General features: G+C 70.9%; 59 protein-coding genes and 1 riboswitch (2 of these 60 running past the window's edge). Of the genes, 18 read left to right on the top strand and 41 right to left on the bottom strand.

Going from position 1 to position 54,273, the window contains the following annotated elements; translation table 11 throughout:
• The 3 genes in view from DX116_RS13050 to DX116_RS13040 are tightly spaced (at most 47 nt apart) and all read right to left on the bottom strand, a layout consistent with a single transcriptional unit that may run on beyond the window.
• A protein-coding gene (locus DX116_RS13050) for a pyridoxamine 5'-phosphate oxidase family protein (protein ID WP_119704693.1) crosses the window boundary here: on the bottom strand, positions 1-451 show its 5' portion. Its footprint begins 110 nt before the window's first position; the window shows 451 of its 561 coding nt (coding positions 1-451); it begins with the start codon at positions 449-451; its stop codon lies off the left edge, out of view.
• A 2-nt stretch (positions 452-453) separates the two neighbouring features.
• Positions 454-1,146 (bottom strand): EAL domain-containing protein, encoded by a 693-nt coding sequence (locus tag DX116_RS13045; RefSeq protein ID WP_119705624.1) that lies wholly within the window; start codon positions 1,144-1,146, stop codon positions 454-456.
• A gap of 47 nt (positions 1,147-1,193) precedes the next feature.
• The gene (locus DX116_RS13040) at positions 1,194-1,757 is read right to left on the bottom strand and encodes a cysteine hydrolase family protein (RefSeq protein WP_119704692.1); all 564 of its coding nucleotides are present in this window, start codon (positions 1,755-1,757) and stop codon (positions 1,194-1,196) included.
• Between the two features lie 90 nt (positions 1,758-1,847).
• On the opposite strand from DX116_RS13040, the gene DX116_RS13035 reads away from it, so the two are divergent.
• From DX116_RS13035 to DX116_RS13020, 4 genes are all read left to right on the top strand, one after another.
• Positions 1,848-2,453 carry a DnaJ family domain-containing protein gene (locus DX116_RS13035; protein ID WP_119705623.1) on the top strand — a complete coding sequence of 202 codons (606 nt, stop codon included), beginning with the start codon at positions 1,848-1,850 and terminating at the stop codon, positions 2,451-2,453.
• Positions 2,454-2,590: 137 nt separating this feature from the next.
• Complete coding sequence (locus tag DX116_RS13030) at positions 2,591-3,379, top strand: DNA-3-methyladenine glycosylase family protein (protein WP_233556747.1); 789 nt, start codon at positions 2,591-2,593, stop codon at positions 3,377-3,379.
• 52 nt (positions 3,380-3,431) lie between these two features.
• Positions 3,432-3,977: a GNAT family N-acetyltransferase gene (locus DX116_RS13025; protein WP_119704691.1), complete on the top strand. Its 546-nt coding sequence runs from the start codon at positions 3,432-3,434 to the stop codon at positions 3,975-3,977.
• Between the two features lie 21 nt (positions 3,978-3,998).
• Entirely contained in the window at positions 3,999-5,168 is a 1,170-nt protein-coding gene (locus DX116_RS13020; RefSeq protein WP_119704690.1) for an MFS transporter, read from the top strand.
• A gap of 1 nt (position 5,169) precedes the next feature.
• On the opposite strand, the gene DX116_RS13015 is transcribed toward DX116_RS13020, so the two are convergent.
• Both DX116_RS13015 and DX116_RS20150 read right to left on the bottom strand, forming a co-directional pair.
• The gene (locus DX116_RS13015) at positions 5,170-5,793 is read right to left on the bottom strand and encodes an L-threonylcarbamoyladenylate synthase (protein WP_119704689.1); all 624 of its coding nucleotides are present in this window, start codon (positions 5,791-5,793) and stop codon (positions 5,170-5,172) included.
• 71 nt (positions 5,794-5,864) lie between these two features.
• Positions 5,865-6,008: a GPGG-motif small membrane protein gene (locus tag DX116_RS20150; RefSeq protein ID WP_199716072.1), complete on the bottom strand. Its 144-nt coding sequence runs from the start codon at positions 6,006-6,008 to the stop codon at positions 5,865-5,867.
• A gap of 197 nt (positions 6,009-6,205) precedes the next feature.
• On the opposite strand from DX116_RS20150, the gene DX116_RS13010 reads away from it, so the two are divergent.
• The 4 genes from DX116_RS13010 to cobA are packed head-to-tail and all read left to right on the top strand — an operon-like array spanning position 6,206 to position 10,478.
• The gene (locus DX116_RS13010; RefSeq protein ID WP_119704688.1) at positions 6,206-7,003 is read left to right on the top strand and encodes a phosphoadenylyl-sulfate reductase; all 798 of its coding nucleotides are present in this window, start codon (positions 6,206-6,208) and stop codon (positions 7,001-7,003) included.
• A 51-nt stretch (positions 7,004-7,054) separates the two neighbouring features.
• Complete coding sequence (gene cysD / locus DX116_RS13005) at positions 7,055-7,966, top strand: sulfate adenylyltransferase subunit CysD (protein WP_119704687.1); 912 nt, start codon at positions 7,055-7,057, stop codon at positions 7,964-7,966.
• Positions 7,966-9,267: a sulfate adenylyltransferase subunit 1 gene (locus DX116_RS13000; protein WP_119704686.1), complete on the top strand. Its 1,302-nt coding sequence runs from the start codon at positions 7,966-7,968 to the stop codon at positions 9,265-9,267. Before cysD ends, DX116_RS13000 begins: the two co-directional genes overlap by 1 nt.
• Positions 9,264-10,478, top strand: coding sequence for a uroporphyrinogen-III C-methyltransferase (gene cobA / locus DX116_RS12995; RefSeq protein WP_119704685.1), 1,215 nt, complete (start codon positions 9,264-9,266; stop codon positions 10,476-10,478). Before DX116_RS13000 ends, cobA begins: the two co-directional genes overlap by 4 nt.
• A gap of 39 nt (positions 10,479-10,517) precedes the next feature.
• On the opposite strand, the gene DX116_RS12990 is transcribed toward cobA, so the two are convergent.
• On the bottom strand, positions 10,518-10,811 hold the full coding sequence (locus tag DX116_RS12990) for a hypothetical protein (RefSeq protein ID WP_119704684.1): 294 nt from the start codon (positions 10,809-10,811) through the stop codon (positions 10,518-10,520).
• A 95-nt stretch (positions 10,812-10,906) separates the two neighbouring features.
• On the opposite strand from DX116_RS12990, the gene DX116_RS12985 reads away from it, so the two are divergent.
• Positions 10,907-11,764: a hypothetical protein gene (locus DX116_RS12985; protein ID WP_119704683.1), complete on the top strand. Its 858-nt coding sequence runs from the start codon at positions 10,907-10,909 to the stop codon at positions 11,762-11,764.
• Here DX116_RS12985 and DX116_RS12980 read toward each other — a convergent pair.
• From DX116_RS12980 to DX116_RS12970, 3 genes are all read right to left on the bottom strand, one after another.
• Positions 11,751-12,923, bottom strand: a complete 1,173-nt coding sequence (locus DX116_RS12980; protein WP_119704682.1) for an RtcB family protein — start codon at positions 12,921-12,923, stop codon at positions 11,751-11,753. The genes DX116_RS12985 and DX116_RS12980 overlap by 14 nt on opposite strands.
• 252 nt (positions 12,924-13,175) lie before the next feature.
• Positions 13,176-13,583 (bottom strand): hypothetical protein, encoded by a 408-nt coding sequence (locus DX116_RS12975; protein WP_119704681.1) that lies wholly within the window; start codon positions 13,581-13,583, stop codon positions 13,176-13,178.
• Positions 13,576-13,941 (bottom strand): hypothetical protein, encoded by a 366-nt coding sequence (locus tag DX116_RS12970; protein ID WP_119704680.1) that lies wholly within the window; start codon positions 13,939-13,941, stop codon positions 13,576-13,578. The genes DX116_RS12975 and DX116_RS12970 overlap by 8 nt, the downstream gene beginning before the upstream one ends.
• A gap of 136 nt (positions 13,942-14,077) precedes the next feature.
• Here DX116_RS12970 and sigK point away from each other — a divergent pair, with 136 nt between their 5' ends.
• Genes sigK through DX116_RS12955 form a run of 3 tightly spaced genes read left to right on the top strand, consistent with a single transcriptional unit; the run spans position 14,078 to position 16,195 of the window.
• Complete coding sequence (gene sigK / locus DX116_RS12965) at positions 14,078-14,674, top strand: ECF RNA polymerase sigma factor SigK (protein ID WP_119704679.1); 597 nt, start codon at positions 14,078-14,080, stop codon at positions 14,672-14,674.
• Complete coding sequence (locus DX116_RS12960) at positions 14,671-15,372, top strand: anti-sigma factor (protein ID WP_119704678.1); 702 nt, start codon at positions 14,671-14,673, stop codon at positions 15,370-15,372. The genes sigK and DX116_RS12960 overlap by 4 nt, the downstream gene beginning before the upstream one ends.
• Before the next feature lie 37 nt (positions 15,373-15,409).
• Complete coding sequence (locus tag DX116_RS12955) at positions 15,410-16,195, top strand: alpha/beta fold hydrolase (RefSeq protein WP_119704677.1); 786 nt, start codon at positions 15,410-15,412, stop codon at positions 16,193-16,195.
• On the opposite strand, the gene gcvP is transcribed toward DX116_RS12955, so the two are convergent.
• The 10 genes from gcvP to DX116_RS12905 form a co-directional block, all read right to left on the bottom strand.
• Positions 16,144-18,918, bottom strand: coding sequence for an aminomethyl-transferring glycine dehydrogenase (gene gcvP / locus DX116_RS12950; RefSeq protein WP_233556905.1), 2,775 nt, complete (start codon positions 18,916-18,918; stop codon positions 16,144-16,146). The genes DX116_RS12955 and gcvP overlap by 52 nt on opposite strands.
• A 160-nt stretch (positions 18,919-19,078) precedes the next feature.
• A riboswitch (glycine riboswitch) is annotated at positions 19,079-19,167 on the bottom strand.
• A 42-nt stretch (positions 19,168-19,209) separates the two neighbouring features.
• The gene (locus DX116_RS12945) at positions 19,210-19,797 is read right to left on the bottom strand and encodes a MerR family transcriptional regulator (protein WP_119704675.1); all 588 of its coding nucleotides are present in this window, start codon (positions 19,795-19,797) and stop codon (positions 19,210-19,212) included.
• Positions 19,798-19,960: 163 nt separating this feature from the next.
• Complete coding sequence (locus DX116_RS12940) at positions 19,961-20,422, bottom strand: bifunctional nuclease family protein (protein ID WP_119704674.1); 462 nt, start codon at positions 20,420-20,422, stop codon at positions 19,961-19,963.
• Between the two features lie 3 nt (positions 20,423-20,425).
• Positions 20,426-21,145: a transcriptional regulator FtsR gene (ftsR, locus tag DX116_RS12935; protein ID WP_119705621.1), complete on the bottom strand. Its 720-nt coding sequence runs from the start codon at positions 21,143-21,145 to the stop codon at positions 20,426-20,428.
• A 73-nt stretch (positions 21,146-21,218) separates the two neighbouring features.
• The gene (locus tag DX116_RS12930) at positions 21,219-21,692 is read right to left on the bottom strand and encodes an FHA domain-containing protein (RefSeq protein ID WP_119705620.1); all 474 of its coding nucleotides are present in this window, start codon (positions 21,690-21,692) and stop codon (positions 21,219-21,221) included.
• Positions 21,693-21,809: 117 nt separating this feature from the next.
• Positions 21,810-22,187: a glycine cleavage system protein GcvH gene (gene gcvH, locus DX116_RS12925; RefSeq protein ID WP_119704673.1), complete on the bottom strand. Its 378-nt coding sequence runs from the start codon at positions 22,185-22,187 to the stop codon at positions 21,810-21,812.
• Positions 22,188-22,230: 43 nt separating this feature from the next.
• On the bottom strand, positions 22,231-22,950 hold the full coding sequence (locus DX116_RS12920; protein WP_119704672.1) for a DUF881 domain-containing protein: 720 nt from the start codon (positions 22,948-22,950) through the stop codon (positions 22,231-22,233).
• Positions 22,943-23,275: a small basic family protein gene (locus DX116_RS12915; protein ID WP_119704671.1), complete on the bottom strand. Its 333-nt coding sequence runs from the start codon at positions 23,273-23,275 to the stop codon at positions 22,943-22,945. The genes DX116_RS12920 and DX116_RS12915 overlap by 8 nt, the downstream gene beginning before the upstream one ends.
• A complete protein-coding gene (locus DX116_RS12910) occupies positions 23,272-24,039 on the bottom strand; it encodes a DUF881 domain-containing protein (RefSeq protein WP_119704670.1) in 768 nt (255 codons plus the stop codon). Before DX116_RS12910 ends, DX116_RS12915 begins: the two co-directional genes overlap by 4 nt.
• Before the next feature lie 2 nt (positions 24,040-24,041).
• Positions 24,042-24,617, bottom strand: a complete 576-nt coding sequence (locus DX116_RS12905; RefSeq protein WP_119704669.1) for a CDP-alcohol phosphatidyltransferase family protein — start codon at positions 24,615-24,617, stop codon at positions 24,042-24,044.
• 230 nt (positions 24,618-24,847) lie between these two features.
• On the opposite strand from DX116_RS12905, the gene DX116_RS12900 reads away from it, so the two are divergent.
• Entirely contained in the window at positions 24,848-25,465 is a 618-nt protein-coding gene (locus tag DX116_RS12900) for a superoxide dismutase (protein WP_119704668.1), read from the top strand.
• A 25-nt stretch (positions 25,466-25,490) separates the two neighbouring features.
• On the opposite strand, the gene DX116_RS12895 is transcribed toward DX116_RS12900, so the two are convergent.
• Genes DX116_RS12895 through DX116_RS12880 form a run of 4 tightly spaced genes read right to left on the bottom strand, consistent with a single transcriptional unit; the run spans position 25,491 to position 29,256 of the window.
• Positions 25,491-27,458 (bottom strand): cytochrome c oxidase assembly protein, encoded by a 1,968-nt coding sequence (locus DX116_RS12895; RefSeq protein ID WP_119704667.1) that lies wholly within the window; start codon positions 27,456-27,458, stop codon positions 25,491-25,493.
• Entirely contained in the window at positions 27,458-27,988 is a 531-nt protein-coding gene (locus DX116_RS12890) for a copper resistance CopC family protein (RefSeq protein WP_158591991.1), read from the bottom strand. The genes DX116_RS12895 and DX116_RS12890 overlap by 1 nt, the downstream gene beginning before the upstream one ends.
• Positions 27,981-28,688, bottom strand: coding sequence for a YcnI family copper-binding membrane protein (locus tag DX116_RS12885; RefSeq protein ID WP_119704665.1), 708 nt, complete (start codon positions 28,686-28,688; stop codon positions 27,981-27,983). The genes DX116_RS12890 and DX116_RS12885 overlap by 8 nt, the downstream gene beginning before the upstream one ends.
• Before the next feature lie 34 nt (positions 28,689-28,722).
• Positions 28,723-29,256: a hypothetical protein gene (locus DX116_RS12880; RefSeq protein WP_119704664.1), complete on the bottom strand. Its 534-nt coding sequence runs from the start codon at positions 29,254-29,256 to the stop codon at positions 28,723-28,725.
• A 45-nt stretch (positions 29,257-29,301) separates the two neighbouring features.
• Here DX116_RS12880 and rocD point away from each other — a divergent pair, with 45 nt between their 5' ends.
• Positions 29,302-30,507, top strand: a complete 1,206-nt coding sequence (gene rocD / locus DX116_RS12875) for an ornithine--oxo-acid transaminase (RefSeq protein ID WP_119704663.1) — start codon at positions 29,302-29,304, stop codon at positions 30,505-30,507.
• Between the two features lie 128 nt (positions 30,508-30,635).
• Here rocD and DX116_RS12870 read toward each other — a convergent pair whose 3' ends face one another.
• From DX116_RS12870 to DX116_RS12850, 5 genes are all read right to left on the bottom strand, one after another.
• Positions 30,636-31,457, bottom strand: coding sequence for a spermidine synthase (locus DX116_RS12870; protein WP_233556745.1), 822 nt, complete (start codon positions 31,455-31,457; stop codon positions 30,636-30,638).
• A 9-nt stretch (positions 31,458-31,466) separates the two neighbouring features.
• Positions 31,467-31,877 (bottom strand): universal stress protein, encoded by a 411-nt coding sequence (locus tag DX116_RS12865; RefSeq protein WP_119704662.1) that lies wholly within the window; start codon positions 31,875-31,877, stop codon positions 31,467-31,469.
• A 156-nt stretch (positions 31,878-32,033) separates the two neighbouring features.
• Complete coding sequence (locus DX116_RS12860; RefSeq protein WP_119704661.1) at positions 32,034-33,548, bottom strand: tripartite tricarboxylate transporter permease; 1,515 nt, start codon at positions 33,546-33,548, stop codon at positions 32,034-32,036.
• Positions 33,548-34,105 carry a tripartite tricarboxylate transporter TctB family protein gene (locus DX116_RS12855; RefSeq protein WP_119704660.1) on the bottom strand — a complete coding sequence of 186 codons (558 nt, stop codon included), beginning with the start codon at positions 34,103-34,105 and terminating at the stop codon, positions 33,548-33,550. Before DX116_RS12855 ends, DX116_RS12860 begins: the two co-directional genes overlap by 1 nt.
• Entirely contained in the window at positions 34,102-35,073 is a 972-nt protein-coding gene (locus DX116_RS12850; protein WP_233556743.1) for a Bug family tripartite tricarboxylate transporter substrate binding protein, read from the bottom strand. Before DX116_RS12850 ends, DX116_RS12855 begins: the two co-directional genes overlap by 4 nt.
• A gap of 130 nt (positions 35,074-35,203) precedes the next feature.
• Here DX116_RS12850 and DX116_RS12845 point away from each other — a divergent pair, with 130 nt between their 5' ends.
• Together DX116_RS12845 and DX116_RS12840 are read left to right on the top strand one after the other, a co-directional pair.
• A complete protein-coding gene (locus DX116_RS12845; protein WP_199716071.1) occupies positions 35,204-36,766 on the top strand; it encodes a sensor histidine kinase in 1,563 nt (520 codons plus the stop codon).
• Positions 36,763-37,425, top strand: coding sequence for a response regulator (locus DX116_RS12840; RefSeq protein ID WP_119704657.1), 663 nt, complete (start codon positions 36,763-36,765; stop codon positions 37,423-37,425). Before DX116_RS12845 ends, DX116_RS12840 begins: the two co-directional genes overlap by 4 nt.
• On the opposite strand, the gene DX116_RS12835 is transcribed toward DX116_RS12840, so the two are convergent.
• Genes DX116_RS12835 through argG form a run of 10 tightly spaced genes read right to left on the bottom strand, consistent with a single transcriptional unit; the run spans position 37,407 to position 47,382 of the window.
• The gene (locus DX116_RS12835) at positions 37,407-38,006 is read right to left on the bottom strand and encodes a DNA-3-methyladenine glycosylase (protein ID WP_233556741.1); all 600 of its coding nucleotides are present in this window, start codon (positions 38,004-38,006) and stop codon (positions 37,407-37,409) included. The genes DX116_RS12840 and DX116_RS12835 overlap by 19 nt on opposite strands.
• A gap of 5 nt (positions 38,007-38,011) precedes the next feature.
• Positions 38,012-38,707 (bottom strand): peptidylprolyl isomerase, encoded by a 696-nt coding sequence (locus DX116_RS12830; protein WP_119704656.1) that lies wholly within the window; start codon positions 38,705-38,707, stop codon positions 38,012-38,014.
• 9 nt (positions 38,708-38,716) lie between these two features.
• Positions 38,717-40,138 carry an argininosuccinate lyase gene (argH, locus tag DX116_RS12825; protein ID WP_119704655.1) on the bottom strand — a complete coding sequence of 474 codons (1,422 nt, stop codon included), beginning with the start codon at positions 40,136-40,138 and terminating at the stop codon, positions 38,717-38,719.
• Entirely contained in the window at positions 40,135-40,650 is a 516-nt protein-coding gene (locus DX116_RS12820; protein WP_119704654.1) for an arginine repressor, read from the bottom strand. The genes argH and DX116_RS12820 overlap by 4 nt, the downstream gene beginning before the upstream one ends.
• The gene (argF, locus tag DX116_RS12815) at positions 40,647-41,591 is read right to left on the bottom strand and encodes an ornithine carbamoyltransferase (RefSeq protein WP_119704653.1); all 945 of its coding nucleotides are present in this window, start codon (positions 41,589-41,591) and stop codon (positions 40,647-40,649) included. The genes DX116_RS12820 and argF overlap by 4 nt, the downstream gene beginning before the upstream one ends.
• A complete protein-coding gene (locus DX116_RS12810) occupies positions 41,588-42,757 on the bottom strand; it encodes an acetylornithine transaminase (protein WP_119704652.1) in 1,170 nt (389 codons plus the stop codon). The genes argF and DX116_RS12810 overlap by 4 nt, the downstream gene beginning before the upstream one ends.
• The gene (gene argB / locus DX116_RS12805; RefSeq protein ID WP_119704651.1) at positions 42,754-43,707 is read right to left on the bottom strand and encodes an acetylglutamate kinase; all 954 of its coding nucleotides are present in this window, start codon (positions 43,705-43,707) and stop codon (positions 42,754-42,756) included. Before argB ends, DX116_RS12810 begins: the two co-directional genes overlap by 4 nt.
• Positions 43,704-44,855, bottom strand: coding sequence for a bifunctional glutamate N-acetyltransferase/amino-acid acetyltransferase ArgJ (gene argJ, locus DX116_RS12800; protein ID WP_119704650.1), 1,152 nt, complete (start codon positions 44,853-44,855; stop codon positions 43,704-43,706). The genes argB and argJ overlap by 4 nt, the downstream gene beginning before the upstream one ends.
• A 16-nt stretch (positions 44,856-44,871) precedes the next feature.
• Positions 44,872-45,918, bottom strand: a complete 1,047-nt coding sequence (gene argC / locus DX116_RS12795) for an N-acetyl-gamma-glutamyl-phosphate reductase (protein ID WP_119704649.1) — start codon at positions 45,916-45,918, stop codon at positions 44,872-44,874.
• Between the two features lie 33 nt (positions 45,919-45,951).
• Positions 45,952-47,382 (bottom strand): argininosuccinate synthase, encoded by a 1,431-nt coding sequence (gene argG, locus DX116_RS12790; protein WP_119704648.1) that lies wholly within the window; start codon positions 47,380-47,382, stop codon positions 45,952-45,954.
• Positions 47,383-47,475: 93 nt separating this feature from the next.
• Between argG and DX116_RS12785 the strand changes: the two genes are divergently transcribed.
• Both DX116_RS12785 and DX116_RS12780 read left to right on the top strand, forming a co-directional pair.
• On the top strand, positions 47,476-49,299 hold the full coding sequence (locus tag DX116_RS12785; RefSeq protein ID WP_199716070.1) for a DUF2207 domain-containing protein: 1,824 nt from the start codon (positions 47,476-47,478) through the stop codon (positions 49,297-49,299).
• 76 nt (positions 49,300-49,375) lie between these two features.
• Entirely contained in the window at positions 49,376-49,936 is a 561-nt protein-coding gene (locus tag DX116_RS12780; protein ID WP_119704647.1) for a LemA family protein, read from the top strand.
• Positions 49,937-50,043: 107 nt separating this feature from the next.
• Here the strand turns inward: DX116_RS12780 and pheT are convergent, their stop codons facing one another.
• The 3 genes in view from pheT to DX116_RS12765 are tightly spaced (at most 54 nt apart) and all read right to left on the bottom strand, a layout consistent with a single transcriptional unit that may run on beyond the window.
• Positions 50,044-52,560, bottom strand: coding sequence for a phenylalanine--tRNA ligase subunit beta (pheT, locus tag DX116_RS12775; protein ID WP_119704646.1), 2,517 nt, complete (start codon positions 52,558-52,560; stop codon positions 50,044-50,046).
• The gene (gene pheS, locus DX116_RS12770; RefSeq protein ID WP_119704645.1) at positions 52,560-53,663 is read right to left on the bottom strand and encodes a phenylalanine--tRNA ligase subunit alpha; all 1,104 of its coding nucleotides are present in this window, start codon (positions 53,661-53,663) and stop codon (positions 52,560-52,562) included. The genes pheT and pheS overlap by 1 nt, the downstream gene beginning before the upstream one ends.
• 54 nt (positions 53,664-53,717) lie before the next feature.
• Positions 53,718-54,273: the 3' portion of an ATP-binding protein gene (locus DX116_RS12765; protein ID WP_119704644.1), read on the bottom strand. It continues 503 nt past the right edge of the window; only the last 556 of its 1,059 coding nucleotides appear in the window; its start codon lies off the right edge, out of view; it ends in the stop codon at positions 53,718-53,720.

Raw genomic sequence — 54,273 nt, 5'->3', positions numbered from 1 at the left:
GCTTGATCAGCTCGCGCTCGCCCGTCAGCTGCATCATCGGGACGCCCCAGCCGCAGGCATCGCTGATGCGGGTCACGTCGACCGTGATCACGGCGCGCGTGCTGGGGTTGTCGGGGTGCAGCGCCGTGACCTCGTCGAAGGCTCTCTCGCCCGGCAGGTGCACCGTGCCGCGTCCGTGCAGGCGGACGATGCGCGGGCGCGCACCGAACGAGCTGAACATCAGGCATACGCGAGCGTTCTCGCGGATGTGCGCGATGGTCTCGACGCCGCTGCCGGTGTAGTCGACCCAGCCGACACGGTGGTCGTCGAGCACCGAGAAGGAGTCGTGCCCACGCGGCGACATGTTGACGTGCCCCTCGGCCGACAGGGGCGACGTGGCCACGAACCACATCGGCTGCTGGGCGATCCACGCCCGCAGGTCGTCGTCGATGCTGTCGAAGATCTTGGCCATGCTCAGGTACCGAACCGCAGCTCGGGCAAGGCCTCGAAGGCGGGCCGAGCGAACCAGTAGCCCTGGAAGAGGTGGACACCGAGCGTCTTGAGCGCGCGGTACTCCCCCTCGGTCTCGATGCCCTCGGCGAGCACCGTGATGTCGAGTGAGGCCGCGATGTGCACGATGCCGGCGACGACCGCCCGACGTGCGGGCTCGGTGTCGATGCCGCGCACGATCGCCATGTCGATCTTGATGAGGTCGGGCTGGAACTCGACCAGCAGCCCCAGTCCGGCGTGTCCGGCGCCGAAGTCGTCGATCGCGGTCATGAAGCCGCGCTTGCGGTACTCGCTGATGATGCCGGTGAGGTGCTCGGTGTCGTCGACCTTCTCGTCCTCGGTGAACTCGAACATGATGGAGGTCAGCGGGAACCCGTGGAGGTCAGCCGCCCGCAGGGTCGCTCGCAGGCACGCGGACGGCTCGTAGACCGCGTTGGGCATGAAGTTGATCGACAGCTTGAGCGACTCGGGAGTCGGGAACAGCCGGGATGCCAGCTCGATGGCCTTGACCCGGCACTCCTGGTCGAAGCGGTAGCGCTGCTCGGGACGGACCTGCGCCAGGACTGCTCCGGCGCCTTCGCCGTTGACTCCCCTGACGAGTGCCTCGTAACCCCAGGTGCGGTCGGCCGTCGCGTCGTAGATCGGCTGGAACGCCATGCTGACCTCGAGGTCCAGCGGCGGTGACGTCGTGCATCCGGCGCAGCTCACGGTGTGGGAGCTTCGAAGTCGACGTCGGCCGTGGCGACGACAGCAGCGGAGCGACCAGGTGCGGCCTGCCGCTGCCAGTAGAGATTGGTGTGGGCGATGACCTCGGCGGGTGCCGGGGCCCCGTAGGCCGTTCTGTCGTCGGTGGTGTGCGCGTCGCCGACGAGCGTGACGTCGTAGCCGCGGGTAAACGCACCATGGATCGTGGATCGGATGCACGCATCGGTCTGCGCACCCGCGACGACCAGCGCGCCGACGCCGTGGGACGACAGCACCTGCCCGAGGTCGGTGTCCTCGAAGGAGTCGCCGTACTGCTTGTGCACGAGCGGCTCGGTGTCGAGGCGCTGCAGGTCGGGCACGTACTCCCACCCGTGGCTGCCCCGCACCAGACCCTCGTCGCTGTGCTGCACCCACACCACCGGGACGTCGGACGTACGGGCCCGGTCGACGAGCGAGGCGATGCGGGCGATCACGCCGTCGCGGTCGTGCGCCCCGGCCACGACGTCGTTCTGGACGTCGATGACGACGAGGGCGGTGTGCCGCCTGCCCGACAGGTTGTTCATGGAGCCAACGGTAGTCCTCCTCGCCGACATGAACCCGGCAACGTCATCGGCACCTTCGTAGACTTGGTGGACGGTGAGGAGGTGCACCCCATGAGTGCCAGCGATCGCAAGCGCTTCGAGTACCAGCAGCGGCTGGCCGCAGAGGCGGCCGCCGCAGCGTCCGGCGAGGATGACGACGAGCCCGACGACGCTGCTCAGCGGGCGCTGCGCATCGAGCACCAGGCCCTCTGGGTCGACATGCAGATCCAGCAGGCGATGCGACGCGGCGAGTTCGACGACCTGCCCGGAGCGGGCAAGCCCATCGCCGGCCTCGACCGTCCGCACGACCCCGATTGGTGGGTCAAGCGGCTGATCGAGCGCGAGCGCATCACCGGCGTCCTGCCGCCTGCCCTGGCCCTGCGCAAGGAGCATGCCGAGATGGCCGCGACCCTCGACCGCATCGCGATCCCCGATGGCGTCCGCGCGGCCGTGGCCGAGTTCAACGCCCGGGTGGTCGAGGCGCGACGACAGCTGCAGGGGGGTCCCCCCGTCATCACTCCCCTCCTCGACGCCGACGAGCAGGTCGAGGCCTGGCACGACCGGCGCACCCGCCGGGTCGCCGAGCAGAGGGCGCGCCTGGCCGAGATCCGCGCGGTCGAGGCCGCCATCGCGCCCCTCCCCTGGTGGCGACGCGTCAGGGGTCGGCGCCGCCCGTGATGGCCCCCGAGTCGGCGACCCGAGAGGTGACCACACCCGGCGACGTCAACGTTTCCTTGACACTTTCGTTGCTCCGACGGGGTGGCGCCGACCCGACCTTCCGGCGCGTCGGCTTGGTGGTCTGGCGCACGAGCCGGATGGAGTCCGGCCCCGTCACGTACGCGATCGAGCAGCTGGGTCCGCGGCACGTCCGTGCGACTGCGTGGGGGCCCGGCCGGCACGAGCTGCTGGACGGTCTGGAGTCGCTGGTGGGCGCTCGCGACGACTCGACCGGATTCGTCCCGTCGCACCCCGTGCTGGCCGATGGCGTACGACGCTACCCGGGACTGCGGGTGCCGCGGACGGGACGCGTGCTGGAGGCGCTGATCCCCGCGATCATCGAGCAGAAGGTGCTGGGCATCGACGCCTTCGCGGCGCAGCGCCGCCTGCTGGTCCGCTTCGGCGAGGCCGCTCCCGGCCCGGCACCCGACGAGATGCGCGTGTTCCCGACCGCCGAGCAGTGGGCCGCCGTCCCGTCGTGGGAGTGGCACCTGGCCGGCGTCGACCCCAGCCGGGCGCGCGCGGCCCAGGCAGCAGCCCGCCTGGCCCCGCAGCTGGAGAGACTGGCCGAGCGCAGCGGTGACGATCACGCAGCCGTCCACCGCGGGCTCCGCAGCATCCCGGGCGTGGGCGTCTGGACGTCCGCCGAGGTGGGCAGCCGCGCGCTGGGCGACGCGGACGCGGTGCCGTTCGGCGACTACCACGTCGCCAAGGACGTGGGCGTCGCCCTGCTCGGCCGCCCCATCGACGACGACGAGCTCGCCGAGGTGCTCGAGCCGTGGCGCGGACACCGCTACCGGGTCGTCCGGCTGGTGGGACTCAGCCCCCTGGTCCGCACCGAGCGACGTGGGCCCCGCATGGCCCGCGTCGACCACCGACGCATCTGATCGGCCGCAGACGTGTGGGAAGGATTCGCGGCCGCGCACGCTTGACCTCGTCATGACGACGACCGTGCGGACCCACCCCGAGCAGCAGATCGACCGCGAGACCCGTGACGCGATGGCGGCGGTCTACCTGGCGGCGTACGGCGACCCCGAGCTGCCCGAGAGCCGCCTCGACGCCGACGACTTCGCCGACGTCACCTTGACCCGCCACGCGGGCCGCTCGGGCTTCAAGCTCGTGCTCGCCGAGACGGACGGCGAGGTGTCAGGCTACGGCTACGGCTTCACCGGGCGCCGCGGCCAGTTCTGGAGTGACTGGTTGGCCACCACGGTGCCGGCCGACATCGTCCGGACGTGGGTCGGCGACCACTTCGAGCTGGTCGACCTGGTCGTCGACCCGGCACGTCGTGGCAACGGCATCGCCGGGCTGCTGCACGACGAGCTCGTCGCCGGCCTGCCGCACGACCGCGCGCTGCTGGCGACCGTGCCCGGCGACGGTGCCGCTCCGCGCCTGTACGAGGGCCGCGGGTGGCAGGTCGTCGCGCCTGGCATCGACGGCGACAAGGCGCTGTACGGCCTCGACCTCCGTCGTCCGGCCTCGTGAGCCACGCCCTACGCTGACCCGGTGTCGTCCCGCCTCGCCCTGCCGCCCTGGCTGCGTGTCGCGGCTGCGATGTTCGCCGTGGGCTGGGGAGCCAACCAGTTCGCCGCGATGCTGCTGGTCTACCGCGACGAGGACGGATTCTCCAGCGAGGCCGTGACGGGTCTGTTCGGCGCCTATGCGCTGGGGCTGATCCCCGCCCTGCTGGTCTTCGGGCCCATCTCCGACCGTGTCGGACGTCGGCGGGTCATGCGCCCGGTGCTCGTCCTGTCGATCGCCGCGACCGTCGTGCTGGTCGTCGGCGGTCACAGCCTCGCCGTCCTCCTCGTCGGACGCCTGATGGCCGGCGTGGCGTCCGGTGCTGCCTTCGCGCCGGGATCGGCCTGGATCAAGGAGCTCTCGGCTGATCGTCCGGGCGGCACGGGGGCGCGACGGGCCGCGCTGGCGCTGTCGGCCGGCTTCGGTTCAGGACCGCTCGTCGCAGGCGCGGTCGCGCAGTGGCTGCCGGCCCCGACGCTGCTGCCGTACGTGCCGCACCTCGTGCTGATGGCGCTCGTCGTCCCGATCGCCTGGCACGCACCAGAACCCGCCGCCCCTGCTGCCGACACCTCGCGCCACGGCCACGAGGTGTGGCGCGTGCTGCGCGGCCGGCCCTTCGTGCTGGGCATCCTGCTGACCGCCCCGTGGGTCTTCGGCGCGGCGTCGACGAGCTTCGCGACGATCCCGACCTTCGTGGACGTCGACGTGGCGCCCGTCGCCGTCACCGGCGCGCTCTGCGGGCTGACGCTCTGGACTGGCGCCTTCGTCCAGCCGTTCGGCAAGCGGCTGGGCGACGCGCGGCTCATCATCGCGGCCGGTCTGCTGGCGGCGACCTGCGGGCTGTTGCTGGGAGTCGTGGTCGCCCGCACCGACCTCGCGTGGCTGCTGCCGCTGGTGGCCGTCCTGCTCGGCACGGCGTACGGCCTGGTGCTGGTCGGCGGCCTCACCGCGATCGAGCTGATGGCTCACCGCGACGACCTGGCGACCCTCAACGCGGTGTTCTACAGCCTGACGTACATCGGCTTCGCCGCTCCCCTGCTCAGCACGCTGGCCCTGCGGGCGGTCTCCCCGACCGCGCTGATGGCGATCGGTGCAGCCGTCGCCCTGCTCACGATCCCCGCCGCTCTCGCATCGCGGGTCAGCCCGCGGCGATGAGCTACTCGAACGGAGTCGGGTCGCCCGCTCCGACGCGGACGATCTCGGGGCTGCCATCGGAGAAGTCGACCACCGTGGTCGGCTCGGGGATGACGTCCTCGCCCGACTCGACGACGGCCTCGATGCGCCCGTCGAGCTCTTCGGCGATCTCCCAGGCGGTCGTCATGGCCTCGGTGCTGCCCGGCAGGATCAGGGTCGTCGACAGGATCGGCTCGCCCAACGCGGCCAGCAGCGCCTGGACGACCTTGCTGTCGGGGATGCGCACACCGACGGTCTTCTTCTTCTCGTGCAGCAGGCGGCGCGGCACCTCGCGCGTGGCCGGCAGGATGAACGTGTACGGGCCAGGGGTCGCGTTCTTGACGGCGCGGAAGATCGCGTTGTCGACGTGCACGAACTGGCCCAGCTGCGAGAAGTCCCTGCACACCAAGGTGAAGTGGTGCTTGGCGTCGAGTGCCCTGATCGAGCGGATGCGGTCGAGCGCGTCCTTGTTGCCGATCTGCGCACCGAGGGCGTAGCCGGAGTCGGTGGGGTAGGCGATCAGTCCGCCGTCGGCGATCACCGAGGTCGCCTGGTCGACGGCGCGCTGCTGGGGGTTCTCGGGATGGATGTCGATGAAGCGGACCATGGGACGAGCATATGACCGATGCCGGACATGACGAAGGGGCCGCGCGATGAGCGCGGCCCCTTCGTCGTCGGTCATTTGAAGATGCTGTATCCGCCGGGTCCGACCGCGGCAGCGACGACCAGCAGGATGATGCCGATCAGGATGTCGCCGCGCACCAGGCGCAGGACTCCGTAGATCGCGATGGCAACGGCAATGATCCACAGAATGAAAGCCATGGTTCTCCCTCTCTCTCGGGTGGCGGTGGCCACCTCCGATCCGGCGTACCCCTACCTCGGCGCTCCAAACATGGGATGTCTCGAAGTCGTCGCGATGTCCGGTGCGCGTGTGACCGCCGTCACCTCTTGACGTTCCGCCATCTGGACGTGGGTCCGCGCCTCGGGATGCACGGGCGGCGGCGACCTATCCTGAGAAGATGACCGACGCCGTCCTGACGCTCGCGGAGCGCCGCCAGCAGCAGATCGCGCACGACCACGAACGCACCGCGCACCTCGCCGAGCGGGAGGCGCTCCTGGCGCCGCGGCGCACCAACGACGAGCTGAGGGCCGTCGCCCTGCAGGCACAGGAGCGGCTGGCCGACACCGATGGCGAGACCGTCCTGGCGTGGGTCGCCGATGAGTTCGGCTACCGCACCACCGTGGCCTGCTCGATGGCCGACGCCGTCCTGCCCGACGTCGTCGCGAAGCACTTGCCGTGGGTCGACACGCTGTTCCTCGAGACGGGCTACCACTTCGCCGAGACGATCGGCACCCGCGACGCCGTCGAGGCGTCGATGAAGCTGTCGATCGTCGACGTGACGCCGCAGCGCAGCGTCGCCGAGCAGGACGCCGAGTTCGGCGAGAAGCTCTACCTGCGCGACCCCGGCCTGTGCTGCGAGATGCGCAAGGTCGAGCCGCTGCACCGCACGCTGCAGGGCTACGAGGCATGGATCACCGGCGTGCGCCGCGACGAGGGCCCCACCCGCGCCGACACGCCGTTCGTCACGTGGGACGAGAAGAACGGTCTGGTGAAGATCAACCCGCTCGCGGCGTGGACGTTCGACCAGCTCCTCGCCTACGCCGATGACCACGGCGTCATCGTCAACCCGCTCGTCAACGACGGCTACCCGTCGATCGGCTGCGCCACCTGCACCCGCCGCGTCGCGCCCGGCGAGGACCCGCGCGCGGGTCGATGGGCCGGGCTCGACAAGACCGAGTGCGGCCTGCACACCTGAGCGTCCCGCTCCCCCGCCCACGACGCCTCCCCACCGAAGACGAAGGCACCGATGACCCTGACCGACGAACGCCGTCTCACCCAGCTGCAGTGGCTGGAGTCCGAGGCGATCCACATCATCCGCGAGGTGGCCGCCGAGTTCGAGCGGCCCGTGCTGCTGTTCTCCGGCGGCAAGGACTCCGTCGTGATGCTCCACCTGGCCACGAAGGCCTTCTGGCCGGCACCCGTCCCCTTCCCGGTGATGCACGTCGACACGGGCCACAACTTCCCCGAGGTGCTGGCGTTCCGCGACGCCACCGTCGAGCGGCTGGGCCTGCGGCTCGAGGTCGCGTCGGTTCAGGACTACATCGATGACGGACGACTGCGCGAGCGCAGCGACGGCACCCGCAACCAGCTGCAGACCCAGCCGCTGCTCGACGGCATCACGGACAACAAGTTCGACGCGGTCTTCGGTGGCGGGCGCCGCGACGAGGAGAAGGCTCGCGCCAAGGAGCGCGTGTTCAGCCTGCGCGACGAGTTCGGCCAGTGGGACCCGCGCAACCAGCGTCCCGAGCTCTGGAATCTCTACAACGGTCGCCACCGCCCCGGCGAGCACGTCCGCGTCTTCCCGCTCAGCAACTGGACCGAGCTCGACGTCTGGCAGTACATCGCCGCCGAGGACATCGCCCTGCCCGAGCTGTACTACGCGCACCAGCGCGAGGTGTTCGAGCGCGACGGCATGCTGATCAGCGTCAGCGACGTGTCGCAGCCCCGCGAGGGCGAGACCGTCGAGAAGCGCCAGGTGCGCTACCGGACCGTCGGCGACGCCTCGTGCACGGGCGCCGTCGAGAGCGACGCCACGACGGTCGAGGCGGTCATCGCCGAGGTCGCCGGCACCCGTCTGACCGAGCGCGGCGCCACGCGGGCCGACGACCGAGCCTCCGAGGCCGCCATGGAAGATCGCAAGAAAGAGGGCTACTTCTGATGCGGACGCTCCTTCGCCTCGCCACGGCCGGATCCGTCGACGACGGCAAGTCCACCCTCGTGGGCCGGTTGCTGTACGACTCCAAGTCGGTGCTGGCCGACCAGTTCGACGCCGTCGAGCGCGTCAGCCGCGACCGGGGCCTGGCCTCGGCCGACCTGGCGCTGCTGACCGACGGGCTGCGCTCCGAGCGCGAGCAGGGCATCACGATCGACGTCGCGTACCGCTACTTCGCGACGGCTGAGCGGTCGTTCATCCTGGCCGACTGCCCCGGGCACGTGCAGTACACCCGCAACACCGTCACGGGAGCCAGCACGGCCGACGTCGTGGTGCTGCTCGTCGACGTGCGCCACGGCATCCAGGAGCAGACGCGCCGGCACCTCGCGGTGGCGTCGTTGCTGCGGGTGCCGCACGTCGTCGTGGTGGTCAACAAGATCGACCTCGTCGACTTCGACGAGGCCACCTACACCCGCGTCTCCGACGAGGTGCTCGCCTCGGCCCGCAGCCTCGGGCTGTACGACGTGGCGACGATCCCCGTCTCGGCGCTGGCCGGCGACAACGTGGTCGAGCGCTCCGACCGCACGCCCTGGTACGACGGACCGAGCCTGCTGACGTTCCTCGAGCAGCTGTCGCCCGCCGGCAGCCCGCACTCCGAGCCCCTGCGCCTCCCCGTGCAGCTCGTGATCCGTCCGCAGCAGGCCGCCGGCGACGAGTTCCGCGACTACCGCGGCTACGCCGGGCAGATCACGTCAGGCCTCGTGCGGGTCGGTGACGCCGTCACGGTGCAGCCCAGCGGCCGGTCCAGCACCGTCACCGGCATCGACTTCGCCGGCGCGTCGCTCGACGAGGCATTCGCCCCGCAGTCGGTGACGCTGCGCCTCGCCGACGACATCGACATCTCGCGGGGCGACCTGATCGTCACCTCGCGCAGCGTCCCGGCCGTCACGCAGGACATCGACGGCACCATCGCCTGGCTCGCCGACCACACCCTCGTCCCGGGCACCAAGGTGCTGCTGAAGCACGGCACGAAGACCGTGCAGGCGATGGTCAAGGCGATCGGCGGCAAGCTCGACCTCGAGGACGCGCGCCTCCTGCCCGCCGAGTCCCTCGGGCTGAACGACATCGGGCACGTCACCTTGCGCCTGGCCACGCCCATTCCGGCCGAGGAATACCTGCACTCGCGCGACACGGGTGCGTTCCTGCTGATCGACGGCCAGGACGGCGGCACGCTGGCCGCGGGCATGGTCGGCGACGCGCTGCTCGACACCGTGGCCGAGGTCGGTTCCGCGGCGACGCCTGCATGACGGCTGGGGGCAACCTGCCGCTGACCTTGCGCGTGGGCGGGCGCAAGGTCGTCGTGGTGGGCGGCGGTCACGTCGCCACCCGGCGCACGCTCTCGCTCGTGCAGGCCGGCGCCGAGGTCACGGTGGTGTCGCCGGCAGTGTCCGACTCGCTGGCCTCGTCGATAGGTCGCGGCGACGTCCAGTGGATCCGCCGCACGTATGCGCCCGGCGACCTGAAGGGTGCGTGGCTGGTGCAGACCGCCACCGACTCCCCCGTCGACGACTTCGTGGCGGCCGACGCCGAGGCCTCGCAGATCTGGTGCCTCAAGGGCGGCGACCCCGAGAACGCGACGGCGTGGGCCCCGGCCGTCGCGCAGGTCGATGACGTGATGGTCGCCGTCAGCGGCGGCGGCGACGCGGGTCGCGCCACGGCGCTCCGTGACGGCGTGGCAGCCGCGCTGCAGGCCGGCGAGCTGCCGATGCGCCACCGCACCCATCACCCCGACGGCTTCGTCGCCCTGGTCGGCGGAGGGCCGGGCGACCCCGGGCTGCTGACCACGCGGGGCCGACGCCTCCTGGCCGAGGCCGACGTCGTGGTCGTCGACCGGCTGGCACCGCATGCGCTGCTCGCCGAGCTCGACGCCGACGTCGAGGTGATCGACGTCGGCAAGATGCCCGACCACCACCCCATCCCCCAGCACGAGATCAACGCGCTCCTGGTCGACCGCGCGCAGCAGGGCAAGGTCGTCGTCCGCCTCAAGGGCGGCGACCCCTACGTCTTCGGCCGCGGTGGAGAAGAGCTCATCGCCTGCCGTGAAGCAGGCATCCCCGTCGAGGTCGTGCCGGGCGTCACGAGCGCCATCTCGGTGGCCGCATCGGCCGGCATCCCCGTGACGCACCGCGGAGTCTCGCGCGGGTTCACCGTCGTGACGGGTCACGAGGACATCGGCCAGGTGCCGCACACCGGCGCCCACACGCTCGTGATGCTGATGGGCGTCAAGCGTCTCGCCCAGACCTGCGCCGAGCTGATCGCCTCGGGCCACGGGCCGCACACCCCGGCCGCCATCGTCGAGCGTGGTTGCACCCCCACCCAGCGTGTCACCGTCGCGACGCTGTCGACCCTCGCCGGCGCGGCGGTCGCCGCCGGCGCCGAGTCACCGGCGATCACGATCATCGGCGACGTCGTGACGCTCTCCCCTGCCTGGGCGGAGCGGTCGCGTCTTGGCGGGTAAAGCCCGCCGAATCTCCTGAAGTGGGACAAGTGGCGGGTTTTACGCGCCAATTCTCGGAGGTCGCGCACTGCGCGCGGCCAACCGTCGTGCCTCGTCGATCAGGGCGCTCATCGGCAGGTCTCTGACGTCGTTGCCGGTGATCGACTCGTGGCCGGCGCTCGGCCGCACCGCGATCTCGAGGACGTCCCACTTGCGGTAGGAGTCGCGCTGGTGGAGCCGCATGCCGACGCTGAAGTCGTCGGCCAGCCTCATCGCGACGAGCCGCTCGCCCTCCCCCGCCACGTGCACGGCCGACGGCTCGATGACGGTGTCCATCAGCTCTGCGAGATCCATGTCGACTCCACGATGAGGGGGAATCGACCGTAGCACCGGCGCAGCGGTCGTGTACGGGCTTCGAGAGGACCCAGGCCAGCGCCATACTGAGGCTCATGACCTCCGTGACGCTCTCGGCCCTGGCCGTCGCCGCGATCGTCATCACGAGCGGCTGCAGCGGCTCCGGCGAGCCGCAGCCGGTCGAGAAGCCCCTCCCCGACGGACTCGTCATGCACGTCGACCAGTCGCGGATGGAGCGCACGGGGCGCGAGGCGTTCGTGCGCATCGACAACGGCACCCGCCGCTCGCTGACGGTCGAGGCGCTGCGCCTCACCTCACCGCGTCTGCCCGACATCACGTGGAAGGGACGCGAGGTCGTCGGCGCGACGTACCAGGGCGACGTCGAGGTCGAGCTGCCGCCGGGTCGGTGCGGCACGGACGTCGACGCGACCGTCACGCTGACCTACCGCCTCGGCGACGGCCCCGTCACGGTCTCGACCGGCCCCGCCGACGACATCTACGGCGCCATCGGGTTGATCGCCGACCGCGACTGCGCCCAGAAGACGCTGGCCACGGCGGCAGACGTCACGGTCGGCGCCCCCACCGTGGACGGCGAAGGTCTCGACTCGGTGCTGCGCCTGCCCGTGACCCTGGCCCCCACCGGAAGGACGTCGGGCGTGCGCTTCGCGGGATTCGAGTCGACGGTGCTGTTCCGGCAGACCTCCGACTCGGCCGCCGACGTCTCCGTGCCGCTCGACGCCGGCGACCCCACGACGACGCAGGTGCTGTCGGTCGTGCCCACCCGGTGCGACCCGCACGCCCTCGCCGAGGACAAGGTCGGGACGCTGTTCGGCGTCCGCGTGCGGGGCACCGGGCTGGCTGACGACGCCACGTTCTACCTGCCGCTCACGCAGGGGCAGCGCACCGGGCTGCACGACTTCTTCGGCACCCACTGCGGGTTCAGTCGCCCTTGACGTTGACGATCTGCCGCAGCGTGTGGCGCACCTCCACGAGGTCCGCGGCGTCCTGCATGATGACGTCGATGTCCTTGTAGGCGGCCGGGATCTCGTCGACGAACGCGGCCGTGTCGCGGTACTCGATGTCGCCCATCGCGACTCTCAGGTCATCCTGGCTGAAGGCCTTGCGAGCCTTCGCGCGGCTGTACTCACGTCCGGCACCGTGCGGGGACGAGTTGAGTGCGACGGGGTTGCCCTTGCCGACCACGACGTACGACCGCGTGCCCATCGAGCCGGGGATCAGGCCCATCGTCCCTTCGGACGCATCGATCGCGCCCTTGCGGGACAGCCACACGTCCTTGCCGAAGTGGCGCTCCTTCGTCGTGTAGTTGTGGTGGCAGTTGATCTCCTCGGTCCGCTCCACGTCGTCAACGCCCATCCAGTCGGCGAAGCACGACACGACCCGATCCATCATCTCGGCACGGTTGAGCAGCGCGTACTTCTGCGCCCACCGCAGCTCGCGGACGTAGGAGTCGAACTCCGGGGTGCCCTCGACCAGGTAGGCCAGGTCGCGGTCGGGAAGGTCGATCCACCACGTCGAGCAGAGCCGCTGGGCCACGGCGATGTGCCGCTGCGCGATCTTGTTGCCCACGCCCCGCGAACCCGAGTGCAGGAACAGCCACACCCGGTCGTCCTCGTCGAGGCTGACCTCGATGAAGTGGTTGCCCGACCCCAGGGTGCCCAGCTGAAGCTCCCACCGCGAGGCGCGCTCCGCCGGGTCGAAGCCTGCGAGCTCGGCGTCGGCCCGCAGCTCGTCGACCCGCTGCTGGGTGTGGCGGCGCGTGATGGCGTTGTTGGCCACGCCCGCCGACAGCGGGATCGCCTGCTCGATCGCGAGCCGGAGGGCGCGCCGGTCGGGCGGCAGGTCCGAGAAGACGTAGGGCGTCTGCACGGCGATCATGCCGCAGCCGATGTCGACGCCGACCGCAGCCGGGATGATCGCCCCCAGGGTGGGGATGACCGAGCCGACCGTGGCGCCCTTGCCCAGGTGGGCGTCGGGCATCAGGGCCAGGTGGGGGTAGATGAACGGCATCGTGCTCGCCGTCCGTGCCTGGTCGCGCGCGTTGTCGTCCAGGATGGAAGCCCAGCTGAACAGCCGCTGGGAGATCTTCTCCATGGGTGTGCCTTTCCGTGAGCGATGTGGTGGATGCAAAAAAAGCCCCGACCGCGGGTGCGGTCGAGGCTCGGTGTGCCGGAGCAGGTGCTGGGTCAGCCAGACCTGGTTCCGGGGGTGAGCGCATCGACCGATGACGGCTTCTCATTGCGGCTGAACAGCTGCGACGAGGGCACGACGAGGTACGAACGGAACGATGCGTGGATCATCGTCATGTCCTCTCGTCGGGTGCTCGGTGCGATGCGTCGCAGGACGTTACACCACGGACGAGCGGCGCAGCCACCACAGGCCCACAAAGGGCAGCACCAAGGGGATGAACAGGTAGCCCATGCCGAAGTCGGACCACACGGTCTGGTCGGGGAACAGGTCGCCGTCGACCAGCGAGAGCACGCCGACCGTCAGCACGCCGACCAGCTCGATGCCGATCGTCACCGAGGCCAGCCGGCGGTGGTTGCGCGCGAGCGCGTAGGTCGCCAGCACGTAGACGACGCCGGCGAAGGCCGACAGCGTGTAGGGCACGACGGTGTCGGACTCGACCTCGGTGACGAGCTGCACGATCGACCGCGCGGACGCCGCGAGGGCGAACACCGCGTAGACGGCCACGAGGGCGCGGCCGAAGCCGTGCGAGGTGTCCGACGTCGAGGAGGGATTGATGTCAGACATAGCTGCCTTTCCAGATGCCGAGCAGACGCACCGAGAGGGCGGCGATGGTCAGCATGGCGACGACGACCACACCGGTGCCCCAGCGTGACTTCTCGGCGATCCCCCACAGCACGGCCGCCGGCGGGATGACGACCATCGTCACCAGGTACGAGACGAACAGGACGCCGTCGACGTCGCGCGAGGTGGAGGCCAGCGCCACCGACCCGCCGACCAGCAGGCCCACCAGCGCGATCTCGAGCACGCACACCGCGTAGAACAGCGGGTTGTCGAGCGGCAGGTCGCGCGCCATGCGCCACGCGGCGAACGCCGCCACGAGGAGGGCGAGGATCGCGATGCCATAGGCGACGGGGTCGTTCACGGGTCTGAGTCTTTCACGGGGCCCCGGCGCCTACACTCGCAGCAGGGACTCACCAGAGAATCTGGTCGAGCAGACCCATCCTGACCGGAGGCTACGTCGAATGGCTCGTAGAAGACTTCTCGGAAAGGACGATCAGATGTCGGCATCCGCCGCTCAGCTCAAGCTGGTCACCGCACCTGAGCACGACGCTGCGCCTGATCTCAACGACCTGCTGGTCAAGGTCGGTCGCGGGGACGAGCACGCCTTCGCCCAGGTGTACGACGCGCTGGGTGCGTCCGTGTTCGGCCTCGCTCGTCGCGTCATCCGCGACCCCGCCCGTGCCGAGGAGGTCGCCCAAGAGGTGTTCATCCAGGTGTGGCAGTCGGCGGCCCGATTCGATCCCGCCCGCGGCACCGCCAAGAGCTGGTGCCTGACCCTGGCTCACCGCCGCGCCGTCGACGCCGTGCGTCACGACCAGGCCGCGACCAACCGCGAGAACAAGTACGACTGGTCGAGCGGACCGGACTTCGACGAGGTGGAGGAGACCGTGACCATCACGCTCGAGCACGAGCAGGTCAAGCGCTGCCTCGACGGACTCACCGAGCTGCAGCGCGAGGCCGTCACCCTGGCGTACTACCAGGGCTACACCTACGCCGAGGTCGCCACGGCCCTCGACGCCAACACAGCCACGATCAAGACACGGATGCGCGACGGCATCGTCCGTCTGCGCGACTGCATGGGGGTCTCGGCATGAGCATCGATCTGCACTCCCTCATGGCGCCGTACGCGCTGGACGCCCTCGATGCCGACGAGCGCTCGCGCTTCGAGGCGCACCTCGACCAGTGCGTCGACTGCCAGGTCGAGATGGCCGGGTTCATGGAGACGGCCGTGCGCCTCGGCGACGCGGTCAGCCACACCCCTCCCCCGGCTCTGCGCGACCGGCTGCTCGCCGAGATCAGCACGACTCCTCAGCAGCACCCGATCGTGTCGTCGCTGGCCGAGCGCCGCACGCTGCGCCGCGTCCTGCCCCGGCTCGTCATGGCAGCGGCCTTCCTGGTCGGCGCGGTCGGCGTCGGGGGCTTCCTCGTCGAGCGCGACAACGCGCAGACCGAGCACGATCAGAACGTTGCCATCTCGCGCGTGATCGGTGCCGAGGACGTCGCGACCAAGGCCAAGACGTTCGACACCGGCGGCACGGTCAAGATGTACTCGTCCGCTGCGGCCGACTCGGCCGTCATCATCGCCAAGGACCTGCCCCGCCCGGGTGACGGCAAGGTCTACCAGGTGTGGATGATCGACCAGGCCGGACCGACCTCGCAGGGCACCTTCGAGACGGGCGGACAGATGATCATGAAGGGCGTCTCCGGCGCTGACCGGGTCGCCGTGACGGTCGAGCCGGCCGGTGGATCGAAGCAGCCGACGTCGGCGCCCATCGCGACGATCGCGGTCTGACGCGCGACGCTGACACCGGTGCTGTCATGATGGCGCCATGCGTTCGCCCTTGGTCCTGATCGTCGCGGCGATGGCCGTGCCGTCGGCGTTCTACCGTCCGCTCGTCAGCGAGATCGAGAGCCGCGGGTGGCAGGCACGCGCCCTGCCCCAGCGTGGCTTCGAGCGTGGTGCGCCGGTCGCGTCGCGCTCGGCCGACTGGAGCTACGCCGACGAGATGCAGTCGATCGCCGACGCCGTCGCCGCAGCCCGCGCCGAGGCCCCCGACCGTCCCGTCATCCTGCTCGGTCACAGCCTCGGGGCACAGCTCGTCGCCGGGCACCAGCTGCACCACGCCCCCGCCGACGGATTCGTCACGGTCGGCGCGTCGGTCCCCCACTTCCGGTCGTACCCGTACGGCGGCGTGCCCGTGCTGCTGATGGGCTTGATGGTGCCTGTCGTCACCCGCGCTCGTGGCTTCCTGCCCAGACCGTTCTTCGGTGCGCCGGGAGCCCGGACGTTGATGCGCGAGTGGGCGCGGTTCGTGCGGTCGGGCCGTCCGCCCTTCGACGTGCCCCGCCGCATCGCGACGCCGACGCTGGTCGTCCAGCTGCAGGGCGACACCTACGCCGTCTCCGGCTCGAACAAGGTCTTCACCGAGCTGATGATCGAGCCGGAAGCCGTGACCCGGTGGGTGTACACCAAGGACGCCACGCCCGAGGGAGGCACGACCCACCACGTGCGATGGGTGCGCTCCCCCGGGCCCGTCGTCGACCGCATGGTCGACTGGTGGGCTCAGACCTGCTCGGCGAACGCCTCCAGCGGAGGGCACGAGCACGCCAGGTGACGGTCGCCGTAGGCCTGGTCGATGCGACCGACCGGCGGCCAGTACTTGTCGTCGGTCGTGCCGGCCGGGAACGCCCCGGTCGAGATGTCGTAGGCGTGCTGCCAGTCGAGCAGCGTGCGCATGGTGTGCGGCGCGTGCACGAGGGGGTTGTCGCCCTCGGGCCACTGCCCCGCGATGACCTGGTCGATCTCGGAGCGGATCGCGAGCATCGCGTCGCAGAAGCGGTCGAGCTCGGCGAGGTCCTCCGACTCCGTCGGCTCGACCATGAGCGTGCCGGGCACCGGGAAGCTCATGGTCGGCGCGTGGAAGCCGTAGTCGATCAGGCGCTTGGCGATGTCGTCGATGCTCAGCCCGGCGGCCTTGGTCAGCGGACGCAGGTCGAGGATGCACTCGTGGGCCACGAGGTCGTGGTCACCGCTGTAGAGCACCGGGAAGGCGCCCTCGAGCCGCTTGGCGATGTAGTTGGCCGAGAGCACCGCCACCGACGTGGCGTCGGTGAGTCCCTCGGCGCCCATCATCGCGACGTACGCGAACGGGATCGGCAGGATGCCGGCCGAACCGTACGGTGCGGCGCTGATGGCCCCCACGCCCTCGCGCTTGCCGGCCACCGGGTGCAGCGGGTGCGTCGGCAGGAACGGCACGAGGTGCTCGGCCACCGCGACGGGACCGACGCCCGGGCCGCCGCCGCCGTGCGGGATGCAGAACGTCTTGTGCAGGTTGAGGTGCGAGACGTCGCCGCCGAAGACCCCGGGCTGGGCGTGGCCGAGCAGGGCGTTGAGGTTGGCGCCGTCGACGTACACCTGTCCGCCGTGGGCGTGGACGATGTCGCACAGCTCGGTGATGCCGTGCTCGTACACGCCGTGCGTCGACGGGTACGTGACCATGATGGCCGCGAGGTCGTCGGCGTGGGCCTCGCACTGTGCCCGCAGGTCGTCGAGGTCGACCTCTCCCTGGTCGGTCGACTTGACGATCGCGACCCGCATGCCGGCCATGACCGCCGAGGCGGCGTTGGTGCCGTGGGCCGAGCTGGGGATCAGGCACACCGTGCGGTGGTCGTCGCCCCGGCTGCGGTGGTAGGCGCGGATCGCGAGCAGCCCGGCGAACTCGCCCTGCGAGCCGGCGTTGGGCTGGATCGAGACCCCGGCGTAGCCCGTGACCTCGGCCAGCCAGCCCTCGAGCGTCTCGACGAGCTCGATCATGCCGGCGGCGTCGTCGGCCGGGACGAACGGGTGGAGGTCGGCGAAGCCCGGCCAGCTGATGGGCTCCATCTCGGCGGTCGCGTTGAGCTTCATCGTGCACGACCCCAGCGGGATCATGCCGCGGTCGAGCGCATAGTCGCGGTCGCTGAGCTTCTTGAGGTACCGCAGCATCTGCGTCTCGCTGTGGTGCTCGTGGAACACCGGGTGCGTCAGGATGTCGTCGGTGCGCAGCAGGTCGGCCGGCAGCGACGTGTCGTCGGCCGTCCAGTCGGGGCCCGCAGCGTCGAAGGCCCCCAGCACGGCCTCGACGTGCTCGACGGTCGTGGCCTCGTTGGTCGAGACGCCGACGTGGTCGGCGTCGACGAGGCGCAGGTGGATGCCGATCTCGCGCGCCTTCGAGACGATGTCGAGAGCGCGCCCCGGCACGGTGGCGACGAGGGTGTCGAAGAACGACTCGGACGCCAGCTCGATGCCCGCGCCCCGCAACCCGGCGGCCAGAGCGACGGCCTTGCGGTGCACGTCGGCCGCGATCGTGCGCAGGCCGTCGGGCCCGTGGTAGACCGCGTACATCGACGCGGCCACCGCCAGCAGCACCTGGGCCGTGCAGATGTTCGACGTCGCCTTCTCGCGACGGATGTGCTGCTCGCGCGTCTGCAGCGCGAGCCGGTAGGCCGGGCGTCCCGCGCTGTCGACCGAGACGCCCACGAGGCGGCCGGGCAGGTGGCGCTCGAGGCCCGCACGGACCGCCATGAAGCCGGCGTGCGGCCCACCGTAGAACATCGGCACGCCGAAGCGCTGGCTCGAGCCGACGACGACGTCGGCGCCGAGCGAGCCGGGCGAGGCGAGCAGCACGAGGGCCAGCGGATCTGCCACGACGACCGCCAGTCCCCCGGTGGTGTGCGCCGCCTCGATCGCGGGGCGCGGGTCGACGATGTGGCCGTCGGCCCGTGGGTAGGCCACGATCACGCCGGCGGCCTCGACGTCGGGGACGCCGTGCGCCAGGTCGGCCTCGAGCAGCTCGATGCCGAGCGCCTCGGCTCGGGTGTGCGTCACGGCGAGCGTCTGCGGCAGCAGGCCGGAGTCGATCACGATCGGGAGCGCGTCCTTGCCCTTCGTGGCGCGGCGGATCAGCGTCATCGCCTCGGCGACCGCCGTGCCCTCGTCGAGCAGCGAGGAGTTGGCGGTGGGCAGGCCCGTGAGGTCGGAGATCATGGTCTGGAAGTTCAGCAGCGCCTCGAGACGCCCCTGCGAGATCTCGGGCTGGTAGGGCGTGTAGGCCGTGTACCAGGACGGGTCCTCGAGCACGTTGCGGCGAACGACGGCCGGCGTCACGGTGGGGTGGTAGCCCAGGCCGATCATCGCCACGCCGGGGGTGTTGCGGCCGGCGAGGTCACGCAGCGTCGCGAGGGCCTCGGTCTCGGTGCGGGCCGACGGCAGGTCGAGTGCCGACGTGCTGCGGATGCCCGAGGGCACCGCCGCGGCCATCAGCTCGTCGAGCGACTGGTAGCCGACCCGGCGGACCATGGCGTCCTGGTCGGCGGCGGTCGGGCCGATGTGGCGGCTGGCGAAGTCGTGGGACGCGCGGGCTGAGGGCACAGAGAGCTCCGGGGGTAGAGGCGTGAAGGACCATCGCCTCCCCTTCTGTCACGGCTGCTCAGCGTGCGAGGCAGCGCTCCAGAATTGCCTCGAACGCGTGGTCCTTGGTGCCTGAGAGGTTCCGGGGAGGAATTGCCCCTTCGGCGTCGCCTGGGCGAGCTCTCCCACGCGCGATCGACAGCACGGCCAGCCTACCAAGGCCGACTCGATGCTGCGGGATCAGGACGACAGACGCGCGCGGCGTCGAGCCGCCAGCTCGTCGTCGGCCAGCGAGATCTCGACCGCACGCTCGCTCGGCAGCTCGTGCAGCGAGCCCTCGATCTCCTTCCAGACGCCGCCGATGGCGATGCCGAAGACCCCCTGGCCACCCTGCAGGAGGTCGATGACCTCGTCGGCCGAGCGGCACTCGTACACGCTGGCGCCATCGCTCATCAGCGTGACCTGGGTGAGGTCGTCGGTGCCGCGCACGCGCAGGTGGTCGATCGCCACGCGGATCTGCTGCAGCGAGACACCGGCGTCGAGCAGACGCTTGATGATCTTGAGCAGCAGGATGTCCTTGAACGAGTACAGGCGCTGGGTACCCGAACCGGTCGCCGAGCGGACCGTGGGCTCGACCAGGCCGGTGCGCGCCCAGTAGTCGAGCTGGCGGTAGGTGATACCGGCGGCGCTGCAGGCCGTCGGGCCGCGGAAGCCGGCGTCCTCGGGAAGCGGTGAGACGTCGTCGTTGAAGAGAAGACCCTGGTCGCTCGCCTCGGCGGCTGCCTCGTGACGTGTGGCGGTGGCGTCGTTGTCGTGCGACTCGATCATCCGGAATGCCTTCCAAAGCTGGTGTGGGGGAAGACTACCGCCACGGAACTACATCCGTGTACCTTCGGCAGCACTCTCAAGGTAGAGATGAGAGTTTGCGCGGTCAACGACCGCGCGCGTGTCGCGGACGAGCAATTCTCAAGTCTGACTCGAAGGTTGAGGGTTAGCCGAAATCCTCGGGCTCGACCTCGTCGAGGAACTCGCGGAACTTCTCGACGACCTCCTCCTCGTCGTCGCTCGTGGCGATGCCGGCCTCGTCGAGCACGTCCTCGGCGCACACGATGCGGGCGCCGGCCCGCAGCGCCAACGCGATCGAGTCGGACGGACGCGCCTCGACCTCGGCCCCGGAGGCGAAGACCAGCTGCGCGAAGAAGACGCCGTCGCGGACGTCGAGGATCCGCACCTCGTCGAGCTCGTCACCGAGCGCCTCGACCACGTGCTGCATGAGCTCGTGGGTCAGCGGGCGCGGCGTCGGGGTGCCCTGCTGCGCGTAGGCGATGGCCGACGCCTCGACCGCTCCGATCCAGATGGGCAGGTAGCGCGTGCCCTCGGACTCCCGGAGCAGCACGAGCGGTTGGTTGGTCGGCATCTCGACGCGAACGCCCACGACCTCGACCTCGCGCACGGGTCAGCCGCGCAATCGACTTCTGACCAGGACGGACTGCAGCCGGATCGACAGCGCCGCGAGGCCGGCGACGGTTCGCTCGGCCGCCTCTTTGTCGAGCTGGCGCGCCCGCGGCGAGACGACCTGGTCGAACAGGGCGGCCTCGCGGTCGGCAGCGGCACCGAACGGGCGCAGGTGCCGGGGCTCGAGGCCCAGCTCGGCGAACTCGCCGACGATCGACGCGATCTGCAGGGCCGTGGAGTCGTAGTACGTCTGCGTGGGCCGTCTCGGGATGAGACCGAACTCCTCGATCGCGTCGAGGGTCTGGCTGTCGATGCCGGCGGCCTCGATCAGGTCGTCACGCGACAGCCGCATGCTGCCCGACGACTCGAGGAACGTCGCCGGCGTGGGCAGACCGTCATCGGCGAGGCTGAGGTGCGGGACCCGCACGGTCGGACCCTGGACCGGGTCGGGGACGACGCCGCGGTCCATGTCGTCGAGCACCTGGCGGATGTGGCTGAGCGGCCAGAACTTGTCACGCTGCTGGCGCAGGATGAAGCGCAACCGCTCCACGTCGCTGAACGAGAACTTGCGGTAGCCCGAGGCGGTGCGCTCGGGCTCGAGCAGGCCCTCGGACTCGAGGTAGCGGATCTTGGTGATCGTCAGGTCGGGGAACTCCGGCAGGAGCTCGTCGAGGACCTTGCCGATGCCGAGCCTGGAGAGCTCGGGAAGCGGCTCGCTCACGTCGCCGCCGCCGTGGGAGAAGCGTACGGCGACGTCGCCGTGAGGCACTGACGGGTCGCTCGCTGACGCTCGCTCACGTACGGTCCTTCAGTGCTCCGGCGAAGTAGATCAGGCGGTACTTGCCGATCTGGACCTCGTCACCGCCCGACAGGGCGACCTCGCTGTCGATGCGGTCGCGGTTGACGTAGGTGCCGTTGAGGCTGCCGAGGTCGGTGACGGTGTAGCCGCCGCTGCCGCTGCGCGCGAAGACGCCGTGCCGGCGCGACACGCTGATGTCGTCGAGGAAGATGTCGCTGTCGGGGTGACGGCCGACCGACACCTCGTCGCTGTCGAGCAGGAAGCGTGCTCCCGAGTCGGGTCCGCGCTGCACCAGCAGCATCGCGCTGCCCGCCGGAAGGTTCTCGACGGCCGAGACGTCGGACGCGGTCATCTCCTCGGTGTCGGCGTCGAGGATCGGGATGTGCGTCGTGTGATCGGAGACGGGCTCCGACGCGGCGGCGCGGGGCTCAGACGGAACAGCGTCGGGCTCGTGGTCCGGCGTTGACATCGGCGTCACTCCTGTGTGCGGTCGACCTCGGCGAGGAGGTGGTGCGTGGTCTCCAACCTAGCACCCGGCGGGTCTCGTCGAACCGGAGTCGACGAGACCGCGCGCGGGGACGATGGGTCAGTCCGACGTGAGGGCCTTGTAGGCCTCGGCCTCGAGCAGGGACGCGGTCGGATCGTCCTCGACCGGGCGCAGCTTGATGAGCCAGCCCTCGCCGTAGGGATCGGAGTTGATGACCTCGGGGCCGCCGTCGAGCGCCTCGTTGCGGGCCACGACCTCGCCGCTCAACGGCGAGAACACGTCGCTGACGGACTTGGTGGACTCGAGCTCGCCGACGACGGTGCCGGCCTCGACGCGATCGCCCACCGACGGCAGCTCGACGTACACGATGTCGCCGAGCTGGTCCTGTGCGAAGTCGGTGATGCCGACCGTGGCGATGTCGTCGTCGAGGCGCACCCACTCGTGCTCCTCGCTGTAGTACAGGTCCTCAGGGATCACCGCGGTCTCCTTGCAGTCACACGCTCGTCGCGTGCGGGTGGGGTCATTTCGGTCGAGCGTACTCGGGGCTCTTGACGTCGGCCAAGGCGGTGATCGTGACCTTGTCCTTGCGGACCACGGTGGCCGTGCCTCCGCGGTTGGCGACGCGGTCGGTGAGCCCTCCACGGATGCGGACCGCCTCGGCCAGGTCTTGCGAGGCGCCGATCGCCTCGATGCGGTACGGCCGCTTGATCTCGCGTCCGCCCACGCGGATCTGCCCGTCGTCGTCGAGGAAGTACGTCTGCGCCACGACCCGTGCGACGCCGTTGATGGCGATGGCCTCGGCGCCGGCATCGCGCAGCTCCTCGATCGCGTCGAGCAGCGCGGGTGCGTCGATCTGGCGGTCGGGGTCCTTGATGACGACCTCGATGCCGGGGCCCGTGGCGCCGGCCGTGCCGGCGAGGATCGACAGGTCCTCCGCTCGCCGCTTGGCCTGCTTCTCGGCCCGCTCGGAGCGCTGCGTGCTGCTGAGCAGGCCGTTGCGGGTGACGGTCAGCTCGTCGAGCTGGGTGGCGAGACGACCGTTGGCGACGTCGAGCGACTTGAGCAGCTCGACGAGCTCGTCGCCGCGGACGCCCGAGTAGTCCTCGCTGTCGTCGTCGCTGACCTGCACGGTGATCGCGAACGCGAGGGCACCGATGAGCACGGCCACGATGATCTGGGACGCACGAGGACGCAGCAGCTCGCGCCAGCCCTGACGGGCCGGGAGCCCGTGGTCAGGCATGGAAGATCCTGCGGCGGATGGCTGCGGCGTTGGAGAAGATGCGGATGCCGAGCACGACCACGACGCCGGTCGACAGCTGCGAGCCGACGCCCAGCTGGTCGCCCAGGTAGACCATGAACGCGGCGATCACGACGTTGGAGATGAACGAGACGACGAACACCCGGTCGTCGAACCGCCGCTCCCCCAGCGCACGGAGCGCGCCGATGACGGCGTCGAGCGCCGCGACGATCGCGATCGGCAGGTAGGGCTGCAGGGCGGTCGGCACGGTGGGCTGCAGCACGAGTCCGGCGATGATGCCGAAGGCCAGGCCGATGACCGGGATCATGAGTCCTCCTTCGTCGCTGTCGCGTGCCGGATGGCCAGCCTGTCCTTGGGCACGGCCGTGACGGACAGGTCGTCCGATCGTGTCACGTCGAACTGCACGGCCGCTCGCTTTCGCCGCTGCAGCCAGTCGCGTCCGACCGCGGACTGCTCGAACCGCTCCTGCAGCGAGTCGGGATCGCCGAGCACGACGATCGTGTACGGAGGGCCGATCGCGTCGAAGTTGACCTTGATCACGCCGCTTGCCTGGCGGATCGCCGTGAGCGAGCCGATGCGCTTGCCGTTGACCTCGACGGCCTCGGCGCCGGCGTACCAGAAGCCGTTGACCAGCCGCTGGAGGTCGCGGTCGTCGATGTCGTCGGCCGGTCCGGGGCTCGTCACGACCTTCAGCCCCGGCCCGCGCACGGCTCGGTCGGCCGCCAGCAGCCTCAGCTCGTCAAGCTCGGCGTCGGCACCGACGACCGACGACCGCAGCGATGCGACCTCGCCGCGCAGCTTCTCGGCCCTCGCCTCGCGGTCGGCGAGCAGCGACTTGCGGGACTCGATGTCGCCGATGATCGTCTCGCGCGCTCGTTCGGCGGCCGGACGCTCGGAGCGGGTCTGGATCGCGGCCATCGCCACCAGCACCGCGAAGGCGGCCAGCACCAGAGCGGTCAGCACGGTGTTGAACCGGTGCGAAGCGTCGTGCGGCCCGGACCTGACCACGTAGTAGTCGTCGTCGAGCGCGGTGTCGGCGATCTTCTCGAGCAGACCCTCCTCGTCGCGCATGGTCAGGCTCGGACGACGCGCGGAGTCGTGACCAGGAGGCGTCTGACCTGGAAGGCGTACAGCACGCCGCCCCACCAGTAGAGCGCGACGCCCCAGATCGTGAAGGCCCAGCCGAAGACGTTGGCCAGGTCGGCGACGGTGCCGGTGGAGTCGCCCAGCAGCAGCAGCGGGAAGGCGTACAGCAGGCTCGCGGTGGCCGCCTTGCCGAGGAAGTGCACGGGGAGCGAGCTGTAGCCCCGTGTGCGCAGGAACGGCACGAGGCCGAACAGGAAGACATCCCGCAGCGGCAGGATGACGGCGAGCCACCACGGGATGATGTCGCGGAAGCCGAGCCCGATGACCACGGCCAGGATGTAGCAGCGGTCGGCGACGGGGTCGAGGATCGCACCGATCTTGGAGGCCTGGTTGAGCGAGCGTGCCAGCTTGCCGTCGAGGTAGTCGGTGATGCCGGAGATCATGAGGACGAGCAGCGCCAGGCCGTCCTTCTCGGGGCCGAGCACGAGCCACAGGAAGACCGGGACGAGCAGGAGACGGACGAAGCTGAGCGCATTCGGCACGGTGATGATGCGCTCGTCCACTCGATCGTCCTCCTCGCCTGTGCTCGTGGCCCGATGCTGGTGGGGCAGATGCCCCGATCGTCCACGGGACAGCCTAGGACATCACCCGGCACGCACCGGTGCCGGACACGGCGGTCGTGACCACCAGGCGGGCACCGCCGTTGCGTGCAGGAACAGGACTGACACACTGGGAGTTGTCACCAGACAACAGAACATTCAGGGCACGTCGTGCCCATTTCCCGAGGAGGAACGTGGCTGTCTACACACTTCCGGACCTGCCGTACGACTACGGCGCACTGGACCCGCACATCTCCGGCAAGATCATGGAGCTGCACCACTCGAAGCACCATGCCGCCTACGTCGCGGGCATCAACCAGGCTCTCGAGCAGCTCGAGGAGGCTCGCGAGAAGAACTCCTTCGGCACCATCAACCTGCTGGAGAAGAACCTCGCCTTCCACCTGGGTGGTCACATCAACCACTCGATCTTCTGGAAGAACCTCTCGCCCGAGGGTGGCGACAAGCCGACCGGTGAGCTCGCCGCGGCGATCGACCAGGACTTCGGCTCGTTCGACGCCTTCCGCGCGCAGTTCGAGGCCACGGCTCTCGGCCTGCAGGGCTCCGGCTGGGCCATCCTGACCTGGGACACCCTGGGCCAGAAGCTCGTCGTCGTGCAGCTGTTCGACCAGCAGAACAACATCCCCGCGACGCTGATCCCCATCACGCAGCTCGACATGTGGGAGCACGCGTTCTACCTCGACTACCTCAACGTCAAGGGCGACTACGTCAAGGCGTGGTGGAACATCGTCAACTGGGCCGACGCCCAGGAGCGCTTCACCGCGGCGACCTCCGGCGGCCAGATCATCTTCTGATCGGCTCCACTCGAACGGCGGGACCCTACTGGTTGGGGTCCCGCCGTTTGCCGTGCTCGGCCAGGTCGCGCAGTCGCGCGTTGTAGGCCTCGAGCGCGGCGTCGTCGCTGCGCTCCTCGGCGCGGTCGAACCGCTTGGCCTCGCGCGCGTCGGAGCGGAACCACTGCGACAGGATCGCGACCATGACCAGCACCAGCGGGATCTCGCCCATCGCCCAGGCCATGCCGCCGCCCAGGTACTGGTCGGCCAGCAGGTCGGTGCGGTAGGGACGGTCGAGCGACTTCCAGTAGTCGAGCGCGAACACGGTGTTGGACGACATCACCGCGATGGCGAAGAACGCGTGGAACGGCACCGTCACGAGCAGGGCCCCGAAGCGGGCGATCGGTGCCAGGGAGTGCGGTGACGGGTCGATGCCGATCAGCACGTAGTAGAACAGCAGGCCGACCGTCAGGAAGTGGATCTCCATCACCGCGTGCCCGAGGTGGTTGTTCATCAACGCCTCGAAGATGCCCGTGAAGTACAGGCCGTAGAGGCTGCCGACGAACAGCAGCGGTCCGACGAGCGGGTGCGTGACGAACCGCGAGAAGCGCGAGTGCAGGAACGACAGCAGCATCGCGCGCGGCGACACGTCGCCGGGCTGACGCGGCCCCGGCAGGGTGCGGAGCGCCAGCGTCATCGGCGCGCCGAGCGCCAGGAAGATCGGCGCCACCATCGACAGCATCATGTGCGAGGCCATGTGAGCGCTGAACAGGATGTGGGAGTACTCCCCCAGCCCGCCGAACGTGGCCCAGGCGATGACGACCATGCCGGCCATCCACGAGATGGTCCGGCCGATGGGCCAGGCGTCGCCGCGGCGGTGCATGGTCCACACGCCGCGCAGGTACAGAGCCGTGCCGAGGCCGACGATCGCCAGGCCCACGCCGTTGCCCGACCATCCCCACAGCAGGCGCAGCACGTCGGGGGCCGGCGGGATCGGGCCGCCGATCAGCTCCTCGGCCGGCGTCTGCAGCACGCGGTCGCCGACCGGCGTGGGCGTGCGCGACAGCGCCACCGCGAGGCCGACGGCCGCCGCCATCACGAACAGCTCGGTCGTGGCCAGGCGCAGGAAGCCCGAGCCGGCCGAGACGATGCGGCGCCGTTGGGCCACGCCGAACACGCCCAGCGCGACGAGGGCGACGACCTTGCCCAGCACCAGGAGTCCGTAGGTGGTGCCGAACACGTCGCCGAACGACCGCAGCCGGACCGCGGCGTTGACGAGGCCGGAGACGGCCACGATGACGAAGCTCCAGAGGGCCAGCGTCGAGTAGCGCGCGACGGCCGGCTCGAGCCGCTTGCTGCCGCGGATCGCGACCCAGCCCAGAGCGGCGAGGCCGCCGACCCAGAGCGTCGCGCCGAGCACGTGCAGGTACAGGCTCGTGGTGGCCAGGTCGTGCGACCCGGACGAGGCCGCGTGGCCGGTCAGCGCGATGGGGCCGAGGGTGGCCAGCGCGGCCCCGAGCGTCCCGGCGACGGCGCGGACGCTCAGGGTGAACCGGGTCGCGACGGCGATGACGGCCGCGCCCAGGGCCTGCAGCAGCACCGCCTTGCCCTCGCCGAACCCGAGGAAGCCGGTGATGTCGGCCCAGGCGATGTCGGTGAGGGGCTTGCCGAAGATGTCGCCCGACAGGAGCAGGAAGAAGTAGGCGACACTGATGACCGCCCATGCGGTGGCCCAGCGGGAGGCCAGGCGGACGGCCTGCACCGACAGCCCCTGCACCTCGTGCTGCGACGACGGCAGCAGGAAGGCTGCGGCGGTCAGGAAGCCGATGACCAGGACGGCCGCGATGTCGTTGGCGACCTTGGCCAGCGGCAGGGCCCACCCGACGAAGGCGCCCGGGTCGGCGATGCCGATCGGGGCCTTGCCGTAGGCGCCACCGCCGAGCACGAGGAAGGCCGTCAGCGACAGCCCGGCGATCAGGAAGCCGGCCAGGGTGTCGCGCACCGTCTGGGTCATCACTTCTCCTCAGCCTCCTCGCGCCGGCGCAGCGGGGCCAGCAGCAGGACGATCGCGACCACGGCGGCCAGGATGCCCCAGAAGAAGTGCGAACGGTGCCGGTGGACGAAGCCCTCCGGGGCGGGCGTGTCGACCTGCTTGACGCTCCGTCCGGCCGTCACGTCGTACGTCACGGTGCCCGTGACGGGATGACCGTCGGCCGAGATCACGCGGTACGAGGCGCTGTACGTGCCGCGCTGGTCGACGTCGGGCACCGCGGCGGTGACGGTGTTGTCGACCGCCCGGATGCGTCCGACGTCGACCTGCGTGCCGTCGGGGGCGGCGACGGCCACCTGCGCACGACGCGACACGTTCTCGTTGAACGTGAACGTGATCGTGGAGGGGGCCGTCGCCAGCGTCGCCCCTTCCTCGGGGTCGGTGCCGACCAGCGCCGCGTGGGCGCTGGCCGGTCCGGCCCCGAGGAGTCCCGTCCCGAGGACGAGGGCGACCGTGCCGAGCACGATGCCGCGCAGGAGGAGGTTGTTACGCACGACGACGAGTCTGTCGCAGCGCCACAACCAGGGCCGCCAGGGCCACCACCAGGGCGCCACCGCCGAGCCAGGTGCCGAGGCGGTTGCCGTCGTCGTCCTTGGTGATGCTGAGCTCGGACGAGTACGCGGCCTTGCTCGTGTCGGTGCTCGCTCCCCCGTGGTGGTCACCGGTCGGTTCGGCGAGCGTCAGGACCGGCGCGGGCTGCTCGGGCTCGTCCTCGCCCTTGGCCTGCTTCTGGTTCCAGTCGACGACCTCGCCGTCGGAGTACGTCTGCTGGGCGTCGAACGAGATCGAGGCGGCGTCGGGGAACGGCCCTCCGGAGATGGCGAACTCGTCGAACTGCCCCACGGGGATGCCGCCGTCCTCGGCTGTCCAGGTGACGGTGCTGACGGCCTCGGTGAGGTCGTAGTCGCCGACGGTCGTGGGCTTGGGCAGCTTCGCCTTGGTGATGGTGGCCTTCCAGCCCGGCTTGGACTGGGCGGTGAGGAAGGCGAACGGCGTGGCGGTCGGCAGCGTCACGACGACCTTGGTCGTGGCGGCGGTGTCGGACTCGTTGGGGACGCGGAAGACGGCCTTGCCGAATCCCTCCTTGGCGGCGTCGGGCGACGAGACGCCGACGTGCGCCGAGGCGGGGGCGGCGATCGCGACGAGGGCGACCGTGCTGAGCGCAGCGACGAGCCGCGCGGTGGTGCGTGTCATGGGTGTTCCTTCAGGTGAGAGGTGTGTGTGCAGGTCAGGCGGGGCTGACCGGCGGACCTCTCAACCAGCGCGAGTGCGCGAGGTGCACGTCGCGCCGCGAGCGCGGCGCGGCGGTGGACACGGGCCCGGCCACCACGACCGGCAGCTCGTGGACGGCGTGCAGCAGCGGGGCGACGCGCAGGGCGAGCCGCTCGGCGAGGCTCCAGACGAAGGCTTCGCCGCGGGCCAGCGCGAGCACGCTGACGGCGGTGGCGGCGAGGTGGGCCCCCATCATGGCCGCGCCCATCGTCATCTCGCCGCTCGACGCGCCCAGGTGCACCGCGACCTGGCACAGCACCAGCAGCCCGAGCAGCTGCGTCGCGGTGACGCGACGCGCCGACAGCAGCCAGGCGACGAGCGCAGAGCCGGCGAACACCGACACGACGGCCCCGGCGGGCAGCGCCCCTCCGGCGGAGTGGTGGCCGATCGCGGCGGCCACGACGCACACGAGAGCAGCGGCGGTCGAGCGCAGAGCCCTCAGCGGACGATCGGCCGGACGCCAGGCGTCGGGTCGGTCGTCGCGGCTCACGGGTCCACGATATCGGGGCACCTCCGCGGCGGTTACCGTGGTGCCATGACCCTCGACACCGCGTCCTACATCAAGCTCGACGAGGAGTGGGGTGCGCACAACTACCACCCGTTGCCCGTCGTCATCGCCGAGGCCGAGGGCGCCTGGGTCACCGATGTCGAGGGCAACCGCTACCTCGACTTCCTGTCGGGCTACTCGGCGCTCAACTTCGGCCACCGCCACCCGGCCCTGGTCGAGGCCGCCCGGTCGCAGCTCGACCGTCTGACCCTGACGTCGCGTGCGTTCCACAACGACCAGTTCGGCGCGTTCTGCCGCGAGCTGGCCGAGCTCACGCAGACCGAGACCGTGCTGACGATGAACACCGGTGCCGAGGCCGTCGAGTCGGCGATCAAGGTCGCCCGCAAGTGGGCCTACGAGGTCAAGGGCGTCGCGTTCAACAGTGCCGAGATCATCGTGGCGTCGGGCAACTTCCACGGCCGCACCACGACGATCGTCTCGTTCTCGGACGACCCCGCCGCCCACGACAACTACGGCCCGTTCACGCCCGGGTTCGTCACGGTCCCCTACGGCGACCTCGCGGCGGTCGAGGCGGCCATCACGCCCAACACCGCCGCCATCTTGATGGAGCCCATCCAGGGCGAGGCCGGCGTCGTCGTCCCGCCGTCGGGATTCTTCCCGGGCGTGCGCCGGCTGTGCGACGAGAACAACGTCCTGATGATCGCCGACGAGATCCAGTCGGGCCTGGCCCGCACCGGACGCCTGTTCGCACTCGACCACGACGACGTCCGCGCCGACCTGTACACCCTCGGCAAGGCCCTCGGTGGCGGCATCATCCCCGTCTCGGCCGTCGTCGGCCGCGCCGACGTGCTCGGCGTGCTCAAGCCCGGCCAGCACGGCTCGACCTTCGGTGGCTACCCCGTCGCGTGCGCGGTCGGACGCGCCGTCGTCGGCCTGCTCGAGACCGGGGAGTTCCAGACCCGCTCGCTCGAGCTCGGCCGCTATCTGCACGGTCGTCTCGACGAGCTGGTCGGCAAGGGCGTGGCCACGGTGCGCGGCCGCGGGCTGTGGGCCGGCGTCGACATCGACCCGGCCGCGAAGACCGGTCGCGAGGTGTCGATGGCGCTGCGCGACCGCGGCGTGCTGTGCAAGGAGACCCACGAGCGCACGCTGCGCATCGCTCCCCCGCTGGTGATCACCAAGGACGAGATCGACCACGCCGTCACCGCCCTCGCCGAGGCCCTCCAGGCCTGACCCCACCCACCGCGCGCCCCACCTCGCGAGTGGTGCAGTCCGGACAATCTGAGACGGCGTGTCTGACCGGACCGCACCACTCGAGGTCCGGAACGCACCACTCGGCGAGCCGGACGAGCAGGCAGGCGTCAGCCGAAGTGAAGGTGGCCACCGGGACGGGCCGGTGACTGCTCGGCGTCGGCGTCGGTGAACGGACGCTTGGCCGCGAACCGCTCGACGACCTCGCGATAGGGCAGCACGCGGTACGGGAACGGCGAGCTGGCTGCCCGGCGCGCCAACGCCTGCCACGGCAGCTCGTGCTGGGAGGCCATCACCAGGACGTTGCCGAACCGGCGCCCCTTGAGCGTCGCCGGCTCGGCGCTCAGCATGACGTGCGCGAACGAGTCGCACACGCCGCGCACGGCACGCCGCAGGTACGGGAACGGTGCGTGGTCGGCCAGGTTGAGCAGCACCAGGCCGGCGGGCACCGTCGCGCGGGCCAGGTCGACGAAGAACTCGGACGTCGTGAGGTCGGCCGGCACCCGGTCGCCGTCGAAGGCGTCGAGCACCACGACGTCGGCGAAGTCGTCGCGCATCGCCGCGATCCCCGACCGACCGTCGACGGGTCGTACCTTGATGCCGCTGTGGCGCGGCAGCGGCAGCTGGTCGCGCACCAGCGCCGTGACCTCCTCGTCGGGCTCGAGCACGATCTGCGCCGACCTCGGGCGGGTCGCCGCGACGTAGCGCGGCAGCGTCATGCCGGCCCCGCCGACGTGCACGCAGCGCAGCGGCTCCCCCGCGACCCCGTGGCCGTCGATCGCATCGGCCATGCGCTGCACGTAGTCGAACTCGAGCCGGGTGGGGTCGTCGAGGTCGACGTACGACTGCTCGGTGCCGTCGATGCGCAGGGTGGAGGCCGAGGGCCGGTCGCGATCGGGGACGATCTCGATCTGGCGTCGGCTCTCGGTCACCCCCACACCCTAGGTCAGCAGGTCCTCGGACCCGTCGGGCTTGACCGACAGCACGGGGCACTCCGCGTCGAGGATCAGCCGCTGGGCGACGCTGCCGAGCAGCAGCTTGCCGACCGGCGTCCGCGGACGGATGCCGACCACGATCAGCGAGGCCCCCGTGGACGACGCCGCGTGCAGCACCGCACCCGCGATGTCGGGCACCACGTCGTGCAGGATCTCCGACTCGACGTCGAGCCGCTCGAGCATCGCCCGCAGCGTGGCGAGCTCGTCGTCGCCGGCGAACTTGGTGTCGACGTAGGAGTCGCCCTTCGTGGGGTTCACCACGACCAGCCGCTCCTCGCGACGGGCCGCCTCGGTGGCGCCGTACGACAGCGCCACCCGCCCGAACTCGTCCGGGCTGTACATCACGACGACCGTCATGCCGATACCTCCCTCAGAAGACCACGGTAGGGAGGAATCGGCACGAGTCCTCCTTGATTCCCTCGCTGGCGCTCGGTCATGCCGATACCTCCCTCAGAAGACCACGGTAGGGAGGAATCGGCACGAGTCCTCCTTGATTCCCTCGCTGGCGCTCGGTCATGCCGATACCTCTTCCTTCTCGTTGAGCGGGGCCTCGGGCTTGGGCTTGCGCAGGCCCGAGACGACGATGGCCGTCAGGGCCAGCGCGATGAAGGCGTACACGATGACGGCCACGGGCTCGCTCCAGAGCGTGCTGACGTCGCCCGACGAGATCTGCAGCGACGTCGTCAGCTGCTCCTCGAGCTTGGGGCCGAGGATGACGCCGATGATGAGCGGCAGCACCGGCAGCCCGAAGCGTCGCATCGCGAGCCCCAGCAGGCCGATGACCAGCAGGATCGCCAGGTCGAAGGGCTGGAAGCTGACGCTGTAGGCGCCGAGCGAGGCGAAGAACAGGATGCCCGCGTACAGGTACGGCCGCGGGATCTGCAGCAGCTTGGCCCACAGCGGCGCGAGCGGCAGGTTGAGCAGCAGCAGCAGCGTGTTGCCGATGAACAGGCTCGCGAGCAGCGCCCAGACCAGGTCGGGCTCGGTGTCGAACAGCTGTGGCCCGGTCTCGATGCCGTAGCTCTGGATGGCCAGCAGCATGATCGCCGCCGTGGCCGTGGTCGGCAGGCCGATCGCGAGCAGTGGCACCAGCGTGCCGGCGGCCGAGGCGTTGTTGGCCGCCTCCGGTCCGGCGACGCCCTCGATGGCGCCCTTGCCGAACTCCTCGGGGTGCTTCGACAGCTTGCGCTCGGTCACGTACGACAGGAAGGTCGGGATCTCGGCGCCGCCGGCGGGCAGGGCGCCGAACGGGAAGCCGAACGCGGTGCCGCGCAGCCACGGCTTCCACGAGCGTCCCCAGTCCTCGCGGCTCATCCAGGGCTGACCGACCGGGATGATGTCGAGCGGACGACGACGTAGGTGCGCCGCGACCCACAGGGCCTCGCCGATCGCGAAGATGGCCACCGCCACCACGACGATGTCGATGCCGTCCGCGAGCAGCGGGTTGCCGAACGTCAGGCGCGCCTGGCCCGTCTGACCGCCGACCAGGCCGATGGCCAGGCCGAGGAACAGGGCGATGAAGCCGCGGAGCCGGGAGGTGCCGAGCACGGCGGTGACGGCGAACAGGGCCAGCAGGATCAGCGCGAAGTTCGACGGGTTGCCGAGCTTGACGACCTGACCGGCCACCGACGGCGCGAACAGCACCAGCAGCAGCGTGCCGATCGTGCCGGCGACGAACGATCCGATCGCGGCGGTCGCGAGGGCCTGGGCGGCGCGGCCCTTCTTGGCCATCTTGTTGCCCTCGATCGCGGTGACGACCGACGACGACTCGCCGGGGGTGTTGAGCAGGATCGACGTCGTCGAGCCGCCGTACATGCCGCCGTAGTAGATGCCGGCGAACATGATCAGCGCGCTGTCGGGGCCGACGCTGTAGGTGATCGGCAGCAGCAGCGCGAGCGTCATGGCCGGCCCGATGCCGGGCAGGACGCCCACGGCGGTGCCGAGGAACACGCCGAGCACGGCGTAGAAGAGGTTCTGGATCGTCAGCGCTTGGGCGAAGCCGTCGAGCAGCAGGTTGAGGGAGTCCATCACAGCACCCCGTCCAGGATGCCGGCCGGGATCGCGAGACCCAGGCCGGAGTAGAAGCCGTACCAGGTGCCGACCGACAGGGCCACGCCCACCGCGACGTCGCGGATCAGGGTGCGGCTGCCCAGCACGTAGGCCGTGCCCACGAACAAGATGGCCCCGGTGATCGCCCAGCCGAGCCAGTCGATCAGCAGGATGTTGGCCAGGAAGACCACGACCAGCTTGGCGACCGTGACCCAGTCGCTCGGCTGCGTCAGGTCGACGTCCTCGCCCTCCTCGGCGGCCGGCATGTCCCCGCGGGCCGTCGCGATCGCGAGCAGTGCGGCGAGCACGAGCAGAACCCCGCCGACGACGTAGGGGAACGCGTAGGGCTGTACGGGCTGGTCGGCGAATCCGTCGCTCAGCGTGGTGGCGTCGTAGACGACGTAGGCGCCGACGACCGCCAGGAAGGCGGCGAGGCCGTACTGCGCCTTGTCGACGGTCGTCGTGCCCGTCCGGGTCCCGGTGGGGCTGCTCTCGGTGGGTGTGGTCTCGGTGGGTGTGGTCTCAGCGGTGCTCATGCCAGCCCCAGCTCCTTCAGGGTCGTCTCGACCCGCTTGTCCTGCTCGAGCAGGAACGTCGTGAACTCCTCGCCGGTGGCGAACGAGTCGATCCAGCCGTTGCGCTTGACGGCGTCCTTCCAGCCCTTGGTCTGGTGCATCTCGGTGAACATCTTCACGAGGCGCTCGCGCGACTCGTCGGAGATGCCGGGCGGCGCGAGGATGCCGCGCCAGTTGACGAAGGTCATGTCGATGCCCGACTCCGTGAGCGTCGGCGCGTCGACGGTGTCAAGACGCTCCTCGCCCGATACGGCGAGGACGCGCAGCGAGCCGTCCTTGAGCTGGCCCTCGAACTCGCTGGGACCGGACGTGCCGACGTCGATCTTCTTGCCGAGCAGCGCACTGGTCAGCGGTCCGCCGCCGTCGTACACGATGTACTTGACCTGCTTGGGGTCGATGCCCACGGTCTTGGCCAGCTGCATCGGGAACAGGTGGTCGGGCCCGCCGGGCGACGAGCCGCCGCCGATCGTGACGCTCTTGGGATCGGCCTTCCAGGCGTCGACGAGGTCCTGGACGGTCTTGAAGGGCGAGTCCTTGGGGACGATCAGCGCCTCCTGGTCCTCGATGAGGCGGGCGATCGGCGTCGCCTGCGAGACGCGGGCGCGCGAGTCGTTGGTGTAGGTGGCCCCGACGACGCCCAGCCCCATCGACATGACCAGGTCGTCGACGCCCTTCTCGTTGAGCAGCCGCTGCATCGCCACGGTGCCGCCGGCGCCGATCACGTTGGTGACCTCGAAGCGTCCCGACAGGTCGGCGTCCTCGAGCACGCGCGCGGCGGCACGTCCGGTGAGGTCGTAGCCTCCGCCGGGGCTGTTGGGGATGTACATGCTGAGCCTGCGGTTGGCCTCGCCCTCTCCCCCACGCGTGACGCCGCACGCGGACAGCGGGAGAAGCAGGGCGGTGACGACGAGCACTACTGTCGCTGTCAACCGGTGTGATCGCCTGGTCGGCGTCATGGGACCTCCTGTGATCGACCCCGATCATGACCCACCACTGTGGTGTGGGTCACCATTGCGGAACCAAAGGAGGTTGTGGACGTTGTGGTCGCGGCGCAGGCGCTTGACGCTGGCGGGTCAGTTCCTGATCCTCCAGCTCGTGGTGGTGGCCGTCGTGCTGACGATCGTCGGACTGATCTCGGTGCGACAGTCCAACGACTCGTTCGCGTCCGAGCGCGGTGCCCAGATGCGCTCGGTGTCGGAGTACCTGGCCAATCTCTCGGTCGTCCGCGCCCAGATCGACGGGCCCGCGCCGGCGAGATCGCTGGCACCGGCGATCGACCGGGCCGTGGGGCTGTCCGGCGCCACCGAGATCACGATCGCCGACGAGACCGGACGCGCGCTGTCGTCGTCCGACCCGCGGCTGATCGGCGAACAGGTCGAGCTCGGCGACTCGCGCGTCCGTGAGGGGCGCGCCTGGGTCGGCACCGTCGACGCCCGCGGACGTCGCTTCGTGGCCGCCCACGCCCCGATCATCGACGACTCCGGCGAGCTCGTCGGCCTGGCCGTCGCGGAAGAGCGGTTCCCGTCGTTCTGGGCCCGCCTGACCAACGCCGCCGACGAGCTGGTGCTCTACCTGGGCGCCGGCGCCGGCCTCGGCATCGCGGGGTCGTGGCTGCTGGCGCGGCTCGTCCGCCGGCGCACCCGCGGCCTCGAGCCGCACGAGTTCGCGACCCTGGCCGACCACCGCGAGGCCCTGCTGCACAGCATCCGCGAGGGTGTCGTGGCCGTCGGCACCGACGACCGCGTCACGATGATCAACGACAGCGCCCGGTCGCTGCTGGGCCTCGGCACCGACGTGGTCGGGCGCCGGCTCGACACGCTGGGCCTCGACCGGGCGGTCGTCGACCTGCTGACCGCCGGCTCGGACAGCCAGGACGCCGTCCTGCTCGTCGGCGAGCGCGTCGTCGTGTTCAACCAGCGGTCGGCCTCCAGCCGCGGTCAGGGCATCGGCGCCGTCACCACGATGCGCGACCGCACCGACCTCGTGGCGATGCAGGGCCAGCTCAGCTCCAACCTGTCGATCACCGACACGCTGCGCGCCCAGACGCACGAGTTCGCCAACCAGCTGCACACCATCTCCGGTCTGGTCCAGCTCGGCGAGTACGACGAGGTGACCTCGCTGGTCGGTGTGCTGACCCGTCGTCGCGCGGAGATCACGGACGCCGTCACGCGGCGGGTGTCCGACGCGGCGGTCGCCGCCCTGCTGATCGCCAAGTCGAGCGTCGCCGCCGAGGCCGGCGTCACGCTGACGCTCACCGCCGACTCGACCCTGGCGGCGCTCACGCCGCACACGTCCGCCGACCTGACGACGATCATCGGCAACCTCGTCGACAACGCCGTCGACGCGTGCAAGGGGGTGACCGACCCCGCGGTGACGGTCGCCCTGTCCGACGACGCCGACGAGGTCGTGCTGGTCGTGCGCGACAACGGGCCCGGCGTGCCCGAGCCCCTGCGCGACGTCGTGTTCACGCGCGGCTTCTCGACCAAGCCCGAGCAGCCGGGAGGACGCGGCATCGGCCTGCCGCTCGTGCGGCTGATCTGCACGCAGCGGGGCGGTAGCGTGACGGTTGCCCACGACGCGGGTGCCGTCTTCGTCGTCCACCTGCCCAAGGAGGCCGCATGATCCAGGTCCTCGTCGTCGACGACGACTTCATGGTCGCCAGCATCCACGCGCGGTTCGTCGAGCGCACCCCCGGCTTCGCCGTCGCCGGCACCGCACGCACCGGCGCCGAGGCGCTGCGGCTGCACGCCGACCTCTCCCCCGACCTGCTGCTGCTCGACGTCCACCTGCCCGACATGAGCGGGCTCGACGTGCTGCAGCAGCTGCGGGCCGTCGGCGACGCCGTCGGCGTCGTGATGGTGACGGCCGAGCGCGACGCCGAGGCCGTGCGCACGGCGCTGCACGGCGGCGCCCTGCAGTACCTCGTCAAGCCCTTCGAGTACGCCGACTTCGCCGCGCGCCTGCAGCGGGTGCGCGAGCTGCACGAGACCCTGGCGGCCGGGTCGCCCGACCAGGCCGCGATCGACCGGGCCTTCGGCACCCCGCCGGCGCCCGCCGCCACGCTGCCGAAGGGGCTCAGCGCCGAGTCGGCTCAGCTCGTCGCCGAGGCGCTGGCGCGGGGCGACGAGCTGTCGGCGGCCGACTGCGGCGAGCTGGTCGGCCTGTCGCGCGTGAGCGCGCGACGCTACCTCGAGCACTTCGTCGACCAGGGCACCGCGACCGTGCGCCTCAACTACGGCAATGCCGGGCGCCCCGAGCGTCGCTACCGCTCCACGTCCTGACCCGGAGCGGTAGCGGCCCGGGGGCTGCGGCGATAGGCCGAGACCGTCGGGTCACCGGCGATCCAGAAGCGCCACGGCACGTCGGCCGCCTTCGATACGCCGACGCGTGGTCCCTCGCTGATCGGCGGGGACACCTCCGGAGCAGGCCCCAGCCGGACTCCGTCGCCGGTCAGCAGGTCGGTGCCGAGGTCGTCGACCGACAGCCCCAGGGCGCGCGCCAGATTGCCCGGCCCACGGGCCAGCGCGACGTCCGCGACGCCCCCGCGCCGGGCCCTGGCGGTCTCGAGCCCGTCGACCACCTCACCGGCACGCACCAGCACGGCCGCCGCGATCTCCGACGGCCCGGTCACGACGTTGGCGCACCAGTGCATGCCGTAGGACCGGTAGACGTACAGGCGCCACGGCGGGCCGTACATGATCTCGCTGCGCGGGGTGCGCGTGAAGGCGTGCGAGGCCGGGTCCTCGATGCCGCCGTAGGCCTCGACCTCGGTGATGCGCACGGCGGCTCCGTGGCCGTGCAGGGTGCGTCCGAGCAGACCGCGAGCCCGGACGACGACGCCGTCCGGACTCGCGTCGTGCACGTTCGTCAGCTGACCGACTCGAGGATGACGTCCTTGGCCGGCGCGGTGCCGTCGGCGCCCACGCCGTCGGCCTCGATCTGCTGGGCGACCTTCAGGCCGGCCGCGTCGACCTTGCCGAACACCGTGTAGCTCGGCGGCAGATCGGCATCGGCCAGGACGATGAAGAACTGCGAGCCGTTGGTGTCGGGGCCGGCGTTGGCCATCGCGAGGGTGCCGGCCGGGTAGGTCTCCTTGCCGCTCAGCTCGTCGGCGAACGAGTAGCCGGGGCCGCCCTGGCCGGTGGCCGAGGGGTCGCCGCACTGCAGCACGAAGCCGGGCACGAGACGGTGGCACTTGGTGCCGTCGAAGTAGCCCTGCTGGGCCAGGGACGCGAAGCTGCTGACGGTGCACGGTGCCGCGTCAGGCGTGAGGGACGCCTTGATGACGCCGCGGTTGGTCTTGATCGTGATCGCGTCGAGGCTGATCGGCGTGGCCGGCGGGAGCGTGGCCTTCTTGCCCGGCTCGTCGGTCTCGGTGTACGTGCACGTGCCGTCGGCGGCGGCGCTGGGACTAGGGCTGTCGGACGCCGCGGGCGCGTCCGACGAGGCGGCGGGCTTCGAGGCGGAGTCTCCGTCGGAGCTTCCGCCGTCGGAGCCGCCGCAGGCGGCCAGCGTGGTGATCAGGACGGTGGTCGCCGCGGCGGCGAGGAGACGAGAACGCATGCTCCGAGCCTAGCCAGCGACCGGGAGCGACCGTGACAGGCGGTCCCGCAGCTCGACCAGCTGCTCGGCGACCCGCACCTGGGCCGTGCCGCCGCGGGAGTCGCGCGACGCGAGCGATCCCTCGACCGTCAGCACCTCGCGGACGTCCGGGGTCAAGGCCGGCGAGATGGCCGCGAAGTCGTCGTCGGTCAGGTCCCACAGCTCGATGCCGCGCTGCTCGCAGGCCTGCACACACGCGCCCGACAGCTCGTGGGCGACGCGGAACGGCACGCCTTGCCGCACGAGCCACTCGGCGATGTCGGTGGCCAGCGCGAAGCCCTGCGGCGCCAAGGCCTGCATCCGCTCGGTGTGGAACGTCAGCGTCGCGACCATGCCCGTGAAGGCCGGCAGCAGCACCTCGAGCGTGTCGATCGAGTCGAACACCGGCTCCTTGTCCTCCTGCAGGTCGCGGTTGTACGCCAGCGGCAGGCCCTTGAGGGTCGCCAGCAGCCCCGTCAGGTTGCCGATCAGGCGACCCGACTTGCCCCGGGCGAGCTCGGCGATGTCGGGGTTCTTCTTCTGCGGCATGATGCTCGACCCCGTCGAGTAGCCGTCGTGCAGCGTGACGAAGTCGAACTCCTTGGTGTTCCAGATGATGATCTCCTCGGCCAGCCGGGAGAGGTCGACGCCGATCTGCGCCGTCACGAACGCGAACTCGGCCACGAAGTCGCGTGCGGCGGTGCCGTCGATCGAGTTGGGCGTCGAGCCGCTGAAGCCCAGGTCGGCGGCGACCTTCTCGGGGTCGAGGCCCAACGACGAGCCGGCCAGGGCTCCGGACCCGTACGGCGAGTCGGCCGCGACCCGTGCGTCCCAGTCGGCCAGCCGATCGAGGTCGCGCACGAGCGGCCAGGCGTGCGCCAGGAGGTGGTGCGACAGCAGCACCGGCTGCGCGTGCTGCAGGTGGGTACGACCCGGCATCGCGACACCGAGGTGCTGCTCGGCCTGGCCGGCGACGGCCTCGACCAGCGACGTGACGAGCGCCGAGATGCGCCGCCCGTGGTCGCGCAGGTACATCTTGAACAGGGTCGCGATCTGGTCGTTGCGCGACCGTCCGGCGCGCAGACGTCCGCCGAGGTCGGCGCCCAGCCGCTCGAGCAGGCCGCGTTCGAGGGCCGTGTGGACGTCCTCGTCGTCGGGACGGGCCACGAAGGCGCCCGAGGCGACGTCGGCCTCCAGCTCGTCGATGCCGGCGACCAGTCGGGTGAGGTCGTCGCGGCTGAGCAGGCCCGCGGCCTGCAGCACGAACGCGTGCGCGCGCGAGCCTGCGAGGTCGTAGGGGGCCAGGCGCCAGTCGAAGTGGGTCGAGCGCGACAGCTCGACCAGCTCGGGCGACGGGCCGGAGGCGAAGCGTCCGCCCCAGAGGGCGTTGGAGGGCTCGGAAGAGGTGGTCACGCGTTCTCCTTGGGTGCCGGACCGGCGAGGTCCGTGAAGCGGCGCGCGACGGCTGCGCCGCCCGCGGGGTCGCGACAGATCATCAGGACGGTGTCGTCGCCGGCGATCGTGCCGATGACGTCGTCGGGCGACGAGTGGTCGATGGCCGAGGCCAGGTACTGGGCGGCCCCCGGAGGGGTGCGCAGGATGACGAGGTTGGCCGACGCCTCGGCGGTCACCAGCACCTCGCGGACCAGGCGGGCCAGCCGCGACTGTGCCGCAGAGCTGCTGGACGCCGGACGGGGCGTGCGGTCGCCACCCTCGGACGGCACGGCGTAGACCAGCCCGCTGCCCTCGTGGCGGACGCGCACCGCGTCGAGCTCGACCAGGTCGCGCGAGACCGTCGACGGGGTGGCGTTGACACCCTGCTGCTCGAGCAGCTCGACGAGGTCGCCCTGCGAGCGCACGGCATGACGCGTCAACAGGTCGACGATGAGCTGCTGGCGCGCGGTCTTGGTGTCGGGGGTGCTCACGACGAGCCGCTCCGCGACTTCTCGAGCAACCACACCAGGAGGGCCTTCTGGGCGTGCAGGCGGTTCTCGGCCTCGTCCCACACGACGCTCTGCGGCCCGTCGAGCACCTCGGAGGTGATCTCGAGCCCACGGTACGCAGGCAGGCAGTGCAGGACGATCGCGTCGTCGGCCGCGCGGGCCAACGACTCGGCCGTGATCGCGTAGTCGCCGAACAGCGCCAGGCGCGCCTCCTTCTCGGCCTCCTGGCCCATCGAGACCCAGGTGTCGGTGATGACGACGTCGGCATCGGCGATGGCGGCGACCGGGTCGTCCGTCACGAGCACGGACCCGCCGGTGGTGGCGGCGATCGCCTCGGCGTCGGCGACGATACGGGCATCGGGCTGGTATCCGACCGGTGAGCCGATGCGGACGTGCAGTCCGGCCGTCGCCCCACCGAGCAGGTACGAGTGACCGATGTTGTTGGCGCCGTCGCCGAGGTAGGCGACCGTGAGGCCCGCCAGGCGACCCTTGTGCTCGATGACGGTCTGCCAGTCGGCCAGGATCTGGCACGGGTGGAACTCGTCACTGAGGGCGTTGACGACCGGGACGCCGGCGTGCGCGGCCATCTCCTCGAGGCCCGCCTGCGAGTACGTCCGCCACACGATCGCGCTGGTCATGCGACCCAGCACCTTGGCGGTGTCGGCCGGCGACTCGCCGCGTCCGCCCTGGGTGCCCGCCGTCTCGAGGATCAACGGACTGCCTCCGAGGTCGGCGATGCCGACGCCGAACGAGACCCGCGTGCGGGTGGAGGCCTTGTCGAAGATGACCGCGACGGTCTGCGGGCCCGCGAGCGGCGTGCGAGCGTAGGGGTCGGCCTTGATCTCGGCGGCCAGGGCCAGCACCTCCGCCTGCTCGGCGGGGCTCAGGTCGTCGTCGCGCAGCAGGTGCCTGATCTCGGTCATGCCGACACCTCGTCGAGCACGGCCCGCAGGGTCGTGACGGCGTGCGCCGCCTCGGACTCGCTCAGCACCAGCGGCGGGACGATCCGCAGCCGGTCGGGGGTGGCGTTGTTGAGGATCAGGCCGGCGGCCATCGCGGCCTTCTGCACCTCGGCGGCCAGCGGCTGGTGCAGCACGACGCCCACCATCAGCCCGCGGCCCGTCACCTCGGCGACCAGCGGGTGGTCGGCGAGGCCGCGACGCAGCTGGTCACCGATCGTCGTGACGTGGTCGAGCAGACCCTCCCCCTCGATCGTGGCGATGACGGCGAGCGCGGCGGCGGTCGAGACGGCGTTGCCGCCGAAGGTCGTGCCGTGGTTGCCCGGCTGCAGCAGCGTGCCGGCGTCCCCGATCGCCACGCAGGCACCGATCGGCAGTCCCCCGCCGAGCCCCTTGGCCAGCGTGAGCAGGTCGGGCACGACACCGGACTGCTCGTAGGCGAACCAGGCACCGGTGCGGCCCATGCCCGTCTGCACCTCGTCGAGCCACAGCAGGGCGCCGTGACGCGTGGTCACGGCGCGGGCGACGCGCAGGTAGTCGTCGGGCGGCACCACGACGCCGGCCTCGCCCTGGATGGGCTCGACCAGCACGGCCGCGACGGTGTCGTCGACCGCGGCCTCGAGCGCGGCGGCGTCGCCGTACGGGACCCACGTGACGTCGCCCGGCAGCGGCTCGAACGGCGCGCGGTACGCCTCCTTAGATGTCAGCGCGAGCGCGCCCATCGTGCGTCCGTGGAAGGATCCCTCGGCGACGACCACACGCGTGCGTCCGGTGCGGCGCGTGACCTTGAACGCGGCCTCGTTGGCCTCGGTGCCGGAGTTGGTGAAGAACACCCGGGCGTCGTGCCCGACGAGCTGGACGAGCTTCTCGGCGAGGCGCACCTGCGGCTCGGTCGCGAAGAAGTTGGAGGTGTGCCCGAGGGTCGTCAGCTGCGACGTGACGGCCTCGACGATCGCCGGGTGCGCGTGCCCGAGGGCGTTGACCGCGATGCCCGCGAGCAGGTCGAGGTACTGGTTGCCGTCGGCGTCCCAGACGTGGACGCCCTCGCCGCGCACCAGCACGGTCTGCGGCGGGCCGAAGGTGTTCATCACGGCGCCCTGGTAGCGCTCGGTCCACTCGGCGGTCGTCATGCCGGGCCCTCCTTGTCGACGCTGGTGGCGTACATGGCCGTGCGGATGCGGGTGGGGGCACCCGGCACGACCTGGGTGCCGACCCCCTCATCGGTGAAGATCTCGAGCAGCACGGCGTGCGGCTCGCGACCGTCGATGACGGTGGCGCGCTTGACGCCCTCCTGCACGGCCTTGAGGCACGCCGTCATCTTGGGGATCATGCCGGACGACAGCGTCGGGACGATCTCGGCGAGGGACTCGGGGCTGATCTCGCCGATGACGTCCGAGCTGTTGGGCCAGTCGGCGTAGAGCCCCTCGACATCGGTGAGCACCAGCAGCTTCTCGGCACCCAGCGCCACCGCGAGCGCCGCGGCGGCGGTGTCGGCGTTGACGTTGTGCACCTGCCCCGACGCATCGGGCGCCACGGTCGACACGACCGGGATGCGACCGGCCTCGATGAGGTCCTGCACCGCCTCGGGACGCACGCCCACGACCTCGCCGACCAGGCCGATGTCGGTCTCGACGCCGTCGATGACCGGCTTCGTGCGGCGCGCGGTGAACAACCCGCCGTCCTCGCCCGACAGGCCGACCGCGAGGTCGCCGTGCTGGTTGAGCAGGCCCACCAGCTCACGTCCGACCTGACCGGTCAGCACCATGCGGACGACGTCCATCGTCTCGGGGGTGGTGACGCGCAGACCGCCGCGGAACTCCGACTCGATGCCGAGGCGGTCGAGCATGTGGTTGATCTGCGGGCCGCCACCGTGCACCACCACGGGCTTGAAGCCCGCGAGCCGCAGGAACACGATGTCCTCGGCGAAGGCCCTCTTGAGCGCCTCGTCGGTCATGGCGTTGCCGCCGTACTTCACGACGATCACCTTGTCGTGGTACTTCTTCAGCCACGGCAGGGCGTGAGCGAGCGTGGCGGCCTTGTCGGTCGCCTTCTTCCAGTCCGCCGGATTCCATTCAGTCATGATGAGTACGCCGAGTTCTCGTGGACGTAGGCCTGCGTGAGGTCGTTGGTCCAGATGGTGCCCGACTGGTCGCCGGACTTGAGGTCGATCGTCACCGAGACCGCGCGCGCCTCGAGGTCGATCGCGTCGGGCGACTCGCCCGGGCCGCTGGCCCGACACACCCAGACGCCGTTGAGCGCGACGTCGAGGTCGGCCGGGTCGAAGACCGCCTGCGTCGTGCCGACCGAGGCCAGGATGCGTCCCCAGTTGGGGTCCTTGCCGAAGATCGCGCACTTGAACAGGTTGCTGCGGGCCACCGAGCGTCCGACCTCGAGGGCGTCGTCGACCGAGGCGGCGCCGACCACCTCGATCGCGATCTCGTGGTCGGCGCCCTCGGCGTCGGCCAGCAGCTGCATCGCGAGGTCGCGGCACACCTCGGTGACCGCGGCCGTGAACGCGTCGGCGTCGGGACGGGTGCCGGAGGCGCCGGACGCCATCAGCAGCACGGTGTCGTTGGTCGACTGGCACCCGTCGGAGTCGAGCCGGTCGAAGGTCTGGGACGTCGCCGAGCGCAACGCTGAGTCGAGCGTCGCGGCGTCGAGGTCGGCGTCGGTGGTGATGACGACCAGCATCGTGGCCAGGGCCGGCGCCAGCATCCCGGCGCCCTTGGCCATGCCGCCCACGGTGAAGCCGTCGCCCCGCGCGACCGCCTCCTTGGCGACGGTGTCGGTCGTCATGATCGCGGTGGCCGCGGTGTGCCCGCCGTCGGCGCTCTGGCCCTCGACCGCCGCCGTCACGCCGGCGAGCAGCGCCTCGCGGTCGTTGAGCAGGCCGATGAGGCCCGTCGACGCCACCTGGACGTCGATCGCGCCCACGCCGAGCTTCTCGGCGACGGCCTCGGCGGTGCGGTGGGTCGTCGTGAAGCCCTCGGCGCCCGTGTAGCAGTTGGCGCCGCCGGAGTTGATCGCCACGGCGACAGCGGAGCCGGCCTTGATGGCCTCCTGGCTCCACAGCACCGGATTGGCCTTGCACCGGTTGCTGGTGAACACGGCGGCGGCGGCCTTGGACGGGCCCTGGTTGACGACCACGGCGACGTCGGGCGCGCCGGTCGACTTGAGCCCGGCGGCGACGCCGTGGGCGGTGAATCCCTGGGCTGCGGTGACGCTCATACGGTTGCTCCCCTGCTCATGGTGCGAGTCCGATCGTCGAGAGGCCCGTGGTCTCGGCGAGACCCAGGGCGAGGTTCATGGACTGGATGGCACCGCCGGCGGTGCCCTTGACGAGGTTGTCGATCGCCGAGACGACGACCAGGCGTCGTGCCCGCTCGTCGACGGCGAGCTGCAGCTGCGCCGTGTTGGCGCCGAGCGTGGCGGCGGTCGTCGGCCACTGGCCCTCGGGCAGCAGGTGGATGAACGGCTCGTCGTCGTAGGCGGCCTCGTACGCCGCCCGGACGGCCGCGACGTCCACGCCGCCGGCCAGCCGTGCCGTCGTGGTGGCGAGGATGCCGCGCGCCATCGGCACGAGGGTCGGGGTGAACGAGACCGCCACCTCGCCGGCGCCGGCGCGGCGCAGGTTCTGCATGATCTCGGGGACGTGGCGGTGCGTGCCGCCGACGCCGTAGGGCGAGGCCGCGCCGAGCGCCTCCGACGCGATCAGGTGCGCCTTGGGCGCCTTGCCCGCGCCCGAGTAGCCGTTGGCCAGCACGGCGACCACGTCGGTCGCCTCGACCAGGCCGGCCGCCACGGCGGGCTGGATGCCCAGGGTGACCGCCGTGACGTTGCAGCCGGGCACGGCGACGCGGTTGACACCCGCCAGCGCATCGCGCTGACGTCCGGCGCCGACGATCAGCTCGGGCATGCCGTAGGGCCAGGTGCCGGCGTGCTCGCCACCGTAGAACTCGGTCCAGTCGTCGGCCGACTCGAGGCGGAAGTCGGCGCCCAGGTCGATGACGAGCGCGTCGTCGCCCAGCTGCGCGGCGACCGCGCCCGACTCGCCGTGCGGCAGGCCGAGGAAGACCACGTCGTGACCCGACAGGGTCTCGGTGGTGGTCGGCTGCAGCACGCGATCGGCCAGCGGGACGAGATGAGGGTGGTGGGCACCCAGGGCGGTGCCGGCGCTGGACGCCGCGGTGAGGGCACCGATCTCGACGTCGGGGTGCGACAGCAGCAGCCGCAGCACCTCGCCGCCCGCGTATCCGCTCGCGCCGGCCACGGCGACGGTGATCGTGGTCATCTGTCCACCTTTGCAGTAGTCGGGACGTGCAGGTCAGTCGGTGCCGAGCTCCATCGCGGCGGCGTCGAGGGAGTGCTCGTCCTCGACCGCGGCCGCGGGATTGGCCTCGATGCGGGTCGCTCCCCCGGCCGGCAGGTCGCCGAACAGGGTGCCGTTCTCGACGAGCACCTGGCCCTGGTCGAGCGGCTGTGCCGCGTACATCTCGAGCTTGGCGCGCGAGTCGGCGATGTCGAGGTTGCGCATCGTCAGCTGGCCGATGCGGTCGGTCGGGCCGAACACGGCGTTGTCTGTGCGCTCCATCGAGAGCTTGTCGGGGTGGTACGAGAAGTTCTCGCCCTGCGTGTCGAGGATCGAGTAGTCCTCGCCGCGCCGCAGACGGATCGTCACGCTGCCGGTGACGAGCGAGGCGATCCAGCGCTCGATCGACTCGCGCAGCATCATCGCCTGCGGGTCGAGCCAGCGGCCCTCGTACATCAGGCGTCCGAGCCGGCGTCCGTGCGCGTGGTAGTTGGCGATCGTGTCCTCGTTGTGCACGGCGTTGAGCAGCCGCTCGTAGGCGATGTGGAGCAGCGCCATCGCGGGCGCCTCGTAGATGCCACGGCTCTTGGCCTCGATGATGCGGTTCTCGATCTGGTCGGACATGCCGAGCCCGTGCCGTCCGCCGATCACGTTGGCCTCGTGCACCAGCGCCACCGGGTCGGCGAACGTCGTGCCGTTGATCGCGACGGGACGGCCCTCGGCGAACGAGATCGTGACGTCCTCGGTGTCGATGTCGACCGACGGGTCCCAGAACTTGACGCCCATGATCGGCTCGACGGTCTCGAGCGACACGTCGAGGTGCTCGAGCGTCTTGGCCTCGTGCGTCGCGCCCCAGATGTTGGCGTCGGTCGAGTAGGCCTTCTCCTGGCTGTCGCGGTAGGGCAGGTCGTGCTCGACGAGCCACTGGCTCATCTCGGTGCGGCCGCCCAGCTCGGCGACGAAGGCCGCGTCGAGCCACGGCTTGTAGATGCGCAGCTCGGGGTTGGCCAGCAGGCCGTAGCGGTAGAAGCGCTCGATGTCGTTGCCCTTGAAGGTCGACCCGTCGCCCCAGATGTTGACGTCGTCCTCCTTCATCGCCCGCACCAGCAGCGTGCCGGTGACGGCCCGCCCGAGCGGCGTCGTGTTGAAGTAGGTCTTGCCGGCCGAGCGGATGTGGAAGGCGCCGCACGCCAGGGCGGCGAGGCCCTCGTCGACGAGGGGCCGCTTGCAGTCGATCATCCGGGCCAGCTCGGCGCCGTACGCCATCGCGCGCCCGGGGACACCGGCGATGTCGGGCTCGTCGTACTGGCCGATGTCGGCGGTGTAGGTGCAGGGCACGGCGCCCTTGTCGCGCATCCAGGCGACGGCGACGGAGGTGTCGAGCCCTCCGGAGAAGGCGATGCCGACGCGTTCGCCGGACGGGAGACTGGTGAGGACCTTGGACATGACTCACATTCTTGCATGCGAGTGCAATACCTTGCAGATGGGGGTGCTCCCAATCGTCCTCGGAGGGTGCCGCCCCACCCCTAGGATGCAGCCATGAAGCGGATCCTGCTGCGTCTCGTCGTGCTCGTGGTGGCCGCAGCGATCCTCCTGGTGCCCCTGCTGATGGCCACCGTGCCCGACACGACCACACCGGGACCCGACCCCGTGCGCATCTCGGACTACCAGGCCGACTACCTCGTCACGGCGGGCGGCACGCTGGTGGCCAAGGAGACGCTGACGACCGAGTTCCCGGCCGGCCGGCACGGCATCTTCCGGTTCTGGGACCTCGCCGACCCCCAGGACGAGCACGCACGCCTCGAGCCCCGGCAGGTCACGGTCGAGCTCGACGGACGGTCCGTGCCGGTCGAGCTGTCGTGGGAGAAGGGCACCCGCCTGCGGGTGGCCAAGATCGGCGATCCTGACAGCACGGTCTCGTCCGGCACGCACACCTACACCATCACCTACCGCATCGACGGCGTCCTGTCCCCCACGACGGTCGGCAACGGCTCCGACGCGTCGTCGAGCTGGGCCGACGACCGTCCGTCCGAGTCGGTCCTCTACTGGAACGTCGTCGCCCAGGGCTGGCAGATGGACATCGACCGGTCGACGATTCGCCTGACGCTGCCCGCCGCCTCCAGCCAGGTGCAGTGCACGACCGGTGTCGGCGCCGCGACCGCCGGACCGTGCACGATCGAGGGTGCCGGCACCGACACCGTCACGCTCACCACGGGCGCCCTCCCGGCCCGCACGCCGGTGACGGTGCGCGTCAGTCTGCCGGTGCCGACCCCCGACCGCGTCACCGCTCCGTGGGGCATCGCGGCCGACGGCTCGCTCGGACGGTCGGGCATCGCGCTGGCCGTGGTCCTGCTCGTGACCTTCGTGCTGATGGCGCTGGCCTACGTCCTCGACCGCCGGTCGCGCGAGGACGAGCCCGGCCTGCCGGTCACCTACGAGCCGCCGACGGGTCTCGGGCCTGTCCAGACGGCGTACCTGACGACCGAGGAGGTGCCCGACCGCGCGCTCGTGGCGACCCTGCTGCACCAGGCCGAGCGCGGGCTCACGACCCTGTCGCACGGCGACGACGCGACCTGGACCATCACGGGTGTCGGCGACGCCGCCGCATGGGCCGCCACCGACGACGTGACCCGCTTCGTCGGCGAGTCGCTCGGGGTGACCCAGCCCGGCGCGACGTTCACGGCCGGCAAGAAGACGGTCGAGGCCGGAGCCGAGCTGCAGAAGACCCGCGACGAGCTGCCGGCCGTCGTCGACCGGTGGGCCGAGGGCATCGGCGCCCAACGGGCCGTCCCGTCCGAGGTCGCAGGACGGGTCGCCGTGGTGCTGTCGTTCATCGCGCTGCTCGTCGTCGGGTTCGTGTCGGTCGTCAGCCCCGTACCCGGCATCTACGCCCTGCCGTTCGCCGGTTTCGCCCTCGGCGGCGCCGGACTGGTGACGGCCGGCGTCGGCAAGAGGCGCACGGCCCTCGGTCGCGACCTGTGGTCGCGATCAGGCGGGTTCGAGCGGATGCTGTCGACCAGCTCGGCCAAGGACCGCTTCGACTTCAGCGGCCGCAAGGACCTCTACACCGCCTTCATCCCGTACGCCGTCGCCTTCGACTGCGCCGACCGGTGGGCCCGCAAGTACGAGACGACCACGGGCTCGCCGGCGCCGTCCCCGGTGTGGCTCGCCGGTGGCGCGGGCTCGGGCAGCGCGGGCGGCGGCTTCGGCGGCGGCCAGGACTTCTCGGGCTTCGAGAGCTCGCTGGCCGGAGCCATCAGCGCCTACTCGGCCACGCAGTCGTCGTCCTCGAGCGGCTCGTCCGGTGGCGGGGGCTTCAGCGGCGGCGGTGGTGGCGGGGGCGGCGGAGGCGGTTCCTGGTAGATCCCGCGCTCCGCGTCCTGTCCCGTCTCATCCCGGCTCGTCCCCCGTTCCGTCCGATCCGCACCTGGAGAAGCTCATGCCCGTCCTGCTCACCGTCATCGCCGTCATCGTCCTCGTGGGACTGTTCGCGGCCTATGCGTTCAACAAGCTGCGCCGGCTCGACATCGGCGCCCAGGAGGCGCTCGGCGGCATCGACGTGCAGCTGACACGGCGCGCCGACCTGATCCCCAACCTCGTCAACACCGTCAAGGGCTACGCCCAGCACGAGAAGGGCGTCTTCGAGGAGGTCACCCGCGCCCGCACCGCGGTCAAGGCCGCGGCGAACGACGGCACCGTGGCCGAGAAGTCGGCGGCGTCGGCGCAGCTCGACAAGGCGATCGTCGATGTCCTCGCGGTGGCCGAGGCCTACCCCGACCTGAAGGCGTCGACGAACTTCCTCGAGCTGCAGAAGGAGCTCTCGGACACCGAGAACAAGATCTCGTTCGCGCGGCAGTACTACAACGACGCCGTCGCGAGCCTCAACAACATCGTCAAGACGATCCCGTGGCTGCTGTTCACCGGCATGGCCGGCGTGCAGGCCCGCGAGTTCTACAACGCTCCCGACGGCCAGGAGACCGCCCCCTCCGTCACCTTCTGACGCTGACGCGTGGGTTGCGCACCACTGACGCGTGGGTTCCGCACCACTGACGCGTGGGTTGCGCAACCCGCGCCTCACGGGGGCGGAACCCACGCGTCAGCATCGGGTCAGGTGCGCAGGGTCGCGCCGGTGGCCTGGTTCGCTGCGCTCACCGCGGCCTCGCGGGCGCCGCGGATGTCGTCGTCGGTCAGGGTGCGGTCGGGGGCCCGCAGCCGCAGCGCGAACGCGAGCGACTTGTGGCCCTCGGGCACCTGGCTGCCGACGTAGACGTCGAACAACCGGGCCGACTCGATGAGCGGGCTGGCCGAGGCCAGCGTCCGCTCGAGCGGGCCCGCCGGCACCGAGGCGTCGACCACGAGCGCGAGGTCCTCCTTGGCGACGGGGTACGACGAGAACTCAGGTCGCGGGCCGACCGCCGGGGAGGCGGCGATCACGGCATCGAGATCGATCTCGGCCGCCACCACGCGGGGCGGCAACCCGTACGCCTTGAGCACCCGTGGGTGCAGCTCGCCGGCGTGGCCGACGGTCTCACCGTCGACGACGATCGCGGCACAGCGCCCCGGGTGCCACGGCGCGACGGCGGCCGCCTCGACGGTGACGTCGACGTGCATCGACGTCGCCACGTGTCGGACGACGGCGATGGCATCGGCCCAGGTGGCCGGGCGGCCTGGCCCTGCCCAGCCGGACCGCACGCGCTCGCCGCTCATGACCAGGCCGACGTGGTGCGGCTGCTCGGGCAGCGCGCTCTCGAACGCGGCCAGCTCGGTGTCGGTGGGGCGGTGATCGACCCCGTAGACGGGTGCCTCGGCCGCCTCGGCGCGCGGCAGGAAGACACGCCCCGTCTCGGTGATGTGGACGTCGGCGTGTCCGCGACCGATGTTGAGCGCGAGGCTGCGCAGCAGGCCCGACAGCAGCGTCGTGGTCATGCCGGGATCCTCGGCCGACAGCGGGTTCTCGAGCAGCACCTGACGGCGCCGGACGTCGTCGGGCGCCAGCCCCATGCGGTCGAAGTCGGACGGACCCGCGAACGGGAACGTCTTGACCTCGACGAGCCCCTCGCCCGCCAGCACGGTGCCCGCACGGCGACGCAGCTTCTGCGCGGTCGTGAGTCCACGTCCGGCCGGGGCGACAGGGATGACCGACGGCACCTGGTCGTAGCCCACGACGCGCAGGACGTCCTCGACGACGTCGTAGGGATCGGTCAGGTCGGGCCGCCAGGGCGGCGGGGTGACCGTGAGCCACTCGTGGTCGACCTCGACGGCGCAACCATTGGCCTCGAGCGCCTCGACGGCGGTCACCGTGTCGATGTCGACACCGGTGATGCGGGCCGGCAGATCGGCCTTCAGGACGATGTCGGACCGCACGGGCGGCTCGCCCAGCAGCGTCAAGCCGTCCTCGAGCGTGCCGCCACCGTGCTCGACGAGCAGATCGGCCACGCGGCGGACGGCGCGGGCACCCAACGTCGGGTCGACGCCGCGCTCGTTGCGCTTGGCCGCCTCGGACGTGAGTCGCTGCGTGCGAGCCGTGCGCGCGATCATGGGCGCGCCCCAGACAGCCGCCTCGACGACGATGTCGGTCGTCGCGGGGGTCATCTCGACCTGCTCGCCGCCCATCACGCCGCCCAGGCCGACCGGACCTCGGTCGTCGGCCACGACCGCGTCGGCGGACGTCAACGTGCGGGTGACGCCGTCGAGCGTCGTGAGCTGCTCGCCCTCGGCAGCCCGGCGCACGACCAACGTGCCCTGGAGCAGGTCGCGGTCGTAGCCGTGGATCGGCATGCCGAGCTCGAGCATGACGTAGTTGGTGACGTCGACCGCCAGCGAGATCGAGCGCATGCCGGCCAGCTCGATGCGCTGCGCGAGCCAGGCCGGCGTCGAAGCCTTCGGGTCGACACCGGTGACGGTCACCGCCGCGAACACGGGGCACGCGGACGGGTCCTGGACGTCGACGGGATAGGCCCCCGGTCCGGCGGACGGCACGGCGGCGGCCTCGAGGTCGGCGGGGTCGTGGAACGGCACGCCGAACGCGATCGACGCGTCACGGGCGACACCGCGCAGCGACAAGGCGTAGGCGCGATCGGGGTTGACCTCGAGGTCGAGCACCTCTTCGTCGAGCCCGAGCAGCGCCACGGCGTCGTCGCCGGGCTGAGCCGATCCGGGGGCCAGCACGATGATGCCGTCGGCATCGCCCGGCACGCCCAGCTCGGCACCCGAGCAGATCATGCCGTCGGACACGTGCCCGTAGGTCTTGCGTGCGCTGATCTCGAACCCGAGGGCGGGCAGCATCGTGCCCGGCAGCGAGACGACGACGAGGTCGCCCTCGACGAAGTTGTGGGCGCCGCAGATGATGCCGCGCGAGGGAACGTCCTCGCCGGGGGCGTCCGGCACGGACGGATCGTTGTGCGCGCCGACGTCGACGCGGCACCAGTTGATCGTCTTGCCGTTCTTCTGCTCCTCCTTGACGAGGGCGAGGACGCGACCGACCACGAGGGGCCCGCTGATGCCCGAGGAGACGATCTCCTCGAGCTTGAGGTCGAACGCGGTGAGGCGGGCGGCGAGATCCTCGGTCGAGAGGCCCTCCGGCAGGTCGACGTACTCGCGCAGCCAGGAAACTGGTACTCGCATTACAGCTCTACTCCGAACGGCTCGGTGAAGCGGATGTCGCCGTCGAACAGGTCGCGTAGGTCGGCGATGTCGTAGCGCGACGTGATGGTGCGGTCGATGCCGATGCCGAAGGCGAAGCCCGAGTAGACCTCGGGGTCGACGCCGCAGGCGATCAGCACGCGCGGGTTGACCACGCCGCAGCCGCCCCACTCGACCCAGCCCTCGCCCTTGCAGGTGCGGCACGACGCGACGGCGTCGGGCTCGTTGTGGCACACGTAGCAGAGCAGGTCCATCTCGGCGCTCGGCTCGGTGAACGGGAAGTAGGACGGACGGAACCGGGTCGTCATGCCGTCGCCGTAGATCGCCTGTGCGAAGTGGTCGATCGTGCCCTTGAGGTGCGCCATCGACAGACCCTTGTCGATCGCGAGGCCCTCGACCTGGTGGAACACCGGCGAGTGCGTGGCGTCGAGCTCGTCGGTGCGGAACACACGTCCGGGGCAGGCGACGTAGATCGGGGGCGTGCGGGTGAGCATCGTGCGTGCCTGCACGGGCGAGGTGTGCGTGCGCAGCACCATCGCGGCCTTCTCGGGCGTGACCCAGAAGGTGTCCTGCATCGTGCGGGCCGGGTGGTCGGGCCCCAGGTTGAGGGCGTCGAAGTTGAGCCACTCGGCCTCGACCTCGGGGCCCTCGGCGATCTCCCAGCCCATCGCGACGAAGACGTCGGCGATGTGCTCGGACAGCGTGGTGACGGGGTGCCGTGCACCGACCGGCGAGACGTCCCACGGCAGGGTGACGTCGACGGTCTCGGAGACGAGCGCGGCCTCCTCCTCGGCGGCCTCGAGCTCGGCCGTGCGGGCCGCGAGGGCCTGGCTGATGGCGCCACGAGCCTGGCCCACCCGCTGGCCGGCCTCCTTGCGCGCCTGCGGCTGCAGGGCGCCGATCTCGCGATTGGCCAGCGCGATCGGCGAGCGGTCGCCGACGTGGTCGATGCGGACCTGCTTGAGGTCGTCGAGCGAGCGGGCGGCGGCAACGGCCGCGAGGGCCTCGTCGCGCATGCGCTCGATCTCGTCGGAGCGCAGCGGGGTGACCTCCACCGGGTCGTACGAGGAGTTGGGCGCAGACACTGCGGACCTGTCTTTCGAGGTAGTGGCGATCGAACAGGCCCAGTCTAGTGACCGTCAGTCGGACATCGAGGCGGGCTCGTTGATCGGGAACCAGACCCGGATCTGCGCTCCTCCGCCCTCGGCGTCCTGGATGTCGATCGCACCGCCGTGCTCCTCGACGATGCCGCGGACGATGTACATCCCGAGACCGCTGCCGGCACCTGGCCCGGAGCGCCAGAAGCGGCTGAACACGCGCTGGCGCATCTCGACCGGGATGCCCGGCCCGTTGTCGTGGATCTGCAGTGACACGCCACCTCCGTAGTCGTGGTGTCGCGTGTTCTGCACCACGACCTCGCGCAGGCCGAAACCGTGCCGCATCGCGTTCTCGACGAGGTTGGTCACGACCTGGTGGATGCGGTCGCTGTCGCCCCAGATGAGGTCGAGATCGTCCTTGATGCTGATCTCGAACGGTTCGCTGCTGCCGCCGGAGACGTTGGTCAGCACGTGCCGGACGACCTCGTCGAGCTTGACCGGCCCGCGCTTGAGGGTCAGCCGACCCGCGTCGATCCGCGCGGCGTCGAGCAGCTCGGTGATGAGCCGGCTGAGCCGGTCGGCGTCGGAGTCGACCGTC

This window comes from Aeromicrobium endophyticum, from assembly GCF_003586285.1.
Classification (GTDB): domain Bacteria; phylum Actinomycetota; class Actinomycetes; order Propionibacteriales; family Nocardioidaceae; genus Aeromicrobium; species Aeromicrobium endophyticum.
This window is presented reverse-complemented; position numbering and strand designations above follow the sequence as displayed.

What these genes read in the sequence shown, in the direction of transcription:
- DX116_RS12975 (WP_119704681.1), bottom strand. Translation starts at nt 13,583, where the DNA reads ATGTCTGACATCAATCCCTCCTCGACGTCGGACACCTCGCACGGCTTC.
- DX116_RS20150 (WP_199716072.1), bottom strand. Translation starts at nt 6,008, where the DNA reads ATGGCTTTCATTCTGTGGATCATTGCCGTTGCCATCGCGATCTACGGA.
- argB (WP_119704651.1), bottom strand. Translation starts at nt 43,707, where the DNA reads ATGACTGAATGGAATCCGGCGGACTGGAAGAAGGCGACCGACAAGGCC.
- DX116_RS12980 (WP_119704682.1), bottom strand. Translation starts at nt 12,923, where the DNA reads ATGGAGAAGATCTCCCAGCGGCTGTTCAGCTGGGCTTCCATCCTGGAC.
- DX116_RS12955 (WP_119704677.1), top strand. Translation starts at nt 15,410, where the DNA reads ATGCGTTCGCCCTTGGTCCTGATCGTCGCGGCGATGGCCGTGCCGTCG.
- DX116_RS12885 (WP_119704665.1), bottom strand. Translation starts at nt 28,688, where the DNA reads ATGACACGCACCACCGCGCGGCTCGTCGCTGCGCTCAGCACGGTCGCC.
- DX116_RS12855 (WP_119704660.1), bottom strand. Translation starts at nt 34,105, where the DNA reads ATGAGCACCGCTGAGACCACACCCACCGAGACCACACCCACCGAGAGC.
- DX116_RS12785 (WP_199716070.1), top strand. Translation starts at nt 47,476, where the DNA reads ATGAAGCGGATCCTGCTGCGTCTCGTCGTGCTCGTGGTGGCCGCAGCG.
- DX116_RS12990 (WP_119704684.1), bottom strand. Translation starts at nt 10,811, where the DNA reads ATGGATCTCGCAGAGCTGATGGACACCGTCATCGAGCCGTCGGCCGTG.
- DX116_RS12910 (WP_119704670.1), bottom strand. Translation starts at nt 24,039, where the DNA reads ATGCGCGACGAGGAGGGTCTGCTCGAGAAGATCGCCGACACCGCGCTC.
- gcvP (WP_233556905.1), bottom strand. Translation starts at nt 18,918, where the DNA reads ATGGTCCGCCGGGTCGGCTACCAGTCGCTCGACGAGCTGATGGCCGCG.
- argG (WP_119704648.1), bottom strand. Translation starts at nt 47,382, where the DNA reads ATGTCCAAGGTCCTCACCAGTCTCCCGTCCGGCGAACGCGTCGGCATC.
- DX116_RS13035 (WP_119705623.1), top strand. Translation starts at nt 1,848, where the DNA reads ATGAGTGCCAGCGATCGCAAGCGCTTCGAGTACCAGCAGCGGCTGGCC.
- sigK (WP_119704679.1), top strand. Translation starts at nt 14,078, where the DNA reads ATGTCGGCATCCGCCGCTCAGCTCAAGCTGGTCACCGCACCTGAGCAC.
- DX116_RS13040 (WP_119704692.1), bottom strand. Translation starts at nt 1,757, where the DNA reads ATGAACAACCTGTCGGGCAGGCGGCACACCGCCCTCGTCGTCATCGAC.
- argJ (WP_119704650.1), bottom strand. Translation starts at nt 44,855, where the DNA reads ATGAGCGTCACCGCAGCCCAGGGATTCACCGCCCACGGCGTCGCCGCC.
- argF (WP_119704653.1), bottom strand. Translation starts at nt 41,591, where the DNA reads ATGACCGAGATCAGGCACCTGCTGCGCGACGACGACCTGAGCCCCGCC.
- DX116_RS12780 (WP_119704647.1), top strand. Translation starts at nt 49,376, where the DNA reads ATGCCCGTCCTGCTCACCGTCATCGCCGTCATCGTCCTCGTGGGACTG.
- DX116_RS12930 (WP_119705620.1), bottom strand. Translation starts at nt 21,692, where the DNA reads ATGTCAACGCCGGACCACGAGCCCGACGCTGTTCCGTCTGAGCCCCGC.
- DX116_RS12960 (WP_119704678.1), top strand. Translation starts at nt 14,671, where the DNA reads ATGAGCATCGATCTGCACTCCCTCATGGCGCCGTACGCGCTGGACGCC.
- DX116_RS13000 (WP_119704686.1), top strand. Translation starts at nt 7,966, where the DNA reads ATGCGGACGCTCCTTCGCCTCGCCACGGCCGGATCCGTCGACGACGGC.
- DX116_RS13025 (WP_119704691.1), top strand. Translation starts at nt 3,432, where the DNA reads ATGACGACGACCGTGCGGACCCACCCCGAGCAGCAGATCGACCGCGAG.
- DX116_RS13010 (WP_119704688.1), top strand. Translation starts at nt 6,206, where the DNA reads ATGACCGACGCCGTCCTGACGCTCGCGGAGCGCCGCCAGCAGCAGATC.
- argC (WP_119704649.1), bottom strand. Translation starts at nt 45,918, where the DNA reads ATGACCACGATCACCGTCGCCGTGGCCGGCGCGAGCGGATACGCGGGC.
- DX116_RS13015 (WP_119704689.1), bottom strand. Translation starts at nt 5,793, where the DNA reads ATGGTCCGCTTCATCGACATCCATCCCGAGAACCCCCAGCAGCGCGCC.
- DX116_RS12945 (WP_119704675.1), bottom strand. Translation starts at nt 19,797, where the DNA reads ATGATCGAGTCGCACGACAACGACGCCACCGCCACACGTCACGAGGCA.
- DX116_RS12810 (WP_119704652.1), bottom strand. Translation starts at nt 42,757, where the DNA reads ATGACGACCGCCGAGTGGACCGAGCGCTACCAGGGCGCCGTGATGAAC.
- rocD (WP_119704663.1), top strand. Translation starts at nt 29,302, where the DNA reads ATGACCCTCGACACCGCGTCCTACATCAAGCTCGACGAGGAGTGGGGT.
- DX116_RS13030 (WP_233556747.1), top strand. Translation starts at nt 2,591, where the DNA reads ATGGAGTCCGGCCCCGTCACGTACGCGATCGAGCAGCTGGGTCCGCGG.
- DX116_RS12860 (WP_119704661.1), bottom strand. Translation starts at nt 33,548, where the DNA reads ATGGACTCCCTCAACCTGCTGCTCGACGGCTTCGCCCAAGCGCTGACG.
- pheT (WP_119704646.1), bottom strand. Translation starts at nt 52,560, where the DNA reads ATGCGAGTACCAGTTTCCTGGCTGCGCGAGTACGTCGACCTGCCGGAG.
- DX116_RS13045 (WP_119705624.1), bottom strand. Translation starts at nt 1,146, where the DNA reads ATGGCGTTCCAGCCGATCTACGACGCGACGGCCGACCGCACCTGGGGT.
- DX116_RS12840 (WP_119704657.1), top strand. Translation starts at nt 36,763, where the DNA reads ATGATCCAGGTCCTCGTCGTCGACGACGACTTCATGGTCGCCAGCATC.
- DX116_RS12920 (WP_119704672.1), bottom strand. Translation starts at nt 22,950, where the DNA reads ATGCCTGACCACGGGCTCCCGGCCCGTCAGGGCTGGCGCGAGCTGCTG.
- DX116_RS12895 (WP_119704667.1), bottom strand. Translation starts at nt 27,458, where the DNA reads ATGACCCAGACGGTGCGCGACACCCTGGCCGGCTTCCTGATCGCCGGG.
- DX116_RS12915 (WP_119704671.1), bottom strand. Translation starts at nt 23,275, where the DNA reads ATGATCCCGGTCATCGGCCTGGCCTTCGGCATCATCGCCGGACTCGTG.
- DX116_RS12865 (WP_119704662.1), bottom strand. Translation starts at nt 31,877, where the DNA reads ATGACGGTCGTCGTGATGTACAGCCCGGACGAGTTCGGGCGGGTGGCG.
- cysD (WP_119704687.1), top strand. Translation starts at nt 7,055, where the DNA reads ATGACCCTGACCGACGAACGCCGTCTCACCCAGCTGCAGTGGCTGGAG.
- DX116_RS12985 (WP_119704683.1), top strand. Translation starts at nt 10,907, where the DNA reads ATGACCTCCGTGACGCTCTCGGCCCTGGCCGTCGCCGCGATCGTCATC.
- DX116_RS12830 (WP_119704656.1), bottom strand. Translation starts at nt 38,707, where the DNA reads ATGCGTTCTCGTCTCCTCGCCGCCGCGGCGACCACCGTCCTGATCACC.
- cobA (WP_119704685.1), top strand. Translation starts at nt 9,264, where the DNA reads ATGACGGCTGGGGGCAACCTGCCGCTGACCTTGCGCGTGGGCGGGCGC.